Raw genomic sequence first — 48,752 nt, forward strand, 5'->3', positions numbered from 1 at the left:
CGAACCGACCCTCAAGAACACCACGAACTACTTGACGTCAGTTAGGAACTCAACGCCCACGCCACCCGTCCCCGGCGGACCCGCTACCAGCTGGTCTTCCGCTCCAGCTGCCACATCATCATGATCGTCGACGGGTCGAGGGCGCGTTCACCGCCCGCGATCTCCTCGCTCGTCGCGATGTACTGCTTGCCCTGCCACAGCGGCAGCAGCCGGGCGTCCTCGACCAGGATGCTCTGCGCGCGCTCGAAGGCCTCGTTCACCGCGCCCCGGTCGCTCTGGCGCCGCGATTCGGGCAGCAGCTTGTCGGTGATCTCCGGGGCCGGATACGGCGTACCGAGCGCGTTCTCCTCGCCGACGAACGGCGCGATGAAGTTGTCGGGATCGGGGAAGTCGGGGAACCAGCCGCGGCCGAACACCGGGTACTCGCCCTTGCGGTATCCCGCCTCGTACGTCTTCCAGGGCCGGCTCTTCAGCTTCACCTCGAACAGGTCCGAGCCGTCCAGCTGCCGCTTGAGCTCCTCGAATTCCGGCTTGGTGCCGGAGCCGTAGCGGTCGGTGGTGTACCAGAGCGTCAGCGGCACCTTCTGGTGGATGCCCGCGTCGTTGAGCAGCTGCTTCGCCTTCTTGACGCTGGGCTTGCCGAAGGCGTTGAAGTAGCCCGCGCGGTGGCCGGTGATGCCCTTCGGCACCATCGAGTACAGCGGTTCGACGGTGCCCTTGTAGACCGTGTGGCTGATCTCGGCCCGGTCGACGACCTGCGCCACGGCCTTGCGCACGGCGGGATCGCGGGTCCAGCGGTTCTTCTCGGTGAAGACGAGGTAGCGGATCTCCATGCCCGCGCCCTCGACGAGCCGGAGCCCGGAATCGGCCTGCTGGGCGTCCAGGGCCACGATGTCGGAGGGGTCGAGGCCGCGGAAGGTCAGATCGAGCTCCTCGGCCTTGAGCGCGCGCACCATCTCCTTCGAGACCTTGAAGTACTTGATGGTGACGGCCTGGTTCCTGAGCTCGGCCGGGCCCTTGTAGTGCGGATTCTCCACCAGGACCGACTCGACGGGTCGGTCGTCGTCGTCGAGGTTGTACGCCTCGAGCAGGTACGGGCCCGAACCGTTGATCGTCCGTCCTTCGCGCACGTCGTCGGCCGGGTAGTCGTCGGGGTCGACGATCGACATGGCGGGGGTGGCGAGCACGAACGGGAAGGTCGCGTCGGACCTGCTGAGGTGGAAGATCACCTCCTTCTCGCCCTTGACCTCGACCTTGTCGAGGCTGTTGAGCAGCGCGGACGGACCGCCCTTGACGTCGATGGTGCGGATGCGGTCGATGGAGTGCTTCACCGCGGCCGCGTCCATCGCATCGCCGTCGGAGAACTTCATCCCGTCCCGGAGCACGCAGCGGTAGGTCTGCTTCGCCTCGTCGGTGAACTCGCAGCTCTCCGCGGCGTCGGGCTCCGGCGCGACCGCGCCTGCGGGAAAGCTCACCAGGGTCTGGTAGACGTTCCGGAACAGCTCCCAGGAGCCGTCCCAGGCGGCCGCAGGATCCAGAGTGCTCGGCGCACTCATGGTGCCGACGACGATGGGTTTCTCCTCGTCGGCGCCCCCGGAGGACACCAGTCCGCATCCCGCCACGAGGGATATGGATGCCATGGCCACAGCCGTACGCAGCATCGGGGCCCGGTTGAACACGTGCACGCTCCTCGCTCGGACATGCCAGAGTCGGGCGACCATATCGCAGTGCCCCGCCGCTTCGACCGGGGGGAGCGGCGGGGCACTTGAGCGTGATTCCGCTTATCCGCGTACGTCGCTTACGCGGTCTCGCGGCGGGTTCGTCAGCCGACGCCCGCATTCAGGAAGATTCCGCCGTCCACGACGAGCGTCTGACCGGTCACCCAGTCCGACTGCGCGGAGGTGAGGAAGGCGGCGGCGCCGCCGATGTCCGAGGGCACACCGAGACGGCCCAGCGGATAGGCCGCGGCGGCCTCCTCCTCGCGGCCCTCGTAGAGGGCCTGGGCGAACTTCGTCTTGATCACCGCGGGGGCGATCGCGTTGACCCGCACCAGCGGCGCGAACTCGTGCGCCAGCTGCGCCGTCAGGTTGATCATGGCGGCCTTGCTCATGCCGTACGCGCCGATGAACGGCGAAGGGGCCACGCCCGCGACGGAGGCGATGTTGACGATCGCCCCGCCGTGCTCGGACTGCCAGGCCTTCCAGGTCTGCTGGGCGAAACCGAGCGCCGAGATCACGTTGGTCTCGTAGACCTTGCGCGCGACGTTCAGGTCGAGCTCCGCCATGGGGCCGAACACGGGGTTCGTACCGGCGTTGTTGACCAGGTAGTCGACCCGGCCGTACGCCTCCATGACGCGCGCGACCGTTTCGGCCTGGTGCGCCTCGTCGGCCGCCTTGCCCGCCACGTACATGGCGCGCTCGGTGCCGAGCTGCTCGACGGCCTCCTTCAGCGCTTCCTCGCCCCGGCCCGTGATGCACACACGGTCACCGCGCGCGACGAGCGCCTCGGCGACGCCGTATCCGATGCCGCGGCTGCCGCCGGTGACGAGCGCGACCTTTCCGCTGTCCTGCACTGTCATGTCTCTCCTCCGTCCGGTGCTAGTCGAGCGGCCCGCCGGCCACGTACAGGACCTGGCCGGAGACGAAACCGGCCGCCTCGCCCGTGAAGAAGGCGATGGTGTTGGCGATGTCGTCCGGGTTGCCGACGCGCTGCACGGGGATCATCGCGGCGGCCGCGTTCTGGAAGTCCTCGAAGCCCATGCCCACGCGATCGGCGGTGGACTTGGTCATCTCGGTGACGATGAAGCCCGGGGCCACGGCGTTGGCGGTGATGCCGAACTTGCCGAGCTCCTTGGCGAGGGTCTTGGTGAAGCCCTGCAGGCCGGCCTTGGCGGCGGAGTAGTTGGCCTGGCCGCGGTTGCCGAGCGCGGAGGACGAGGAGAGGTTGACGACGCGGCCGAAGCCCGCGTCGACCATGTGCTTCTGGCAGGCCTTCGTCATCAGGAACGCGCCGCGCAGGTGCACGTTCATGACCGTGTCCCAGTCGAGGGCGCTCATCTTGAAGAGCAGGTTGTCGCGCAGGACGCCGGCGTTGTTGACCAGGATCGTCGGCGCGCCCAGCTCCTCGGCGACCCGCGCGACGGCCGCCTCGACCTGCGCCTCGTCGGCCACGTCGCAGCCGACCGCGATGGCCTTGCCGCCGGCCGCGGTGATGGCCTCGACGGTGTCCTTGCAGGCCGCCTCGTCGAGGTCGATCACGGCGACGGCGCGGCCCTCGGCCGCCAGGCGTACGGCCGTGGCCGCGCCAATGCCTCGTGCGGCGCCGGTGACTACGGCGACGCGCTGCTCGGTGGTGGACATGCTGGTTCTCCTCGCCCTCGGGGGTGCGGCTCTCCTGCGGCTGCTGCCCTGCTCCACGATCACTACATGAGCGACCGCTTAGTACCTTCAGCAGACGAGACGCTAGAAGCCCTGGCACCCGGTGTCAACGGCCCGCAGATGCCAGGGCTTCACATCACAGCCGCGCACCGCCCCGGTCGGCACGCCGCGCGTACGCCGTTCAGCGCACCAGGAGGTCGAGCAGCCGCTCCGTCTCGGCCTCGGGGTCCGCGGTCAGGCCGGTGTGGACGGGTCCGGGCTGCACGACTGTCGAGCGGGGCGCGATCAGCCAGCGGAAGCGCTGGCCGGGGTTGTCCCGCGCCGCCTGGCCCACGGCCTCACAGACCCCTTCGACGGCGCGCAGAGCGGCACGTACGCCCTGCGCGTCGGCCTCGGGATCGAGCGCGCGCAGCTTGGCCTCGTCGAGGTGAGTACGGGCCGCCACGTACGACCGGGCGCGGCAGTAGACGACGACGCCCGCGTTGAACTGCTCCCCGCGCTCCACCCGCGGCACCACACGCAGCAGCGCGTACTCGAACACATCCCGCCCGCTCACGTCCGCGCTCTCCTCGGCCTGCTCCCGCCCGGTCCGTTCACTCCCCCCGCTCCCTTCCCGCCCGCTCACCACGACTCCCTCCAGCCCGTCGACTGCGACAGTTCGGCCCGTTCGCCGAGCGTGATCCGCTCCTCGAGCCCCTGCACGCGGCCGAGCAGCGTGCTCGCGTACGCGCGCCGTACGGCGTCCGGTGCGTCGAAGCCGGGCTCGTCGACCAGCCACTCCTCCGGTACGTCGGCGGCGCATTCCAGCAGCAGTTCCTCGGTGATCCGGGGAGCGAGCTCCGCCGCCGCGGCCTTCACATCCGGGCCGAACGGGGCGAGCGCGTGCTCCGAGGCGTCGTACGACCGGGCGGCCGAGGCCTCGGCTCCGCGCCAGTTGTGGTGCCAGATCATCGAGGCGCCGTGGTCGATGAGCCACAGTTCACCGCGGGCGACGAGCAGGTTCGGATTGCGCCAGGAACGGTCGACGTTGTTGACCAGCGCGTCGAACCAGACCACACGCCCGGCCTGCGCGGCCGAGACCTCATAGGCGAGCGGGTCGAAACCGATCGCGTGCGACAGGAACTCCATGCCGAGGTTGAGGCCGCCGCTCGACTTGAGCAGCCCCTGCACCTCCTGGTCCGGCTCGCCGAGGCCGATCACCGGATCGAGGTCGATCCGCGCGAGGCCGGGCACCCGCAGGCCGATCCGGCGGGCCAGCTGCCCGCAGATCACCTCGGCGACCAGCGTTTTGCGGCCCTGGCCCGCACCGCTGAACTTCAGGACGTACAGCCCGAGATCATCGGCCTCGACAAGCCCGGGGAGCGAGCCTCCCTCACGCAGGGGCGTGACATAGCGGGTCGCCACAACCTCTTTCAGCACTTTCCCAGGCCACCCATCTCTTCGGCCTCGCTGTCCGTGGACGGCTTCCTCGGGACGTACGAGGCGGGAATCGCCGGTCGTCGGCGCCCCTCGCGGCCGGCCGCCGGCAGGAAGTGAGCATAGTAACCAAGGGTGATCGCGGGCGAGGAGCGGCGAGGCGTGCCCGCGCCGCCGCACCGAGGTCGTCGGGTGGCGTCGGCCCAGCGATGGCGCGGATGTGTGCGGGCCCGCACAGTGGGATCGGGGGATGGTTTCTTCGTGATCGAAGGAGTCGGCTGTGGGCGTCGGCCTGGAGCGACTGGCGGTGGTTCCGTTGGATGCCGAAGCCGCCCGAGACCGGTCCCTGACCGGGCCGAAGGCGGCGAATCTCGCCCGGGCCGCGGCTGCCGGGCTCCCCGTCCTGCCCGGGTTCGCGCTCGTGCCGGCCGAGCCGCCGTCCGGTCATCCGTACGGGCTGTCCGTGGTGCGCGAAGCCTGGCGGGAACTGGCCGGCACCGACGGCCGCCCCCTGGTCGTACGGTCCTCCTCGGCGCATGAGGACACCACCGATTCCTCCATGGCCGGGCTCTTCGCCTCCGAGCTCGACGTACGCGGCTGGGACGGCTTCCTGGCCGCGGTGGGCAAGGTGCTCGACTCGTCCCGCCGGGCCCGGGCGCCCGGGCATGCCGGGGCCGAGGCGTCGGGCGGCATGGCCGTGCTCGTGCAGCCCATGGTGCGCACGGCCGTGGGGGGCGTCATGTTCGGCGCGGACCCGGTCGCGGTCCGTGCGGACCGCATCCTGGTCAGCGCGGTGCGCGGCGGGCCCCAGCAGCTGCTGGCGGGCAGGGTGCAGGGCGTCCGCTACCAGCTGACCCGGCACGGCAGACTGCTCGCCTCCGAGCCTCGCGAGCACCGTCGCGACAGGCTGCTCGGACAGCGTCGCACCTGGCGCCTGGTGCGGCTGGCCCGGAAGGCGGAGCGGGTGTTCGGCGGGCCCCAGGACATGGAGTTCGGTTTCGACACCGCCGACACCCTGTGGCTCTTCCAGGCGCGCCCGATCACCGCCACGGCCCGGGTGGCCGCTCGGGGTGCCAGGCTGCTGGGCCCCGGCCCCGTCGCCGAGACCTTCCCCGGAGTCCTCCAGCCACTGGAGGAGGACCTGTGGCTGGCGCCGATGTCCCACGGACTGACCCTGGCGCTGGACAGCGTCGGCACCACCCCCCGTCGCGTGCTGCGCACCGTGCCTCCGGTCACCACCGTCGCCGGGCGGGCGGCCGCCGATCTGAGGCTGCTGGGAGCGGTCCCCTCCGCCCACCCGCTCCTCGATTTCGTCAACCCGCTGCCCGGGGCCCGCCGCGCCGCCGCGGCTTGGCGGGTGGGCCGGCTCAGGAGCACACTGCCGCTGCTCGCGGTGGACCTGATGGCCGACGTCGACCGCGAGCTGGCCCAGGTCCCCTGCCCGAGGGAGATGCTGTCCGGGCAGATACTGGCCGCCCTGACCTGGGGACGCAGCGTCCTGTCGGCGTTGCACGCCCAGGAGTCCCTCGCCGGCTCGCTGAGCGGGCAGGGGGGCGGAGGCACCGCCGTCGGTGAGGCCCTTGCCGTGCTCGCCGAGGGGCGGGCGCAGGGCACGCCCGATGCGGAGCTGCTGACCCGCCACCCCGTTCTGCTCTCCCTGCTGCCGCCTTCGCTCGAGCGCCCCCACGGGCTGTCGCGGCGGACCGGCTGGACCGGGGCGCCACGTGGCGTCGAGACACTGCCCGTACGCGAGGGCCTGCGGCTGCGCATCCGATGGGTCCAGGAGATGCAGGCGAGCCTGGTGCGTGAGTACGCCGACCGGCTCAGGGCCGCCGGCCGCTGCGACGGGCTGAGCCGGCTGTCCACGCTGCGCTGGCCCGAACTGGCCGACCTGCTGGGCGGGGCGCCGTGGACGCCCGGTTTCGACACGCGCGAGCCCCGGCCGCAGTCACCGCCGCTGCCCGCCGTCTTCCGGCTGTCGCCGGACGGCCTCCCGGTCGCCGCGCCGGTCGGGGACCGCGGCAGGGACGACGACCGCGTCACCGGTCAGGGCGCGGGCGGCGGCTACGGCACGGGCACGGCCTGGCACCGCCGTGGCCCCCGGCCCGGGCACGCCGTTCTGGTGGTCCGGACGCTGGATCCCGCGCTGGCCGCCGAGCTTCCCGAGCTGAGCGGACTGGTCGCCGAGACGGGCAGTGTCCTGTCCCACCTCGCCGTGCTCGCCCGCGAGTACAACGTGCCCACGGTCGTCGGCGTACCCAACGCCGTCGAACGCTTTCCGCAGGGCTGCGAGCTGACCGTGGACGGCACGGGCGGCACGGTCGGCCCCGTGGACACGGGAGCGGAAGAGGACGCCGCATGAAATACATCAGCTACCTCGCGGGAGGCGTGGCCGCGGCAGCGGCCGCGGCCTACCTGTTCGTGTACCTCTACCGCTGGGAATGGCAGCGCGCCCTGACCAGCGGATTGCTGCTGCTGATCGTCGAGGTCTTCCTGGTGGCCGTGGTCCTGCTCTCCCGGATCGGGCGCCTGGAGCGGCGATTCGACGAGGCGGAGACGCGTGCCGAGGAGGTGCAGCGGCGGCTGCAGCAGAGCCGTGAAGCCGCGCCCGAACGGTTCCGCTGGCTGAGCACCCGCCACCTCGACCGCAGGGACGACGGCAACGACACGTTCGTGTTCGTACCCGTGCTCATGGCCGCAGGCGCCGTACTCTCCGTCGCCGCCTACGTCATCCAGCGTGTCGCGAGCGTCACGGGCCGTCCGCGGGCCGAGCGGGTGCTGGCGGGCCGTCTCGCAAACCTCGCCGCCCCTCCCGGTGGCATTCGCGGGAACGCCCCCGGTATCGAGGACCGCCCCGCTGTTCCCCCCAGCCGGCCGGGGCGCGTGCTCTTCAGGACCGCGGTGGGTGCGGTGGCCACCGCGCTGATCGCCGTCCTCGCCTTCGTCCTCGCCGACGCGGTCCAGACCCACCCCGTCGCGCGTCCCGACTCCGTGGCCAGCACCGTCGTCTTCCGTGTCACGGTGCGCAACACCGACTCCGTGCCGGTCCACGACGGGGCCGCGCGTGACCTCTGGGAGACGTGTCTGCGGGCGACCGGGGCTCCGCGCGAGCACGCGCCCCTGTCCGGCCTGGACGCCAGGGTGTACGCGGGTGTGATCCGTCCCGCGCTGGCCGAACACGACCTGCTGCGGCTGCGGGGCTGCCTGGTGGACACCACGGCCAACCGGGCGCAGGCGGTGATCCTCGGCGAGGGGCAGGCACCACCCCACCGCTGAGCCCCGAAGACCGAGGTCCCTTTTCACCATCTTTATGCCCTGTATCACATTCTGGGGGTATCCAAGTCGATTCTCGCTAGGCTGAGCCGGGACATTTCCCACCCTCGAGGTGTTTCTCCGTGCGTTTTCCCTCCGTGTCCCCGCTCTCCCGTACGCACCCGCTGATCCGCAAGGCCGCGAAGATCGCCATGCTGTGTGTGCTCGGCTACGCGGCTGTCTGGCTCGTCGCCACGCTCGGCATGCTCGGCGTGCACGCCCTGGCCTCCAAGCAGGTCTCGTCGGGCGTACGCGTGGCCGGGATCAACCACTTCAAGTCCGTCGACGACCGGGTGTGGCGGGGATCCGCCCCCCGTCAGGCCGGGTACCAGGAGCTCGCCGCAAGAGGTGTGCACACCGTCATCGACCTGCGAGCCGAGAAGCTCTCCGCCGGGGAACTCGCGGTGCCCCGCAAGGCGGGTCTTGAAGTCCTGCGCCTGCCGATCAGGGACGGGCAGACACCCACCACCGAGCAGGTCGACCGCTTCCTGCAGGCGGTGGAGACCTCGTCCGGTCCCGTGTTCGTGCACTGCGGAGCCGGTGTCGGACGGACCGGCTCCATGGTCTCGGCATACCTGGTGCGTACGGGCGAGGCGACCTCCGCCCAGGCGGCGCTGCGGACTCTCGCGGTGGGCCCGCCCTCGATCGAGCAGGTCTGGTACGTGCTGTCCGCGGACCGGCACGCGGACAGGAACGAGCAGCCGCCCGCCGCGGTCGAAGCGATCAGCCGCCTCCTCGACGCCCCTCGCCGCATCAAGGCCTCGCTCTGACGAGGATCCGACAGGGACCGACGGGAATCGACAGGGACCGACAGGGACCGACAGGGCGATCTGAACCTCAAGCCGCCGCATGGGAGACCGGGGTCATGTGGTCGGTGAACCAGTCGCGTGCCAGTTCGGTGACCTTCTCCAGGGCTCCGGGCTCCTCGAAGAGGTGGGTCGCGCCCGGCACGATCGCGAGCCTGCTCACGCAGCGCAGCCGGGCCTGTGCCTGCCGGTTGAGGTCCAGCACCAGTTGGTCGTGGCCCCCGACGATCAGCAGCGTCGGTGCCGTCACCGCAGGCAGCCGTGGCGCGGCCAGGTCGGGCCTGCCGCCCCGTGAGACCACCGCCGCGATCCGCGCACCCGGTTCGGCGGCGGCCAGGAGCGCAGCGGCCGCGCCGGTGCTGGCGCCGAAGTAGCCGACTGCGCTCCCGTCGGCCTCGGGCAGGCCGCGCAGCCAGTGCGTGGCGTCCGCCAGGCGCCGGGCGAGCAGGCCGGTGTCGAAGACGTTGGCCCGGTCGGCCGCTTCCTCCTCGGTGAGCAGGTCGAAGAGCAGCGTGCCGAGACCGGCGCCGTTGAGCCCGGCCGCCACGATGCGGTTGCGCGGGCTGCGCCGGCTGCTGCCGCTGCCGTGCGCGAACACGACGATGCCGGCCGCCCCGGCGGGCACCGTCAGATGCCCCCGCAGCATCAGGCCCCCTGCCGACACGTCCACCTCGCGGTCCTCGGACACCCGAGCCTCGGTCTCCCCGTCCTCGGGCCGGTCCGAGGACCCGGCCGGACGCGCCTCGGTCCGGCGCGCGGTCGGCGGGCGGCTGATCGCCTCCTGAAGACAGGCGACGACCTCGTCGTCGTCGGTCTGGGAGAAGTCGATGTAGAACTGTCCGACCGCATGGAAGTTCCGCGGGCTGTGCAGGCATACGAACTCGTCGGCGTCCCCGCCCAGGCGTGCCGTCCAGTCGTGCGGGGCCACCGGGACGGCCAGCACGATCCGTGCGGCGCCGCGGGCGCGGGCGATCCGGCAGGCCGCGCGCGCCGTCGACCCCGTGGCCACACCGTCGTCGACCAACAGCACGGCGCGCCCCTCGATCGCGACGGGTGCCCGCCCGCCCCGGTAGCGCCGGGCCCGGCGCTCCAGCACGTCCCGCTCACGCGCCTCGACCCGGCTCAGCTCATCCGCGGTGACCTGCGCTGCGCGCACGACGTCATCGTTGATCACGCGTACGCCGCCCTCGCCGATCGCTCCCATGCCGAGCTCCGGCTGGTAGGGCACGCCCAGTTTGCGCACCAGGCAGACGTCCAGTGGCGCGCCCAGCGCGCCGGCGACCTCCGCGGCGACCGGGACCCCGCCACGGGGCATGCCCAGCACCACCACCTCGGAGCCCTCGAAATGTGCCAACCGGTCGGCCAGCTGCCGGCCGGCATCACGGCGGTCCATGAAGTACACGATCCGACCTCCTCGTCCCCGAAGGCACGGTGAGCAATGCGACGTCTCGTACTTCCATCGTCCTTCCATCGTCGCCGCCTTCGGGGTGGTTCGCGCCCAGGCGGGTGCGGTCAAGGCATCATGCTGCTGGTCACGGCCCGCTCGGGCCGCCCATGCACCAGCAACCGTGAGGTGGAGACCATGCCGTACGACCGCACCGTCAAGCCGGCGGGAACCTTCGAGGAAACGGTGGAAGCCGTCCGCCGCGAGCTGGCGGACCAGGGCTTCGGCATCCTGACCGAGATCGACGTCCAGGCCACGCTCAAGGCGAAACTCGGCCACGACATGGAGCCGTACCTGATCCTCGGAGCGTGCAACCCTCCGCTCGCCCGTCAGGCACTGGACGCCGACCGCTCCGTCGGCCTGCTGCTGCCCTGCAACGTCGTGGTCCGCACCGAGGGCGACCAGGTGGTCGTGCAGGCGATCGACCCCTCCACGATGGTCGCTCTGACCGGCGTCGACGCGATGGCCCCGGTCGCGGACGAGGCGGCCCGCCGCCTCGACGCCGCCCTCGCCCGCCTGATGGAGGGCGGTGCGTGAGCGGTCAGGACACGAGGGCGGACTCCGCCTCCGCCACGGTCCGTTTCACGGCGGGGAAGCTGTCGGGCGTGACCGAGATCGAGTCCAGTCGGGCGCGGACCAGGAGAGCGGTGAATCCGGGGTCGTCGCTGGGGCGCTGCCCGCAGAGGCCGACCGGCCGGCCGGCCGCGTGGGCCCGGGCGGCGAGCACCTCGATGCTGCGGACGACGGCGGGGTCCCGCTCGTCGAAGACGTCGGCCAGGGCCTCGGAGTCACGGTCGATGCCGAGGGTGAGCTGGGTGAGGTCGTTGCTGCCGATCGAGAAGCCGTCGAACCGTGCCGCGAACTCCTCCGCGAGGATGATGTTGGCCGGTATCTCCGCCATGACGTAGACGCGCAGCCCGTTCTCGCCGCGCACCAGCCCTTCCTCCGCCATCACCCCGAGCACCCGGTCGGCCTCGCCGAGCGTACGGCAGAACGGGATCATGACGACGACGTTGGTCAGGCCCATCTCGTCACGGACCCGGCGCAGCGCCCGGCACTCGAGGGCGAAGCCCTCGCGGTAGCCCGGGCTGTAGTACCGGCTCGCGCCGCGCCAGCCGATCATCGGGTTGGCCTCGTCGGGTTCGAACGGGCGCCCGCCGAGGAGTTTGGCGTACTCGTTGGTCTTGAAGTCGCTGGTGCGCACGATGACGGGGGCGGGCCAGCGGGAGGCGGCGATCCTGGCGATGCCCTGGGCGAGCCGGTCGACGAAGTACTGCCCGCGGTCGAGATATCCCTCGGTGAGGCGCTCGATCAGGTGCCGGTCATGGGTGTCGAGGCGTTCGGGGTGCAGCAGCGCCAGCGGGTGGACCTTCACCTGGTGGGCGACGATGAACTCCAGCCGGGCGAGGCCGACACCGTCCGCGGGCAGCCGCCACCAGCGGAACGCGGCCGACGGGTCGGCCAGGTTGAGCATGACGTGGGTCCGGGTGGACGGCAGATCCGCGAGGTCGGTCTGCGTCTCCTCGTACGGCAGTGCTCCCTCGTACACCCGGCCATGCTCGCCCTCGGCGCACGAGACAGTCACCGGCATGCCGTCGTGCAGGAGACGCGTGCCGTCGCCGGTGCCGACGACGGCGGGGACGCCGAGTTCGCGGCTCACGATCGCGGCGTGCGAGGTGCGGCCGCCGTGGTCGGTGACGATCGCGGACGCGCGCTTCATCACCGGTTCCCAGTCGGGGTCGGTGACGGCGGTGACGAGGACACCGCCGGGCGGGAAGCGGTCGAGGTCGACGGGCGCGTCGAGCGCGACGACCGGCCCCTGGCCGATCGCCTCGCCCACGGCGATGCCCTCGACGAGCGGGCCGGGTACGGGGGCGGACAGGCGGCAGTGGCGCAGGGTCGTGGCGCGGCGGCGGGACTGCACGGTCTCGGGGCGGGCCTGGACGATCCAGAGCTCGCCGGTGCGGCCGTCCTTGGCCCATTCGAGGTCCATGGGGCAGCCGTAGTGCTGCTCGACTGCCACGGCCCATTCGGCCAGGACACGCACCTCGGCATCGTCGAGGACGCGCGTACGGCGTTCCGCGTCCGGGGTGTCGACGGTCCGGGTCAGACCGTCCTCGGCATAGACGGCCTTGACTCGCTTCGCCCCGATCCCCAGGTGGATGAGCGGATCGAGCGAGGGGTCCCTGAGGCTCGGCTTGAAGACCGTGTACTCGTCGGGGTCGACCTCGCCGCTGACGACGGTCTCCCCCAGGCCCCGGGCCGCGCTGATCACGACGACCTCCGGAAAGCCGCTCTCCGGGTCGAGGGTGAAGGCGACACCGGCGCCGGCGAGGTCGGAGCGGACCATGAGCTGGACGCCGACCGAGAGCGCGACGGCGAGGTGGTCGTAGCCCAGACGCTCGCGGTAGTCGATCGCCCGGTCGGTGAAGAGGGAGGCATAGCAGCGCCGGCACGCGTCCAGGAGCCGGTCGACGCCCCGAACGTTGAGGTACGTCTCCTGCTGACCGGCGAAGCTCGCCTCGGGCAGGTCCTCGGCGGTGGCGCTGGAACGCACGGCCACGTCGGGGTCTGCCCGCCCGCACTCCTCGGCCAGCCTCCGGTAGGCGCCGGCGATCTCGTCGCGGAGGGACTCGGGCAGTGGTTCGGCGAGGAGCAGGGCGCGGATGCCGGCGCCGACCTCTTCGAGCGGCGCGCCGTCGTGGAGGCGTCCGATCCGCTCCTCGACCGCCGCGCGCAGCCCATGGCCGGCGAGCAGTTCCCGGTACGCGTCGGCGGTGGTCGCGAAACCCGGCGGGACACGGACGCCCGAAGCGCCGAGCCGGGTGGTCAGCTCCCCCAGGGAGGCGTTCTTGCCGCCGACCCGGCCGACGTCCTGTCGGCCGAGTGCGGTCAACGGTACGACTCTGGACTGCGGTTCCCCGATGGCGCTCACGGTGTCCTCCACATCCGCCATGGCGATGGCCGATGCCTCAGTACGGGAGCGGGCGGCCGGAGGGCGTCCGCAGGTCGAGAGGGCTGGGCCGGCGGGGCGGCTGGGGCCGACGGCTGATCCGGATGTGCTGCATCGTCCTCACCTCTTGGGGTCTGGACCGCGGCCCGGGGGGCCGTCGTCCGCCCACCTTCCCGCAGGCAAGGGGGGCCGGCCCAGTGCCGAGAGCATCAATCAGGAGGGCCGGACGGTCCGTATCCGGCCGGACCCGGTCGGCCCCGGTCGGCCCCGTGCGCGGTGCTCACGGTCCCTGTCACCCGGGGCGGCGCCCTCCATGAGCCGATCGGCCCCGGCAAAGGACTCTCGGCCCCTGGGGTCAGCGCACCCCCGGATGCCACGGTGGAGACCGGCCGTCCACAAGCAATCGATCCTGAGGGCTGCGGGATTGCCGGAGGCGGGAGAAGGTGACGAGGGATGAGACACCGCAGCGTCGCGGACCTGATGACCCCCACCGCGGTCAGCGTCGCGCCGGAGACGACGTTCAAGGAGATCGCCCGGCTCCTGGATGAGTACGACATCACGGCCGTGCCCGTGGTCGACGCGGCCGAGCGGCCGCTGGGCGTGGTCTCCGAAGCCGATCTGATCCGACGGCATTACCACGGTGCCGAGGCCGGCACGGCCGGCGCGCTGATGTCGAGTCCGGCCGTCGTGGCTCTGCCCGGGTGGAGCGTGGTGCGGGCGGCCCGTGTGATGGACCGGACGAAGGTCAAGCGGCTGCCCGTCGTCGACGACGACGGACGTCTCATCGGCGTACTCAGCCGCAGCGATCTCGTGCAGCTCTTCCTCCGCCGGGACCGGGCGATCCAGGAGGAGATCGTCGAGGACGTGATCACCCGCACCCTCGGCCTGAGCCCCTCCGCCCTGTCCGTGGACGTCACGGAGGGCCGGGTCACGCTCAGCGGCACGGTCCAAGAGCAACGCCTCATCCCGGTACTGCTGCGGCTCTGCGACAGCGTCGACGGCGTCGTGGCGGTCGTCGACCGCCTCCGGTGCGTTGTCCCTCGGCCGGACAGGGTGGAAGACACCGTTCGGAGCGATCCGCTCCGGCCCGCAGGAGAGGAGAGGCAGTCATGAATCGCCTCGACGGACACCCGGCCCTCATCACCGGCGGCGCCCGCGGCATCGGCGCTGCCGTCGCCCGGACCTTCATCGAGGCCGGAGCCCTGGTCACCATCGCCGACGTTCTCGCCGACGAGGGCCGGGCACTGGCCGAACAGCTCGGCCCTCGTGCGCGCTTCCAGCGCCTGGACGTCACCAGCCCCGAGGAGTGGGCCGCCGCAGCAGCAGCCGCCGAACACGCCCACGGACCGCTGTCCGTCCTGGTCAACAACGCGGGCATCGTCGACTTCGCCACGCTCGTCGGCGCGACGCGGCCCTCACTCCGGGCGGCGGCTGTCACATCGGGGCTCGCTCCCCGTGGGCGGTCGTCCGGTGCATCGGTACGACCGCGACCGGGCAGGAGGCGTGGTGCAGGGCGCGGTGGGCGACCCTGCCGAGTTCGAGGCCCAGCAGGCGGCCCGAGCGGCGCGCGCCGACGACGAGCAGGTCGGCGGTGGCGGACCGCTCGGTGAGCACCCGCCGTGCCGTGCCCTCGACTGTGTTTCGATGGATCCGCACCTGCGGATACTCGCTCGCCGCCGCCTCCAGCGCCTCGTCCAGCGCCTTCGAGGCCCGCTGTTCCAGGACCAGGCCCGTCTCACCTCTGATCAGTGGATGGTCGACGGGATCGTGGGCGGGCCGCCGCCAGGCGCGTACGACGTCGAGTGCCGCGTCGCGCACCGCCGCCTCCCGGAAGGCGAACCGCACGGCGGGCGAGTCCAGGTCGTGGTCGCCGACGCCGAGGACGACGCGTGCGTGGTGCGACTCGAGGCCGGACGCATCCCCGCGCACCACCACGACCGGACCGTGCGCCCGCGCGGCCACGACCAGGCCGACGGAGCCGAGCAGGAGATCGCCGAGTTCGCTGCGGCCGCGGGAACCGACGACCACGAGCATGGCCTCCTGCCCCTCCCTCAGCAGTGCGCCGGTCGCCTCCTCCGAGGTGACCTCGCCCTTCACCGCCAGGCCGGGAGCCCGCCTGCGAGCCCGGTCCTCGGCGCCGCCGACGAGCTTCTCGGCCTCGACGCGACCCGCCGGTCGCTCCGTACTCGCGTCCGGCGCCGCGCCCTCGTAGCGCTCCCAGGGCGAGGCATGCACAATGCGCAGCGCTCGCCCGTGCCGCACGGCCTCGTCGACGGCCCAGTCGAGGGCTCTGAGACTGCCGTCGGATCCGTCCACGCCCACAACGACGGGTGCTTCCATGGTTCCCACTGCCTTCCGGTAGGAGTGCTTCGCTGCCACGCGCCCACCGGCCCCGGCTACTCCATGGGGACGACCGGGCCGCGGGCGGGTGCTGTGGCGATCCGGATTCCGTCATGGCCCCCCTCCTCACCGCGGGACCGGACGGCACCGGCTGTCCCCGGCGGTGGCCCTTCCTCCAGCTTCGGATCAAAGCGGTCCGGCTCGTAGGGGCCGTCCGGCCCGGAATGGGACCGACCGGCACTGCTGCCGGGTGCGGCCACCGCACCAGAGTGGGACGTACGGACCCTGTTCACCGCACCGAAGGGCGAGCGACATGCAACACCGCACCGTCTTCGAAGTGATGACGCACAACGTGGTGACCGCAGCTCCCGGCACCCCGTTCAAGGAGATCGCGCGCCTGCTCGCCGACCACGACATCTCGGCTGTACCCGTCGTGGACGACGCACGGCGTGTCCTGGGCGTGGTGTCGGAGGCCGATCTGCTGCGGGCCACCGCCGAACTCCCCGATCCGGCGGGCCGCTCGGCGGGAGTCCGGCTGCTGTCCCGGGACAGCGGCCTGCCGGACGGGGAGACGGCCACCGATCTGATGACCGTACCGGCCAGCACGGCCGACGCGGGCTGGGGCCTCGTGGAGACCGCCCGCACCATGCGCCGCAAGGGCGTGAAACGGCTTCCGGTGACCGACGACACCGGACGGCTGGTCGGCATCGTGAGCCGATCCGACCTGCTGCGGCCCTTCCTGCGCAGTGACGACGCCATCCGCGACGAGATCGAACACGACGTCCTCGACCGCACCCTGCGGCTCGCCCCGAACGCCGTCCGGGTGGCCGTGGAGGACGGTGTCGTGACCCTCACCGGCCGCGTCGGCGAACGCGCCGACCTGCCCGTGGTCGAGCGGCTGTGCCGGTCCGTCGACGGAGTGGTCGCCCTGCACGCGTCGATCGAGTACGACTACGACAACCTCGCGCTCGACGTGGAACCTCCCCACTGACGCCCGGCGTTCCCTTGACGCCCGGGCGTTCCCTTGACGCCCGGCGTTCCATGGCACCCCGGGAACGCCCGGTCGGGCGAAGATTGCGGTGCGCTTTGAACAGCGTCCGGAGTATGGCCGTACCAGAGGACAGGATTTCGATCGGGGCCGAGCGCCGGCCCACGCGCCGCGGTCCGGTGGCGCGGGATCATCAAGGGGAGTTCATCGGTATGACCGTTACGCAGGAGCCCAGGGACCTCGTCGAGCCCACCGAACCCGAGGCACCAGGGCGAGGCTGCGGCTGTCCGTCCCGGCGTGCCGTCGTCTCCGCGGCGGGTGCCGCGGGCCTCGCCGTGGCGCTCACGGCCTGCGGGGGCTCCGACAGTGGCGGGGATGGCGGGGCCTACTCCTCGCAGACGGACGGGCCCACGGGCACGACATCCGGGGAACCGACGGATGAGGCGTCCGAGCAGCCGACCGAGAGCGGGGCGGGCGGCGGCGAGGAAATCGCCAGGACCTCGGAGATCCCCGAGGGCGGCGGCGCGGTGTTCAAGGACGAAGGCGTCGTGGTCGTACAGCCGACGGCGGGCGACTTCAAGGCGTACACGTCCACGTGCACCCACCAGGGCTGCACAGTGCGCGATGTCGCGGACGGAACCATCAACTGCCCGTGCCACGGCTCGAAGTTCAGCATCGAGGACGGAAGCGTGAAGGGCGGCCCGGCGCAGCGGCCGCTGCCCGCCAAGGAGATCACGGTGGAGGGCGAGTCCATCAGGCTGGCCTGAGTCCGGAGGCCGGCCTCCTTGGCCGCCTGACGTAGCGGTGGGGGCGGGGCGGCGCCACCCGCTCGCCCTGCCCCGCCCCGCCCGGCCTCAGCGCCTCCAGACGTCGAGGATCTCGTCGGTGGTGGTGACCGTGGAGACCAGGGCGAGGGTGTTACGGATCATCAGCGGCGTGTAGTCGGCGGGCACTCCGGCCACGGCGTCCTGCGGCACCACGACGCGATAGCCGAGGTTGACGGCGTCGAAGACGGTGTTGGGGACGGCCACGTTCGCCGAGACCCCGGTGACGACGAGGGTGCGGCAGCCGAGGTTACGCAGGAGCGGGTCGACATCGGTGCCGGCCGTCGGAGACAGGCCGTGCAGCCGGCGCACGACAAGGTCCTCTTCGGCGACCTCGACGGGCGGGGCGATCCGTACCGCCTCGGTGCCGGATATCTGCCGGACGGGCAGCCGGGCCACGGCCCGGAACAGGCGCGCGTTGTGGCTGGCGCCCCGCCCGTCCGGCCGCCGTTCGGCCACCGCGTGCATGACCTGCACCGAGGCCAGGTGCGCTGCGTGCACGAGACGGGCGATGTTTCCGAGGGCGCCCGATGTACGGGCCTCCTCGGCCAGTTCGGGCAGTGCGCTCTCCTCGCCCACCACCCCCTGCTGGCACTCGCTCGTGAGCAGTACGGTGAAGGCGGGATCGAGCAGTTCGGCGAGCGTTTCCCCGGCCATCCGGTCCTCCTGGCGCATCGTCGGCCGCTGTCCGGCCCGTGGACCGCGCGAAGTGGGCGTGCGGGACCGCGCGAAGTGGGCGTGAGGCTAACCCCCATTGCGTACGGACGGAAGACACCCCATGATTTTCTGACGCATAGTCAGGATCGGGATCGGCTTCGCGGCCGGAGGGGAACACGGATGACCGTCACACAACGCAGGGGCCGGCGCATCATGATGACGCGCGAGGAACTCGACGCCTTCCTCGCCGAGCAGCGCACCTGCCGGGTGGCCACCGTCTCGGCGGACGGCAGCCCGCACGCCAGCACGCTGTGGTTCGCCTGGGACGGCACCTCGCTGTGGCTGTACTCGATCACCCGGAGCAAGCGCTGGGCGGACCTGCGCGGCGACCGGCGCGTCGCCGTGGTGGTGGACGCCGGCGAGGACTACGGGGAGCTGCGCGGCGTAGAGCTGGCCGGGCGGGTGGAGTTCGTCGGCGAATCGCCGCGGGTCGGCGAGGAATGTCCCGAACTCGAGGCGGTCGAGCGGCAGTTCGCTGCCAAGAACTTCGGGATGGACGAGATGCCGCACGACGGTCGGCATGCCTGGGCGCGCCTCACCCCGGACACCATCGCCTCGTGGGACTTCCGCAAGCTGACGCAACTGCGCTGAACCGCCGGTGCAAGGTGCCGCTCCCGGCCACGGGAACCGCTGCCGGCGCCACGTCGCACGCGACGACCGGCTCCGCGACCGCCGCAAGCCTCACTCCCCCGCCGACCGCCCCGCGACCCGCAGCGCGTCGACCGCCGCCCTGATCGAGGGCCGGCGGTCGGCATCGGTGCGCCACACCGCGTACACATGGCGCGCGATCCGCTGCCGCAGCGGCACGACGCGCACGCCCGAGGGTGTCCGCCCGCGCCCGAGCCGCGGAGTGACACAGACCCCGAGACCGGCCTCCACCATGGCGAGCTGGGTCGCGTGCTCCTCGGCCTGGTGACCGATGTGCGGCTCCACACCCTTGGAGCGCAGCGTGTAGAGCAGCCAGTCCTGGCAGAACGCCCCTTCGGGCCAGCAAATCCATTCGTCCTCGGCCAGCTCCTCCAGGTCGAGCTCCTCACGGTCGGCGAATCGGTGCCCCGCCGGGAGCACCACATCGGCCCGGTCGTCGAGGAGGGAGGCCTTGGCAAGCCCTTCGGGCATGGGCAGCGGCTTGTTGTACCAGTCGAGCACGACGGCCACATCGAGGTCGCCGCGCACCAGCGCCCGCACCCCTTCGGCGGGTTCGAGTTCCCGGGAGCGTACGGCGAGACCGGGATGCGCCGTGCGCAGGGCGGTGAAGGCAGCCGGGAACAGGCCGCGCGCCCCGGTCGGGAAGGCGGCGATCCGCAGTTCGCCCACAACCTGCCCGCGGTGCGCCTCCAGGTCCGACTGCGCGTACTCGACCTGCGAGATGATCCGCGCCGCATGCTCGGCGAGCAGCGCGCCGGCATCCGTGAGCCGCACTCCGCGGCCGTTCTTGGCGATCAACTGCTGGCCGACCTCGCGCTCCAGTTTGGTCAGCTGCTGCGAGACGGCGGAGGTGGTCACGTGCAGCCCTGCGGCGGCCCCGCTCACCGAGCCGTGCCGGGCGAGGGCGTCCAGGGTGCGCAGGCGCTCCAGATTCAGCAACATATAAGCGATGCTAAGCCATCACTCACAGGAAATCTCACTTGTGCTACGAGATCGGCTCAGGCCATCGTGGGGGGCATGGCCACCGTCTCCGCAGCCCGCGCACGCACCCCCGACTCACCGCCCCTCCCATCGCCCCCCTCATCACCCCGGCGCCGCCTCGACTGGCGGCTGCGTTTCGCCGTACTGTCCTTGATCTGGGGCTTCAGCTTTCTGCTCATCAAGGTGGGCACGCACGGGTACGCCCCCTTCCAAGTCACCTTCGGGCGCCTCCTCTTCGGCACCCTGGTGCTCGCCGCGGCGCTGCTCGTACAACGGCAGCGACTGCCCCGGGGCCTGCGCACCTGGGGACATCTGGCGGTGGCCGCCTTCTTCCTCAACGCACTGCCGTTCTCGCTCTTCGCCTACTCCGAGCTGACCATCCCGTCCACGCTCGCGGGCATCTGCAATGCGACCTCTCCGCTGTGGGGCATGGCCCTCTCGATGGTGGCACTCTCCGAGGACCGCCCCACCCGCCGCCGCGTCGCGGGCCTCGGGCTCGGATTCCTCGGTGTGCTCACGGTCCTCGGCGCCTGGCAGGGCTTCCAAGGCGTCGACGCCGCCGGTACGGCGATGGCACTCGGGGCCTCGCTGAGCTATCCGATCGGCTGGATCTACGTGCGCCGCACGCTCGCGGGCCGCAGCGAGTCCCATCTCTCGCTCACGGGCGCCCAGCTGCTCCTCGCCACCGTGCAACTTGCCTTCGTCACCCCGTTGTTCACCTCGACGCCGGACAGTTGGCCGCTGCTGCCACTGCTCGCGGTGGTGGCGCTGGGCGCGCTCGGCACCGGGCTCGCCGTATTGCTGCAGTACGGGCTGGTGGCGGAAGTCGGGCCGACCACCGCGCAGATGGTCACCTACTTCATCCCGGTGATCGCCACTGCGGCCGGCGTGGCACTGCTCGGCGAGTCCCTGGCGTGGTCGACCCCGGTGGGGGCGGTGATCGTGCTCGCGGGAGCGGCACTCACCCAGTCGCGCGCCAGGGGCTGATCCCGCCGGACCCGGGACTGATCCCGTCGAACCCAGGGCCTGATCCCGTCGATTCCAGGGGCTGATCCCGTCGATTCCAGGGGCTGACCCCGTCGAGTCCAGAGGCCGATCCCGCCGGAAACCGTCTCCCGGCCCGGCACCGCCTCAGGTCGCACGCGTCCGGCCCTCACGGCCGCGACCTCCCGACACGGCGTATGCGACGGCCTCGGCGAGCGGCTCGATGTCGGCGAGCGTGAGCGGCGACACCGTGATCCGTACGCCGGGGCCCGCGCCGATCCGGAAGCGCGCACCGGGCGCCACGGCCCAGCCGGACTGCAGCAGACGGGTCACCGCGCCGGTCTCGTCCGCCACCGGCACCCACACATTCATCCCGCTGCGCCCGCTCGCCGCGACACCGCGCCGCTCGAGCGCGGTCACCAGGGCGTCACGGCGCCGCGCATACGCGGCGGCCACCTCGGCCGGCACCAACGCGCCGGAGGTCAGCAGCTCGGCCACGGCGCGCTGCATGATCCTGCTCACCCAACCCGGCCCGAGCCGCTGGCGCCCGAGCACCCGGTCCACGGTGAGCGCGTCACCGGTGAGGACGGCGATGCGGAGGTCCGGCCCGTAGGCCTTGGCGAACGAACGGATCAGCACCCAGCTGCCCTCACCCTCCGTCAGGAGGTGCAGCGGCAGGTCGACGATGCCGTGCCCGTGGTCGTCCTCGACGAGCAGCACCGAGGGGTGTGCGGCGAGGATCTCGCGCAGTGTCCGCGCACGGGCGGCGGAGAGCGCGGCGCCCGTCGGGTTCTGGGCCCGGTTCGTGACGAGGACCGCCCGTGCGCCTTCCCGCAACGCCCGCTCGACGGCCTCCGGGCGAGGCCCCTCGTCGTCGACCGCCATGGGGACGGGCCGCATGCCGAGGGCCGGGATCAGGTCGAGCGGCGAACTCCAGCCCGGATCCTCCACCGCGACAGCGTCACCCGGCCGGAGGCGGGCGGTGAGGACCCGTTCGATCGCGTCGAGCGCCCCTGAGGTGACGGCCAAGGGCCCGGCGGGGATCCCGTCCTCGTCGAACGCGGCCCGTACGCAGGCGTCGAGCTCCGGGTCGAGTGCGGCCTCCCCGTACATCACCGGCCGCCGGTCGTTCCGCGCGGCAGCCGCCGTGAACGCCCCGACGAACGAAGGCAGCAGTGCGGGATCGGGATTGCCCAGGGAGACATCCCGTACGCCCGCGGGCACCTCGATACGGATCGCGTCGCGCGCCGTGCTCGCGGGCCTGAAACGCACCCGACTGCCGCGCCGCCCCGCGGTCTCGATGACTCCGCGCTCGCGCAGCGTCCGGTACGCGGACGCAACCGTATTGGGATTGACTCCGAGCTGTTTGGCCAACTCCCGCATGGGCGGCAGCAGTTCACCGGGCTCAAGGTCCCCGCGACCCACCGCTGCCTCGACCCCGGCCGCAATCTCTGCTGCGCGCCGACCTTCGATCCGGTACTCTCCTAGCACAAAATAAATTATGCACTAGAGCAATGGAGAGCGCAATGAGTGCCGCACCGGACCGCACGGAGACGATGCCTTCCGAGGAGACCGCCGCCGGTGGCTCGTACGCACCGACCGACCGCACGGTCCCGACCCGCTCCAAGGAACGTGCGCACTACGACCGGGAATTGGTCCACTCGATACTTGACGAGACCTACCTCTGCCATATGGGCTTCATCCGCGAGGGCGCCCCCGTGGTCCTGCCCACGCTGTACGCGCGGGTCGGCGAGCGCCTCTACGTGCACGGCTCCACGGGCTCGCGCCCGCTGCGGATGGCGGGCAGGCCCGACCCGGAGCTCGCCGTCTGCCTCACAGTGACGCATGTGGACGGCCTGGTGCTGGCCCGCTCGGCCTTCCACCACTCGATCAACTACCGCTCCGTGGTGGTGCACGGCACCGCCCGCCAGGTCACCGAGCCGGACGAGAAGCGGACGGCCCTGGACGCGCTGGTGGACAACGTGGTGCAGGGCAGGTCCTCCGACTCCCGTCCGGCCGACGCCAAGGAACTGGCCGCCACGGCGGTGCTCCGCCTCGACCTCGCCGAGGTCTCTGCAAAGATCCGTGCAGGCGGCCCCAACGACGAGCCCGAGGACATGGACCTGCCCCACTGGACCGGCGTCATTCCCGCGAGCCGCGCATACGGCGCGCCCATCCCCGCCGAGGATCTGGCGCCCGGCATCGAACTGCCCGCGTATCTGCGCGACTTGTGAGGCATACGGGGCCGCCCGCCGCGGCCGAGGGCGGCCCCGTACCGTTCGGCACGGCCCGCCCCCCACGGCCGCGGCCACGGCCTCAGGCGGCCGCCTCCGTACGTGGACTGCTCCCGGTCTCCGCCACCGCGAGCCCCGCCAGCGCGAGCAGCAGGAGCAGCGTGCCGACGACCGTGGCCGTCGTGAGGCGTTCACCGAAGGCGAGCACCGCGAGGGCCGCCGCACTGACCGGTTCGAGCAGCATGATCACGGAGACGGTGGCCGAGCGGACGGCCGCCGCGCCCGCGAAGTACAGGGCGTAGGCCAGCGCGGTCGGCACGGCCGCCACGTACAGCATCAGGAACAGGATCCGCAGGACCTGATCCGTGTGCGGCAGCAGCCCCTCGGCCGCGGCGAGCGGCAGCAGACAGGCCGCGGCGACGCCGAACGTCCACACCGTGGTGGTGTACGTGTCCGCGCCGGAGCCGTCGCGCCCCCACCAGCGGGTCAGCAGGGTCATGACGGCGTATCCGGCGGCGGAGACGACCGCGAGAAACACGCCCACGGGCCTGACCTCGCCCGGACCGCCGCCTTCCTCGCCGAGGACCAGCACGACCAGGCCGGCGAGCGCCCCCATGACGGCAAGTGCGCCGCCGAAGCCGAGGTGTTCACCGAGCAGCAGCCGCGCCCCGAGGGCGATCAGCACGGGCCCCGCGCCCAGCGTGACGACGGTGCCCACGGCGAGGCCGGTGGCCGAGACGGCGGCGAAGTACGCGGTTTGGAACAGGGCGAGCGCCACACCGAGGGCGATCACGCGGGCGGGCCGCGCCTTCGTACGCATCCGCGCACGCACCCTGCCGCGCCGCCGCAGCCACCCGGCCGCGAGCAGCAGGACGAGCCCGCCCGCGCAGCGCCAGAACGACAGCGCGACGGGCCGCAGCTCACTGCCCTGGAAAACCAGGAGCGCCGCGGCTCCCGCGGTGCCCCAGGCAACCCCGGCGACGATCAGATAGATCAGGCCGCGCCCGACGGACAGCGCCGGGGACGGTCCAGGGGCCATGACGGCGGCCGGAGAGGAAGCGGCTGCAGCAGAGGATGAGGAACATGAGGAAACAGCGTTCGGCACGAGACTCTCCGCGAAGGACAGACGAAAGGGACTGTCGTCTGCGGGCAGCCTTCAGCGACTCGGGGACTCCCCGAGGAGCTGTCATGATCGGTCCGGCCGCCCGCGCCTAGGCGGCGGGAGGGGGCAGGACAAGAGCCCGTGCGTGCATGATCGGCAGACTATGCGACGGTACGAGTCGGGGACAACGCCGTCTCGTCCTGCGGACCACCGCTCGCGACCGGCTCGGGCGCGGCCTTCACCGGTGTAGCGGACTGGGCGATGACGGCACCGGCCAGGACGACCGCACCGCCGATGATCTGCGGCGCGGACAGGTGCTCACCGAGCATGAACCACGCGAGCACGGTGGCGACGACCGCCTCCAGGCAGGAGACGACGCTGGCGACCTGCGGCGAAAGGCGCCGCACGGCGAGCACCCCCGTGCCGTACGCGAGCACCGTGGCGAGCAGCACGATCCAGCCGAGCAGCAGAAGCCCGTGCACGGAGGAGCCGTCCATGTCGACGGACCGCGTGAGCACCGACCACTCCATGGACCAGGGCCGCGCGATCACGGTGATCACCGCGGCACCGATGAGCAGACCGAAGGCGATGACGCCGAGCGGATCGGGGGCCTCTTCGCCCGAGTCGCTGCCGTGGTCGCCGAGGATGAAGTACCCGGCCTGGCAGACCGCGGCGCCGAGGCCGAGCAGGACGCCGAGTGGATCGAAGCCGAGCCCGGACCAGACCTCGACCACACAGGCGAGCCCGCCCACGGCGAGCACCACGCCGACGGCCGCGGCCCGCGTGACATGCCGGCGCTGCACGAAGCGGATCCACAGGAGCACGAGCGCCGGACCCAGGTACTCGATCAGCAGGGCCACGCCCACCGGGATACGGGAGATCGCCGCGAAGTAGCAGGCCTGCACGCCCGCGACGGCGAACAGACCGAACCCGGCGAGCAGCGCGGGCCTGCGCAGCAGCAGATCCCGATGGCGCCAGGCCACCGGCAGCATCACGAGCGCCGCGCCGGCCACCCGCAGCCAGACGACGTGCAGCGGGTCGAGCCCGGCCACGATCAGCGGCTTCGCCGCGACACCGGAGCCGCCGAAGGCCAGCGCCGACACCAGCGCGAGCGTCAGGCTGATGCTGCGGCCCCGGCTCGGTTGATTCCCCTTGGACGTAGACACGCGCACATGATGACAGGAGAGGTCATGAGCGTCACCACCGATACCCCTGACATCTCGGTGAGCGAGACAGACCCCGGCGAAGCGCGTACCGTCCACCAACGGACAGTCGGCCGCACGTCGGGCGGACGGCGGACAGCAGACAGCACGCCGGCGGACGGCGGACGACACACCGGGTGGAAGGCACCGGAGCGAGCAGCGCCGTCGCACATCCGGGGGCGCGCGCAACTCCGACGCACTCCCCCTGCGCAACCATGAACCGCCCACGCACGTCTCTCTGATCCACCGCACCACCAGCCGAACCACCGGAAGGAGCCGCCATGCCCCGAGCCGCCCGCCCGCCCGTACGGCTGCTGCGCGAATCCCCGCCGCTGGAATGCGGCTGCTGGCTGGTGGCGCTGCCCGCGGCGGACGGCAAGCAGTACGTGTACCGGGTGTACGCACCCGAGGACGCGCTGCCGGGGGATCTGTTCTGGGAGGCCTGGCACTGCCACGACGAGGGCCCGCACCCGCGCGCGTACGACCTCTTCGACGCAGCGGTGATCCGCAGAATCGGACACCGAGGCTTTTCTGACGAGCCGTCAGTCTTGTAACTTCCGGACGGCGAGGCTACGTTCCGCGGCACCGCCGCTGCGCCCTAACCGCCGCAGCGCCATACGAGAAGGGGTGGTCGCATGGCCGAAGTCAGCGCGGAAGCACGCATCGACGCTCCCGCCGAGAAGGTCTGGGAGAAGCTCACCGACTTCTCCGTGTTCGGCGAGTGGAGCACGACGCACACCGGATTCCCCAAGGGGGCGCCCGAATCGCTCAGCCAGGGCGATACATTCGAGGAGAGCATGAAGCTCATGGGCTTCCCCGCGGACGCGGTCTGGACCGTCGAGTCCCTGGAGGCGGGCCGCTCGTTCACCATCCGCGGCAAGGGCCCGATGGGGGTGAACCTCAAGCAGGCATACACCCTGACTCCCGACGGCGGCGCCACGGTGATGCGGATCGACGGCGAATTCACCGGCGCGGCCGTGACGCTGATGGCGGGCAAGCTGAAGGACTCGGCCACGGCGGCGCTCAACGAGTCACTGCGCAAGCTGAGCGCACTGATCGTCTGAGGCCGCACGACCCTCCTGCCCGTCGACACGCCGACGCCCCCGCGCGGATCCGCGCGGGGGCGTCGGCCTGGACCGGCAATCCGGGAATCCGGAGATCCGGGAATCCGGGGATCAGTCCTCGTCGGCCAGGATCAGATAGAGCTTCTTGCGAGCCTCGTTGACGACCGCGAGCGCCTTCTCGCGCTGCTCGGCCGAGCCCGTCTTCCAGACCTGACCGAACGCCTCCATCAGACCGAATCCGGCCTGCCGGATCTCGTTGACCGTCTCCCAGTCGATGCCGCGGCCTGCATCCTCCCAGGGAGCATCAGGACCCTCGTCGGCGGCGGCACGCCCGTCCGCGGTGAGCGAGAACAGCTTCTTGCCGCCCTCGGTCTCACTGGCGATCAGGCCCTCGTCCTCCAGGAGCTGCAGGGTCGGGTAGACCGATCCCGGGCTGGGCTTCCACGCCCCTCCGCTGCGCTCGGCGATCTCCTGGATCATCTCGTAACCGTGCATCGGACGGTCCTTCAGGAGCGCCAGGATCGAGGCACGCACATCGCCGCGCCGCGCCCGCCCGCGGCCACCGCCGCGCCCGCGCCCGCCCCAGGGGCCGGGTCCGCCGAAGCCGCGCGGGTCGAAGCCGCCGGGCCCGAAGGGGCCGAAGGCGCGCCGCTCGCGGCCACAGTCGTGTCCGTGCCCGTGTCCGTGTCCATGTGTGTGGGGTCGCATAGCAATCACTTCTTCCGTGGTGTGGATCTCGTCGGAGTTGGCTCGCTCCTCGCTCGGGGCGCCATATGCCGTACGCCGGGCCGCGATTGCCGCGGGCCGGTTGCCGGACATCGGACGTCGGCTGCCGAATATCCGTATGCGCTGACGGGAGCGCTCGCGATCTTTCATGAACCATCGCGATGCTTCGACGATATATCGCTACCGATCGGATGACAAGCCCCTCCCCGGATTCCGGTCCACACCGACCGAATTGGCCTTGGCTCCACGATCCACCGGCGCCCTACGGTCTCCGTATGCGGATCCAAATCGTCGACGCCTTCACCGACCGCCCCTTCGCCGGCAACCCCGCGGGAGTCCTCCTCCTGGACGCGTTCCCCGAGGACGGCCGGATGCAGGAGATCGCCCTCGAGGTCAACCATGCCGAGACGGCCTTCGCCCACCCGCTGCACGGGAGCACCGAGGCCGACTGGGCGCTGCGCTGGTTCACCCCGGCGGCCGAGGTCCGGATGTGCGGGCATGCCACGCTCGCGACGGCCCACGTGCTGCACTCCACCGGGCGCGCCCGCGGCACGGTCCGCTTCGCGACGCGCAGCGGCGTCCTCACCGCCGCCACACACCCGGACGGTTCACTCACGCTCGACTTCCCGACGGCCCCGCTCACCCCGGTGGAGATCCCCGCGGGGGTCGAGGAGGCGCTCGGTGCGAAGGTCCTGTCCGCGTACGACACCGGGCGCGATGTCGGCGATCTCCTGGTCGAACTCGCCGACGAACACACCGTACGGAGCCTCACCCCGGACGTAGCCGCACTCGCGCAGCACTCCGAGCGCGGCATCATCGCCACCGCCGCGGCCGAGGCCCCCGCCGCGGGCCAGGACTTCGTCTCGCGCTGCTTCTTCCCGAACGTGGGCATCGACGAGGACCCGGTGACCGGCAGCGCGCACACCGCGCTGGCACCGTTCTGGTGCGCGCGCCTGGGGCGTGACCGGCTGACCGGCCTGCAGGCCTCCCGGCGCTCCGGGCGGGTGCGGGTCGCACTCAGCGGCGGGCGCACGCTCCTGACGGGCCGCGCCGTCACCGTCATCGACGGCGAGCTGCTCGCCTGACGGCGATCCCCTGCTCAGGCGGTGGGCAGCCAGCCCACCTTCCCCGCAAGCAGCGCGTACCCGACGAACGCTCCGATGTCGAGCAGGGTGTGGGCCACCACGAGCGGCCCCACCCGGCCCCAACGCCGGTAGAGCAGCACGAAGACGACGCCCATCACCATGTTGCCGATGAACCCGCCGACCCCCTGGTACAGGTGGTACGAGCCGCGCAGCACCGAACTCGCGGCGAGCGAGCCCATCGGCGAGAACCCCAACTGGTCGAGCCTGCGCAGCAGATACCCGACCACGATCACTTCCTCGAGGACCGAGTTCTGTGCCGCGGACAGGATGAGGACGGGGAACTTCCACCACACGTCGGGCAGCGCCTCGGGCACCACGGTGAGGTTGAAGCCGAGCCCCCGAGCGAGGAGATAGAAGGCGATTCCGGTCGACCCGATCCCCGCCGCGATCAGCGTGCCGCGGGTCAGATCGAAGCCCGGACGCCTCAGATCGAAGCCGATCGAGCGGACGCCGGCACCTTCCCGCAGCAGCAGATGGATCACGAGGGCCACGGGGACCAGAGCCGTACAGATGCCGAAAAGCTGCCAGGCCAGATCAAGCCATGGCCGTCCGGGCGCCGCGGAGGCGTTGAGGGTGGCGGCCTGGTCCTTGAGACCGCCCGGCCTGGTGACCGATCCGATGAAGCTGATCAGCGCGGAGACTCCGCTCGCGCCGAGCGAGAGGGCGAGCACGAGGAGTGTCTCGTCCCGGAGAATCCTCCGCGAAAGCCGCTCATCGGGAAAAGATCCGGCCACCAACCCTGCCTCCACGTGCACACCTGTCTTAGTTGACCAATCACGCCCCGTACACATGCTCGTACCACTAGGGTCTCGAATGCAGGTACGAAGACCGTGCGCGACAGGCCTAGGGGGACGGTACGCCACGCACCTGTGTCGGCCGTTCGTACCCCCGCGCGTCGTGCAGCCGTACGAGATGGGGGCACCACCGTCATGGGACGTCACAACATGCCGGATCGCAGAGGGCGTGCGGATACGGCGGGGCCGCAGCGCCGCGGGCCGCGCCGCCGCATGATCGCGATCGCGACCGTCCTGGTCCTCGGTGTCGCCGGCTCGACCGCCTACGTCGTGGGCGGTGAGTGGCTGCCCTTCGCACAGAACTGCGCGGACGACGCCGTACAGGTGGATGTCATCGCCAGCCCCGACATCGCCCCCGCCCTGACCGCGACGGCGGCGTACGCACGGGAGAACGACATCATCTCCGACGGCCGCTGCATGGACGTCCGGGTGACCGCCCGCGATTCCTCCAAGTTCGCCGAGTCCCTGCAGGCCGACGGCGATGCGGGCTCGTACGAGGTGTGGGTGCCGGATTCGGACCTGTGGATCGAGCGGGTGCAGCAGCTCGGCGAGGAGCGTCTGCTCACCCCCACCGGCAACATCGCCACCACTCCCGTCACGATCGGCATGGTGCCGGCCGCCGCCGAGCGGCTCGGCTGGCCCGACAAGACCCTGACCTGGGCCGAGTTGGCGGGCGCCGCGACCGAGGGCGACCAGCTGCGGCTCGGCGCCGCCGACCCGGCGCGCAGTGCCACGGGCCTGCTCGCGCTCGCCAAGATGAACGCATCGGCGACGGAGGCGGGCGGCGACGACGCGGACGCCAGAATCGCCGCGATGGCGAAGATCCTCGCCCAGCGCACCTCACCCAGCGACGCCCAGGCCCTCGACACCCTCGCCCGCGACGGCTCCGGCACGGAGCAGGGCAATCCCAGACGCAATCAGGCACTCGTCGTCTCCGAGCAGGCGGCGTTCCGGCACAACGCCTCCGCCGCGCAGGCGGGCCGCCTCGACCTCTTCTATCCGAAGGACGGCACGCCGGACCTCGACTATCCGTACGCGCTGCTCGACGAGCTGGGGCAGAGCACCGACGAGAGCCGGGCCGCCCTGCGGTTCATGACACTGCTCGGCGAGGAGGCGGGCGAGCGGATCCTCGCCGAGCACGGCTTCCGCACCGGTCGCGGCGGGCCCTCCGAAAACCTGGTGGAGGCGGCTGGCGGCAACAAGGCGCAGCCGGTGGTCAACACCTCGGCCAAGGAGCTCACCGCCAAGCAGGTGCAGCAGACGCTCGGCGTCTGGACGATCACCGTGCAGAGCGCGCGGATCTCCGTGGTCGTGGACGTGTCGGGTTCGATGGCCGAGCTTGTGCCGGGCCGTGGTGCGCCCCGGATGGACGTCACCAAGGCTTCGCTCTCCGCGGCCCTGGACACCTTCACGAACGATGACGAGTTCGGTCTGTGGGAGTTCTCCACGCTGCTCGACGGCAAGAAGGACTACCGCGAACTCGTGCCCACCGACCGCCTCGGCAAGAGCGGCCAGGGCGGCGCCACGCAGCGCGAGCGGCTGCGGGCGGCCTTCGCGAAGCTCCAGCCGGTGCCGGACGGCGCGACGGGTCTCTACGACACGACGCTCGCCGCGTTCAAGCAGGCGCAGAAGACCCACGTCGCCGGCAAGTTCAACACGGTGGTGGTCGTCACCGACGGCGAGAACCAGGACCCGGACTCGATCACCCGGAGCTCCCTGGTCGCCCAGCTGGAGCGGCTCAACGATCCGAAGCGGCCGCTGCCGATCATCGCCGTCGCGATCGGCCCCGGGGGCGACCAGAAGGAGCTCGACCGGATCGCGAAGGTCACCGGCGGTTCCGGCCACCAGGTCGACGATCCGGCGCAGATCCCGCAGGTGATCCTCAAGGCCATCACCGAGGCGGCCGAGGCCGCGGTGAGCTGACGCCCCGCGCCCACCCGGACCGTACCGCGAGCAGGCGGAACGCAACCCCCACGGCGGGCGGGCCGGTGACGCACTCCCCACGGCGGGCGAGCCGGACGCACCCCGGCCCGCCGCCCGCATCACCCGGGCGCCACCACGGAGTCCGGCAGCGCACCGACCGGCCAGCTGTGCACCGGATCGCCCTCTCGCATCAGCTCGCAGTAGCGCCGCGTCATCGCCGCAAGGGCGGCCTCCCGCCCGAGGCCGTCCTCCAGCGCCCGGTGGTACGTGGCCACCTGCCAGGACGCCCCGTTCATGCGCCGCCTGCACCGCCCCTCAATGACACCGAGAAAGTGATCGCGGTCCACGGAGGCCACTCCCCACGCATCCAGCCCCGCCGCCGCCAGCGGCAGCAGCTCATTGCGTACGAGGTCGACGGCCGGCATCCGGTTCAGGCCGCCGAAGCGCCCGGCGCGCGGCCAGTCGAACTCGGCCTCGATGCCGTAGCGGCAGGCGGCGTCGAAGTTCGCGGCGGCCGCCTCGAACGGCAGCCGCGACCACACGGGCCGTGAGTCCTCGGCGAGTGCGCGGACCAGGCCGTAGTAGAAGGCCACATTGGCGATGACGTCGGTGACGGTCGGACCGGCCGGGAGCACCCGGTTCTCCACCCGCAGATGCGGTACACCGTCGGCGATGCCGTAGACCGGACGGTTCCAGCGGTACACCGTTCCGTTGTGCAGGACGAGCTCGGACAGGGAAGGCACCCCGCCCTCCTCGATCACCCGCAGCGGCTCCTCGTCGTCGCACAGCGGCAGGAGCGCGGGGAAATAGCGCAGGTTCTCCTCGAAAAGGTCGTAGGGCTTGGTGATCCACCGCTCCCCGAACCAGGTACGCGGCCGCACCCCCTGCGCCTGCAGCTCGGGCGGGCGGGTGTCGGTGGCCTGCAGGAACAGCGGCGGCCGCGACTCCCGCCAGAGCTCGCGGCCGAACAGGAAGGGCGCGTTGGCGCCCACGGCTATCTGTGCGGCGGCCACGGCCTGCGCCGCGTTCCACACATCGGCGAAACGGCCCGGGGTGACCTGCAGATGCAGTTGCACGGAGGTGCAGGCCGCTTCGGGGGCGATGGAGGCCGAGGTGCAGGTGAGGTGTTCGACGCCCTCGATGTCGAGGTGGAAGTCCTCGCCACGGGCGGCGACCATCTGGTCGTTGAGCAGCACATAGCGGTCGACGGCGGAGAGATTCGAGGACACCAGGTCGTCCTGCTGCAGCGTCGGGAGAATTCCGATCATGACGATCCCGGCGTCGACCTCGTTGGCTTTGCGGTGCGCGTAGTTGAGGCCGGTGCGCAGTTCTTCGGCGAGCTGGTCGAGAACTCGGCCGCCCAGCGCGTGCGGGGCGATGTTCACTTCAAGATTGAACATACCGAGTTCGGTCTGGAAATCCTGGCTCGCGATCCGCTCCAGGACTTCCGCATTCATCATTCTCGGCAAGCCGTCGGGCCCCGCGAGATTCAGCTCTATCTCCAGCCCCATCAGATTGCGGGGCCGGTCGAACCGCTTCTCGTCGAGCAGTCGCGCGAGGCCGGCGAGGCACTGCTGCAGCTTCCTGCGGTAGCGCTGTCGGTCATGCAGGTCGAACGCGCCCGCCGCGACCTTCTCCCCCATCGAAGCTTCCCCCTCCTCGATCGGGCAGTCCACGGCCACTGTGTCTCCGGGGATGATGCCCAGTCAATGTGATCGATAACGCCCCGCATCTGCCCACCCCGCTGTATCCTCAATCACATTGACATGCGGCACATTCACCAGGCATGAGGCAGCGCGCAGTTGCAGCGTCGGTGCCACTGGTGGATAAAGCCGACGGGAATCGGCCGACCGCCCGCAAGAAGTTCGGCGAGGTCAGAGCCGCGCGCCCCCGGAGAATCGGGAGAATTACCGCGGCAAGGCGACCGAATACAGCCTTGCCGGAAATACGCGCGACCGCTAGCGGAAACCCGGCGAGAACAAGCCTCGTATAAACTTCGCCGACGAGGCAGAGAGTTGGCGCTCGCGGACCGGCATCGAGGCCGTCCCCCGCCCCTCCGGCCCCGCGAGCTGACAGCGCCGTCCGCACCCCCCGCGCCACCAGCCTGTCCACTGAGAGGCGACCCACCATGCCGCTGCATGTCCCTCCGGCTCCCGCGCCGGCCCTGCGCAGCGTCCTCACGGCACTCGGTTCCCCCACCGCAGTACGCGAGGCGCGCACTCCGTCCCTGCGCAATGCCCAGGGACCCATCACCCCCGAACTCCCGCTGCCCGTCCACGTCCTGAAACAGGAAGGGACCGTACGCACCCGGCTCACCGGCTGGCGTTTCCTGCTGCGCAGCGGGAACCGGACCGTGGCGGCCTGCGACACGATGCTCACCGCCGACGGCTGGACCTTCGCCCACTTCTTCGAAGGCCCGTACATCGCCGCCACCGAACGCGCCCTGAGCCAGGCGGAGTCACTCCGGCCGGACTGCCAGCCGCGGCTGCTCTCGGTGCCCGAGCTGTACATGCTGACGCTGTGGCTGCACGAGGACTGCACCTCCGACGGCACGGACGGCCCTCTCGAAGCCACCGACATCCTGGTGCCGCTGGCCCCCGCACCACCGGGCATCGCCGCCCACCGCCCGCACCTCGCGGCGGATCTGCTGCCGGTCCTGAGCCACCGGCTGGCCCCGGCGCCACTGCTCGGCCAGGCGCGCTGACGCTGAGCCGACCCCGCCCCCGGTGCCCCGCGCTCCACCAGATCGCGGGGCACGCTCATGCCTGCCATCAACACCGCCCGAGCGGACTAGCCCCTTCTGGCCACACCTAACCACCCGAAGGGACCGGCGAGTTGAGCTGAACCCTCCGCAAGGGTGACGCGTCCCTTCCTGGTGAGGAGCGCTACCGCGAAATCCCTGCGGAATGGATGCCGTGGGGCAACACTGGTTCCGGACCAACCACACGGGGGCGGCCATGAACACCGCAGCACAGCGATCCGCAGGACACCGATCCACCAGCGGAACACCCACCACTCCGACGCAGCGAGAGATCCCTTCCATGTGCCAGCACCAGCCAGCCTGTCCCACCGCCGACTCAGCCGACCGGGAAGCCGCGCTCCTCGTGGCCTTCCACCCGGAGCAGGGCTGGAGCCTGCTGTGCAACGGCGTCCTCCTCTTCGAGGACACCGGCGAGCTGCTGCCGAACGGCCAGATCATCGACCCGCACCGCCCACTGGGCCCGGACTCGGTGGCCCGCGTAGCCTGACCCCACACCCCGAAGGGCCGGCCCGGACCCGACGGTCCGAACCGGCCCTGACGCACGCTCCTGCCGTCGGCGGCGCGGGGGGGGGCGTCAGCCCGCACCCCTCAGTGCTCGTACGCCTCCAGAGGCGGGCACGAGCACACCAGATTCCGGTCGCCGTATGCCTGGTCGATGCGGCGCACCGGCGGCCAGTACTTCTCGGCCGCCACCAGCGCGCCCGGAAAGACGGCCTCGTCACGCGTGTACGGGTGCTCCCACTCCCCGGCCAGCATCGCCGAGGTGTGCGGGGCGTTGTGCAGCGGATTGTCCTCGGCCGGCCACTCGCCCGTGGCGACCTTCTCGATCTCCGCCCGGATCTCGATCATCGCATCGCAGAATCGGTCGAGCTCGCCCAGGTCCTCGCTCTCGGTCGGCTCGATCATCAGCGTGCCGGCCACGGGGAACGACATCGTCGGCGCGTGGAAGCCGTAGTCGATCAGCCGCTTGGCGACATCGTCCACGCTCACACCCGTCGCCTTCGCCAACGGCCGGATGTCGATGATGCACTCGTGCGCGACGAGCCCGCCGGGCCCGGTGTAGAGCACCGGGTAGTGCGGCTCCAGACGCTTGGCGATGTAGTTCGCCCCGAGCACGGCCATCTGCGTGGCGCGCTTGAGTCCCTCGCCGCCCATCAGCCGCATGTACGCCCAGGAGATCGGCAGGATCCCCGCCGAGCCGAACGGCGCCGCGGAAATCGGCCCGACACCGGTCTCGGGCCCGGCCGCCGGCTGCAGCGGGTGGTTGGGCAGATGCGGGGCGAGGTGCCCGCGCACCGCGACCGGGCCGACGCCCGGGCCACCGCCACCATGCGGGATGCAGAACGTCTTGTGCAGGTTGAGGTGCGAGACATCGCCGCCGAAGTGCCCGGGCTTGGCGAGCCCGACCAGTGCGTTGAGGTTGGCGCCGTCCACGTAGACCTGGCCGCCGGCCTCGTGCACCTGGGCGCAGATGTCGGCGACGTGCTCCTCGAAGACACCGTGCGTCGAGGGGTACGTGATCATCAGGACCGCGAGCTCGTCCCGGTGCTTCTCGATCTTGGCGCGCAGGTCCTCGACGTCGATCTCACCGTCGTCGGCGGTCTTGACCACGACGACCTTCATGCCGGCCATCACGGCGCTCGCGGCGTTGGTGCCGTGCGCGGAGGACGGGATCAGGCAGATCGTGCGTTGCGCGTCGCCGTTGGCGCGGTGGTAGCCGCGCACCGCGAGCAGTCCGGCGAGCTCGCCCTGCGAACCGGCGTTGGGCTGCAGCGAGACCTTGTCGTAGCCGGTGACCTCGGCGAGACGCTCCTCCAGCTCACGGATGAGCGTGAGGTAGCCCTGCGCCTGCTCGGCGGGGACGAAGGGGTGCAGCGCGCCGAACTCGGGCCAGGTGACCGGCTCCATCTCGGTGGTCGCGTTCAGCTTCATGGTGCAGGAGCCGAGCGGGATCATGCCGCGGTCGAGCGCGTAGTCCTTGTCCGAGAGCCTGCGCAGGTAACGCAGCATCGCGGTCTCGGAGCGGTGCTCGTGGAAGACCGGGTGCGTCAGGTAGTCGTCGGTGCGCAGCAGCGCGGCGGGCAGCGCCTCGTCGGCGACCGCGTCGAGGGCCTCGACATCGCCCTCGACCCCGAACGCGGCCCACACGGCGGCCAGCTGCATACGCGTGGTGGTCTCGTCGCAGGACAGTGCGACGTGGTCGGCGTCGACCTGGTGCAGGTTGACCCCGCCCTCGCGCGCGGCGGAGACGACCTCGGAGGCCCGGCCCGGCACGCGCAGCGTGAGGGTGTCGAAGAACGAGCCGTGCACGACCTCGACCCCGCCCGCCTTCAGGCCCTCGGCGAGGATCGAGGCGTAACGGTGGGTGCGACGGGCGATGTCCGCGAGGCCCTGCGGGCCGTGGTAGACCGCGTACATGCCGGCCATGACGGCGAGCAGCACCTGCGCGGTGCAGATGTTGCTGGTCGCCTTCTCGCGGCGGATGTGCTGCTCACGGGTCTGCAGCGCGAGGCGGTACGCCTTGGTGCCGTCGGCGTCGACGGAGACGCCGACGAGGCGGCCGGGCAGGCTGCGCGCGAACTTCTCGCGGACGGCCATGTAACCGGCGTGCGGACCGCCGAAGCCGAGCGGGACGCCGAAGCGCTGCGAGGTACCGACCGCGATGTCCGCGCCGAGCTCGCCGGGCGAGGTGAGCAGCGTGAGGGCGAGCAGATCGGCGGCGACGGTGACGACCGCCCCGAGCTCGTGCGCCTGCTCGATCACCGGCTTGAGGTCCCGCACGGCGCCGGAGGCACCCGGGTACTGCAGGAGCACACCGAAGACACCGCGCTCGGCGATCTCGGCGGGGATGCCCTGCGACAGATCGGCGACGACGACCTCGACGCCGGTCGGCTCGGCGCGGGTCTCGATCACCGCGATGGTCTGCGGCAGCGCGTCGGCGTCGACCAGGAAGACACCCTGCTTGACCTTGCCGACCCTGCGGGCGAGCGCCATCGCCTCGGCGGCCGCGGTGCCCTCGTCGAGCAGCGAGGCGCCGGAGGTGGGCAGTCCGGTGAGATCGGCGACGACGGTCTGGAAGTTGAGCAGCGCCTCCAGACGGCCCTGCGAGATCTCCGGCTGGTACGGGGTGTAGGCCGTGTACCAGGACGGGTTCTCCATGACGTTGCGCAGGATCACCGGCGGTGTGAACGTGCCGTAGTAGCCGAGACCGATCATCGGCGCGAGCACCTGGTTGCGGTCGGCCAACGTGCGCAGCTCCGCGAGGACTTCGGCCTCGCTGCGGCCCTCGGCGAGATCGAGCGCCTCGGCGCTCTTGATCACGTCCGGCACCGCGGTCGCGGTGAGCTCGTCGAGCGAGCCGTAGCCGACCTGGGCGAGCATCTTGGCGCGGGCCTCGGCATCGGGGCCGATATGGCGCTGCTCGAAGGGAATGCCGCGCTCGAGCTCGTGGAGCGGGGTGCGGTTGGCGGTCATTACGGAGGCCTCCTGGTCGTATGCGACCTGCGAGGGGCACCACGGCGCTGGTACCCGGACGGCCTCCCCCTCTGTCATCTCAACCTGAGAGTTTCACCGGTCCGTGACCTGCACGGTCCGGCTTTCACCGTCGGTGAGAGCGGAAGCCGTCGACACCCGCCCTGCTTTCCAGAGTGACCTCGTCCGCGCGGTACGTGTGCCTGAGAGATTCCGGGGAGGATTTGCTCCTTCGGCGCCTTCGGGCCCGGTCACGACCGGGTCGGAGAGCTCTCCCGCACGGGGTCAGCAGCCGCTTGCCAGCCTACCAGCGGGTCCATCGGCTGATTCCGTGCGTACGACCCGTCCGTCCCGAGTGGCCATGGGCGCGAATGTGTTCTTTCGTAGGGAATCAGGGATTCCGTATGACTTTGCGCACCACGTGGAGGGACCGTGCAGACCGACATCGACCCCCGCAGCCTGATCGGCCGCAAAGCCTTCGACCGCAACGGCTCCAGGCTCGGCACCGTGGACGAGGTCTATCTCGACGATGCGACGGGCGCCCCGGAGTGGGCGGCCATACGCACGGGGCTGTTCAGCAGGGACGCCTTCGTGCCGCTCGAGCCCAGTGAGGTGGTGGAGGGCAAGCTGCGCGTCCCGTACGAACGGGCACTGATCAGGGAGGCCCCCGACTTCGGCGTCGGCCGCCACCTCTCGCCCGAGCAGGAACTGCAGCTCTACCACCACTACGGCCTCTCGGTCACCGGCGGCACCGAGCCCCCGGCGGACCGCGACTTCGGACGCATCGCCGGCGAGGACGACACCGAGGAGTAGGGCTCACCGGACACCCGGGCGGCATCCGACGACTCCTTCGGCGCCAGGGGTACGAGCGGCAGCGGCTCCCCGGGCCGCAGCTCCGGGTCGTCGACCCGGAACGTCCGTACGCGCCCGGGCGCGGAGCCGGGCGTCTCGAACCGCACGGTCACCCGCCCGAGCCCGCTTCCCTGCACCCACCCCGGCCCGAACTCGGCATGCCACACATCATGCCCGGCATGCCAACTCCGCTCCGCACCTTCGCCTCCCTCGCTTCCACGACCTCCGAAGCTCCCGGTGCTCCCCGTGCTCCCGGTGCTCCCGTCGCCTTCGGCGGCGCCCTCACCGTTCGTGTGCTCCCCGTTGCTCCGGCTGCCCGTGGGGATTCGGCCGTGTGCGTCGCTCCCGGTGCCCTCGCCGTCTTCGGGACTCCCTGTGGTCTCTCCGCTCCCGCCGCGCCCTCCGCCCCCCGCGTCGCCCCCGCTCCCGGGCCCTTCGTCCCCCGTTCCGCCCCCGGCCCCTTCAGACGCCCCGTCCACGCCCTCCTGGCCGCCCTCAGCCGCCTCCCGGGTATGCCCCCGCCCAGGAGCCCCGTCCGCCGCCTCGGCCCCGTCGGCCTGCCCCTGGGCGGCCTGGGCCGCCTGGGCGAAGAGGTCCTCCTGGGTGTAGTCGGCGAGGCCGCTCACACCGACGCCGAGCAGTCGCACGCCGCCGGTCGTGTCCACCGACCCGAGCAGCCGCGCCACCGCCTCCCGTACGACCGTGGGGTCGTCGGTCGGCCCCCGCAGCGTCTCCGAGCGGGTGAGTGTCGAGAAGTCGTAGCGCCGCACCTTGAGCACGACCGTCCGCCCCGAATGCCCGGCGCCCCGCAGCCGCTCCACACAGCGCACCGCGAGCCGGTCCACCTCTGCCCGCACCCGCACCCGGTCGTGGATGTCGATGTCGAAGGTGTCCTCCACGGAGACCGACTTGGTCTCCCGCTCGGCCACCACCGCCCGCTCGTCCACGGCGAGCGCCATCGCGTACAGATGCCCGCCGTGCGCCTTCCCGAGGAGCCTGACGAGCTCGTCCTGGCCCGCCTCCGCGATCTCCCCCACCGTCGTGATGCCGGCCCGCCTCAGGTGGTCCCCGGTGGCGGGCCCGACACCGGGCAGGATCCGCACGGGCTTGTCCGCGAGCAGCGCCCGCTCCGTGCCGGGCACGATCAGCCGCAGCCCGTCCGGCTTGGCCTCCTCCGATGCGATCTTCGCGAGCATCTTGGAGGCCGCGAGCCCCACCGACCCGGTCAGACCGGTGACGGCCCGTATGTCATCGCGCAGCTTCTCCCCCGCCGCGAGCGCCGAGGCGGTGTCCCAGGCCACCTCGCCCGCTTCCAGGTCCACGAAGGCCTCGTCCAGGCTCAGCGGCTCCACGAGCGGCGACAGCTGCCTGAGCAGCCCCATGACCTGTGCGCTGATGTCCCGGTAGACGCCGAAGCGCGGCACGAGATACGCGGCGTTCGGCGCCAGCCTGCGCGCCTGCCCCATGGGCATCGCCGAGTGCACCCCGAACCGCCGCGCCTCGTACGAGGCGGTGGCCACCACGCCGCGCGGCCCGAGACCGCCGACGACCACGGCCTTCCCGCGCAGGCTCGGCTTGGCCGCCTGCTCCGCCGAGGCGTAGAAGGCGTCCATGTCGAGATGCAGAATCGTGGGCGCGGTTCTCACATCACCGATGCTGCCCTACGCCACTGACAATCGCCCCGACCGCGCCCGGACGACGCCCGGTCCCCGCCTCAGTCTCAGACCGCGCGATTGCGGCGCCGCGCCAGCTCGTCCGAGGGGTTGTGTCCGATAAGGGTCTCGCCGGTGTCGATGCGCTCGCCGTGCAGATGCGCGAGCACGGCCTCCACATCGCGCCAGACGACACCCACGGCGATCCCGAAGATCCCCTGGCCGCCCTGCAGCAGGTCGACGACCTCGTCCGGCGAGGTGCACTCGTAGACCGTGGCGCCGTCGCTCATCAGGGTCATCCGCTCGAGGTCGGCGAATCCGCGCTCCCGCAGGTGCTGCACCGCGGTGCGGATGTTCTGCAGTGAGACGCCGGTGTCGAGGAAACGCTTGACGATCTTCAGGACGACGACATCACGGAAGCTGTAGAGCCGCTGCGTCCCCGAGCCGAAGGCGGGGCGCACGCTCGGCTCCACGAGGCCCGTACGAGCCCAGTAGTCGAGTTGCCGGTAGGTGATTCCGGCTGCCGCGCAAGCGGTCGGTCCGCGGTAGCCGATCTCGTCGCCCGATGCCCCCGGGCTCTTGCCCGGTCCCACCGCCGTGGTGGGCCGCCGCGCAGCGTGACCGGCCGCGCCACTGTGCAGCGGATACGGTCCGCCCTCCCCCGGACTGCGTCCGGGAGCACCCCCAGCCATACCGTCGCCGCTGCTTCTCACGTCGGCCTCCGTCCTTGACCTGCCCTCTCGACGGTAGGCAGTACCCAGGAGCACGTCAACGAACGCCACACTCGGCACGCCGAGTGATTATCACCCGAAGTGTGGTTTACACCGCCCCGCCGCGTGGAAAAGCTAGCCGAATGCGCCCGTGGGCCTGTGGGGCAGGTCCGGAAGGCGGGTACCGGTACCTCGGAGCGCAGGTCCTCCGGTGGCCTGGAGCGGACGCTACTGACTGTTCGTCCCGAAGTCCTCGGGCGAGATCTGGTCGAGGAACTCGCGGAACTTCTCCACCTCGTCCTCCTGCTCGTCGGGGATCGCGATCCCGGCGTCGTCGAGGACCCCGTCACTGCCGTAGATCGGCGTCCCCGTGCGCAGGGCTAGCGCTATCGCGTCCGAGGGACGTGCGCTGACCTCGACGCCGCTCGCGAAGACCAGCTCGGCATAGAAGACACCTTCCCGCAGGTCGGTGATGCGCACTTCCGTGAGCTCCTGGCCCACGGCTTCCAGCACGTCCTTGAAAAGGTCATGCGTCAGCGGCCGTGGGGGTGCCATGCCCTGCTGAGCGAAGGCGATCGCGGTCGCCTCCCCCGGTCCGATCCAGATGGGGAGGTAGCGGTCGCCGCCCGCTTCGCGCAGGAGCACGATCGGTTGGTTGGAGGGCATTTCGACCCGGACACCGACAACGTCGAGCTCATTCACACAGCAACCCTAGGACGTGCCCGGCAGGTTTGGATAGTCGGGCCCGCTCCCGGTCAGTACGGGCGCACCCGCAGCGAGGACTGGACAAGCGCCGCGTGGAGCTTGATCGTGAGCGCCGCCAGCTCCTTCGTGCGCTCCTCGGCATAGGTCCTGGTCTGCGGGTTTCGATGGCGGCGCAGCGGGGCGACCACCTGTTCGACCAGGCCGGCCTCGCGTTCGGCGGAGGCCTTCATGGCCCGCAGATGACGTGGTTCGATTCCGGAACTGCCGAGCTCCGTGACAATTTTCGCGATCTCCACGGCCCCGGCATCGTAGTCACCCTCCCGCGAGGGCGTGATCAGGCCGTACGACTCCCATTCGTCCAGCTCGGCGGAGTCGACCCGGGCGGCCGCGAGCAGCGTGGCCCGGCTGATGCGGACCGCGGTGGGCTCGCTCTCCCCGGACCATTCGAGGTCTGCCGCGCAGTCCTCGTCCGAGCCCCGCGGCGAACCCGTCTGCGATGGCGCCTCACCGCGCTCCAGGGCATCAAGATGCTCCCGGATGACCTTCAGCGGCAGATAGTGATCACGCTGCATCCGCAGCACCTGTGCGAGCCGCTCGACGTCCTCGGCACTGAACTTCCGGTAGCCGGACGGGGTGCGCTGCGGCTCCACGAGGCCTTCCGACTCCAGGAAACGGATCTTGGAGATGGTGACTTCGGGGAACTCCTCGCGCAGCAGGTGCAGCACCTGGCCGATGCTGACGAGCCCGCCGTCCGCGGTGGCGGTGCCGCCTCCGGCACCGCCCCTCGGTGTGTGAAGCATCGGTCTTCCCTGAACGGTCAGAGGGCCCGCTGGCTCGCGTAGAAGACCAGACGGTACTTGCCGATCTGCACCTCGTCCCCGTCCGAGAGCTGCACCGCGTCGATGCGCTCACGGTTGACGTAGGTGCCGTTCAGGCTTCCCACGTCGGAGACGGTGAAGATCCCGTCCGCACCGCGACGGAACTCCACATGACGGCGGGACACAGTCACGTCGTCGAGGAAGATGTCGCTCTGCGGATGACGTCCTGCGGTGGTCAGATCGTTGTCGAGCAGGAAGCGGCTGCCCGAGTTCGGCCCGCGCCGCACCACGAGCAGCGCCGAGCCCAGCGGCAGCGCGTCGACGGCGGCCTGCGCCTCGGGAGAGAGGCCCGGCTTCGGGGTCTGCCCCGTCACCTCGGCCTCATAGGCCTCGATCCCCGAGATGGAGATCGTGGAGGTCGTCTCGGAGGGGCGCTCGCCGCCCGCGGCCGCCCGCAGGGGCGCACCGCAGTGGGAGCAGAACCGGCTGGCCTCGGCGTTCCGGTTCCCGCACCTCGTACACACCTGGGCCGACATGGACGGATCCTCCTGCCGCGGGAGCCCCGCGGGGGCGTGGGGCGCATACGGGGCGGCGCCGAACTCTCCACCCGCACTTGAGGTTGATGGTTCCGAGAAACCTATGCCGCCGGATGCGGCAGGGTCAACAGAAGACGCGCCCGGAGCGCCCGAAATGTCACCCCCGAGGACGCCTGCCTGATCGCGGAACAGCGGCCGCTCGCCACCCTGGCCCTCGGGCTCGGCATGGCGCGGAGCCCGGTGGCGGGCAGCACTGCCGCTGTCCTCGCGCGAGCTCTTGCCGAACAACTTCTGAAACAACTTCACGGGCGATTCCCCTTGACCGAAACAGACCCGCCCGTGGGGCAGGACGAACCCAGACTGCTCAAGCCGACGCACTCGTGCGGCGCCGACACCTTCTCAACGTCCGCGACCTCCGGACAGTTTCCACCACGCGGCACCCATCTGGTGTGCCGACCCCCCGCAGCCTCCTGCCCCCGCTCACGACCGGTGGCACTCACCCGGGTCACCGGGAGGACGACCGAGCGTAGTCAGGACGTTTCGCCCGTCGCAAGGCATCCACGATGATCTTCTCGCCTCGTGTCACATCCACCGTGGCCTGCTCCTTCTCCAGCGTCTGCACGACACCTCCCGGGATGTTCAGGGCCGGTTCGAGGTCCTGCGCCTTGCCGATCACCTTGAAGCGGTACGGCCCGGAGACTTCGCTCCCGTCGATCTCGATCCCGCCCTCCCCGTCCGTCAGGTAGGTGTTCGCCACGACCCGGACATCGTTGATCTGGATCGCCTCGGCGCCCGCGGCCCGCAGTTCCTGGATCGCGTCCAGGAGCATGTCCGCCTTGACCGCTCCCACGCTGTCGGTGATGGTCATCGTGATCCCGGGCCCCTCCGCGGCCACCGTGCCCGCGAGCACCCCGAGTTGCCGCTCCTTCTCGAGTGTCTGTCTGCGCGCCTCCTCGGCCTGGTCGGAGCTGTTCTCCAGCTCCGTCCGCTGGTCCTCGAGACGCTGCTTCTCGTCTTCCAGACGCTGAGTCCGGTCGTCGAGTTCATCGAGAATGCGTACGAGATCCTCCTGGCGTGCTCCGCGCAGCGGGCTGCTCTCGCTGTTCGAACGCACCTGGATGGCAAGGCCGAGACCCAGCGCGAACAGCAGGAGCGCCACGATGAGCTGGGCGCGCGAGACCTTCGGCGGCCACAGACTCCGCACAAGCCGCTGCCGGCCGCTCAGCTCCGGAGCGGCCGCTCCCGCGGCCTGCGCCCACTCGGCAGCTGTCCATGGCTTCGTGACCTGCATCGGGTCCGTGGCGGGCAAGGGCTCCCCGTCCGGGGATGGCGCCCCTGCCTGGGGCGGCTCCCCTGCCTTGGGCGGCTCCGCTGCCGGGGACGGCTCCGCAGTCGGGGACGGCTCCGCCACATCCTGCGCCTCCGCAGCCGATGACGACTCGGTAGCCGACGATGATGCAGCGGTCTGCGCAGCCCCGGCCTCGTCATCAGAAGCGTGGCCTGCGGGGGTCTCCTCCGGTTTCATCGGCCTCACGCCCGGAAGACGTGGCGGCGGATGGCCGCGGCGTTGGAGAAGATCCGGATGCCGAGCACGACGACCACACCGGTGGACAACTGCGCACCGACGCCCAGCTTGTCACCGAGGAACACGATGAGCGCGGCGACCACGACGTTCGACAGGAACGAGACGACGAAGACCTTGTCGTCGAAGATGCCGTCGAGCATCGCGCGGAGCCCTCCGAACACCGCGTCCAGCGCGGCGACCACCGCGATCGGGAGATACGGCTCGACCACTGCGGGCACCTCGGGCCGGACGAGGAGTCCGACGACGACGCCCACGACGAGGCCCAGTACGGCGATCACGATGTGCCCTTTCCTGCTTTCGGCTTTGCGGTTCGTACGGTCACACTCGGCGCGGCCGGCAGGCGCAGGTCGTCCTCGACCCGGAGGTCCGCCTTGATGCCGAAGTTCTCCTTCAGGGCCTGCAGATAGAGACCGTCCGCGCTGCCCTGGAACCTGGACTTCAGCTGCTTGCCGTCCCCGATGGCGAGCACGGTGTACGGGGGCACGAGGGGCTTGTTGTCCACGAGTATCGCGTCGCCCGCGGCCCTGATCGCCGACAGCGCGGTGAGCCGCTGCCCGTTGATCGAGACCGCCTCGGCGCCGGCCTGCCACAGGCCGTTCACGAACTGCTGCATGTCCCGGTCGCGCACGCGGCCGTTGTCGGAGAAGCCGCTCGTGCCCCGCGGCCCGTCACCGCCCTCGCCGTTCCCGCCGGCATCGTCCACGACGAGCCGCACCCCCGGGCCGGTGACCTCGGTGTCGCCGGCGAGCAGGCCCGCCAACCCGCCCTGGCCGCCGCCGTCTTCGTCGAGCGCCTCACTGCGGCGCCGGTCGACGTCGGCGCGCAGTGCGTCGATGTCGTCCTCGAGCCGGTCGGCGGCGGAGGATTCGCTCTCGATCCGGTCGATGAGCTCCTCGCGCTCCTTGGCGACCGCGGGAGCCGTCACGCGCGCCTGTGCGGCACCCACCGTCACGACCAGGGCCGCCAGGACGAGACCGACCCCCAGACCGAGCTTCGCGCGCAACGTGCGGGGCAGTCCGCCCTCGCCCTGCTTGCGTGCGGCGGCCTCGGCGTACCCGTCGTCGAGGCTGTGGTCCATGACATTGGTGAGCAGCGACATCGAGGCGTCCGGGCGGCGCGCGGGGCGCGATTCGGTGCTCCGAACGGGGGGCTGCTGCGGCATGCCGCACATCGTCGCACGTCGGGCCCCGTACCTCCGAATGGCCCCACCCGTCACCGGTCCGTGGCGGCACCGCCACGGACCGGCGCGCTGTGACGATCAGTTGCCCGCGCTGTCCACGACCGCGGACCACTCGTCGAGGAGCGCCTGTGCAGAGGCGTCATCGGGCCCTTCGGCCCACAGATGCGTGACGGCCTCTGCGGGGTCCGGAAGCACCATCACCCAGCGTCCGTCGGCCTCGACGACCCGTACCCCGTCCGTGGTGTCCACCGAGCGGTCCTGAGCCGCCTCCACGACCCGGCGCATGACAAGCCCCTTGACCGCCCAGGGAGTCGCCAGATCCCGCCTGAGCACATGCGCGCGCGGGATCCGGGCGTCGATCTGGCTGAGCGTGAGCTGGGTCCGGGCAACCAGGCCGATCAGTCGCACGAAGGCCGCCGTACCGTCGAAGACGCTGCTGAACTCCGGCACGATGAACCCGCCACGGCCGTCGCCGCCGAAGATGGTCGAATCGTCCCTGCCGACCCGGGTGAGATCGTCGGGTGAGGTGGTCGTCCACTCCACCTGGGTGCCGTGGTACGCGGCCACCTGTTCGGCGATACGGGTCGTGGTCACCGGCAGCGCCACCCGGCCGCTTCGCCGCTCGGCCGCCACGAGGTCCAGCATCACCAGGAGAGCGCGGTGGTCCTCGACGATCCTTCCCTTCTCGTCGACCAGCGAGAGACGCTCGCCGACGGGGTCGAAGCGGACTCCGAAGGCCGCCCGTGCCGAGGCCACGATCTCCCCGAGGCGTACGAGACCGGCCCGTCGGGCGTCCGCAGACTCGGTCGGCCGGGACTCGTCCAGGCCGGGGTTGACGGTCAACGCATCGACGCCGAGCCGCCCGAGCAGGCTCGGCAGCACAAGTCCCGCGCTTCCGTTGGAGGCGTCGACGACGACCTTCAGCTCGGACTCGGCGATCCCGCCGGTGTCCACGTTCCGCAGCAGCGAGCCCACATACGACTCGTAGACGCTCGCCGGGAAGTGCAGGTCGCCGATCTCCCCGGGGAAGGCCCGCCGGTACTCCTGGCGTGCGTAGACACGATCGAGCTTGCGCTGCCCGGCCTGCGAGAGGTCTGCTCCGCGCCCGTCGAAGAACATGATGTCGACGGAGTCGGGCACACCGGGCGTCGTGCGGATCATGATGCCGCCGGCGCTTCCCCGGGCGGTCTGCTGCCGTGCCACGGGCAGCGGCACGTTCTCCAGGTCGCGTACGTCGATGGCGCTGGCCTGCAGCGCGGAGATCACCGCCCGCTTCAGTGCCCTGGCGCCACGCGAGTGATCGCGGGCCGTGGTGACGGTCGAGCCCTTCTTCAGGGTCGTGGCATACGCGCCCGCAAGGCGCACCGCCAGCTCGGGGGTGATCTCTACGTTGAGGATGCCGGACACGCCCCTCGCGCCGAAGAGGTGTGCCTGTCCCCGGGACTCCCAGATCACGGAGGTGTTGACGAAGGCGCCCGCCTCGACGGTCTTGAACGGGTAGACGCGTACGTTCCCCTGGACGATCGACTCCTCGCCGACGAGGCACTCGTCACCGATGACGGCCCCGTCCTCGATGCGCGCGGCCCGCATGACATCGGTGTTCTTGCCGACGACGCAGCCCCGCAGATTGCTGTGCGGGCCGATGTACACGTTGTCGTGGACGACCGCCCGGTGCAGGAAGGCACCGGTCTTGACGACCACGTTGGACCCGATGACGGTGTGCTCGCGGATTTCGACATCGGCCTCGACCTTTGCGTAGTCGCCGATGAAGAGCGGACCGCGGAGAACGGCATCCGGATGCACCTCGGCGCCCTCGGCCACCCATACCCCGGGCGAGATCTCGAAGCCGTCGACCTCCACGTCGACCTTGCCCTCGAGGACGTCGGCCTGCGCCTTGACGTAGCTCTCGTGGGTGCCGACGTCCTCCCAGTAGCCCTCGGCGACAAACCCGTAGACAGGCTTGCCCTCCTTCATGAGCTGGGGGAACACATCACCCGACCAGTCCACCGGAACATCCGGCTCCACGTAGTCGAATACCTCGGGCTCCATGACGTAGATGCCCGTGTTCACCGTGTCGGAGAAGACCTGGCCCCAGGTCGGCTTCTCCAGGAAACGCTCGACCTTCCCTTCCTCGTCGACGATGGTGATGCCGAATTCGAGGGGATTGGGCACGCGCGTCAGACAGACGGTGACGAGTGCGCCTTTTTCCTTGTGGAAATTGATCAGTTCGGTTAGGTCGAAGTCAGCGAGCGCATCACCGGAGATGACCAGAAACGCGTCATCCTTGAGGGCGTCCTCCGCGTTCTTGACGCTACCGGCGGTGCCGAGCGGCTTCTCCTCATTGGCATAGGTGAGCTCCATCCCGAGCTCTTCCCCGTCACCGAAATAATTCCGCACCAGGGAGGCGAGGAATTGAACGGTGACGACGGTTTCATTCAGCCCATGCCGCTTGAGCAGCCGTAGCACGTGCTCCATGATCGGCCGGTTCGCCACCGGCAGGAGCGGTTTGGGCATGCTCGAAGTCATGGGGCGAAGGCGTGTGCCTTCGCCGCCGGCCATCACGACGGCCTTCATGTCGGAAGCGTCCTCCTTGAGAGACGACAGTCTTACCGACTCCGCCCGTCCGAAAACCGCTCAGCTCGGTCGGACGCGGTGCGGGCGCACCAGCCGCTGCACAGCACCACCGCATGCCGGCAGGCTCAGTCGGCCATGGCGTCCGCCCGGACGAGCCGACGGACCTGGACCACGTAGAGGATCCCTGCCCACCAGTAGAGCGTGATACCCCACCCTGCGAACGCCCATCCGAAAATAGCAGCGAGTGTCCCGAGCCAGCCACTTGTATCGCTCAACAGCAGCAACGGGAAGGCGTACATGAGGTTGAAGGTGGCCGCCTTCCCGAGGAAGTTCACCTGCGGCGGCGGATACCCGTGCTTGCGGAGGATACCCACCATCACCAGCAGGACCGCTTCCCTGGCCAGCAGCACCAGGGTCACCCACAGGGGCAGGATCTCGCGCCAGGTGAGCCCGACCAGCGTCGACAGGATGTACAGGCGGTCGGCGGCGGGATCGAGCAGCCGACCGAGGTTGCTGATCTGATTCCAGCGCCGCGCGAGCTTGCCGTCGAGATAGTCGCTGATGCCGCTGAGCATCAGCACGATGAGCGCCCAGACGTCGCTGTTGGGGCCGCCGAACACGGGCCTGAGGATCAACCACAGGAAGAGAGGTACGCCGACCAGCCTCGCCATACTGAGGATGTTCGGGATGGTGAGAACCCGGTCGGTCTGGACACGGGTTTCCTGGACCTCCACCCGGGGGCCTCCTGTGGGAACGTTCCTACGATGCCCCATGACCTTACCCTCCGTGGCGATGGCCGGTGGCCAGGGGGTGGGCCCTGAACCCTCCTGAATGCAAGAAAGCCCCCGAGTCGATGACTCGGGGGCTTTCCCTAAATTTAGTTCGGCGGCGTCCTACTCTCCCACAGGGTCCCCCCTGCAGTACCATC

At 70.9% G+C, this 48,752-nt stretch carries 44 protein-coding genes, 1 pseudogene and 1 riboswitch; of the genes and pseudogenes, 18 read left to right on the forward strand and 27 right to left on the reverse strand.

The annotated features are described in order from the left end of the window. Nucleotides 1-83 precede the first annotated feature (83 nt). The 5 genes from ACLF6P_RS00150 to ACLF6P_RS00170 all read right to left on the reverse strand — a co-directional run bounded on the left by ACLF6P_RS00150 (nt 84) and on the right by ACLF6P_RS00170 (nt 4,796). Nucleotides 84-1,679 (reverse strand): ABC transporter substrate-binding protein, encoded by a 1,596-nt coding sequence (locus tag ACLF6P_RS00150; protein WP_415947161.1) that lies wholly within the window; start codon nt 1,677-1,679, stop codon nt 84-86. A 143-nt stretch (nt 1,680-1,822) separates the two neighbouring features. Next, nucleotides 1,823-2,578 carry an SDR family oxidoreductase gene (locus ACLF6P_RS00155; RefSeq protein ID WP_415947162.1) on the reverse strand — a complete coding sequence of 252 codons (756 nt, stop codon included), beginning with the start codon at nt 2,576-2,578 and terminating at the stop codon, nt 1,823-1,825. 19 nt (nt 2,579-2,597) lie between these two features. After that, nucleotides 2,598-3,359 (reverse strand): 3-oxoacyl-ACP reductase FabG, encoded by a 762-nt coding sequence (gene fabG / locus ACLF6P_RS00160; protein ID WP_415947164.1) that lies wholly within the window; start codon nt 3,357-3,359, stop codon nt 2,598-2,600. 199 nt (nt 3,360-3,558) lie between these two features. Beyond that, entirely contained in the window at nt 3,559-3,933 is a 375-nt protein-coding gene (locus ACLF6P_RS00165; protein WP_415947165.1) for a DUF3037 domain-containing protein, read from the reverse strand. Nucleotides 3,934-3,998: 65 nt separating this feature from the next. Next, entirely contained in the window at nt 3,999-4,796 is a 798-nt protein-coding gene (locus ACLF6P_RS00170) for a HipA family kinase (protein WP_415947167.1), read from the reverse strand. A 277-nt stretch (nt 4,797-5,073) separates the two neighbouring features. Between ACLF6P_RS00170 and ACLF6P_RS00175 the strand changes: the two genes are divergently transcribed. The 3 genes from ACLF6P_RS00175 to ACLF6P_RS00185 all read left to right on the forward strand — a co-directional run bounded on the left by ACLF6P_RS00175 (nt 5,074) and on the right by ACLF6P_RS00185 (nt 8,875). Further along, on the forward strand, nt 5,074-7,155 hold the full coding sequence (locus tag ACLF6P_RS00175) for a PEP/pyruvate-binding domain-containing protein (protein ID WP_415947169.1): 2,082 nt from the start codon (nt 5,074-5,076) through the stop codon (nt 7,153-7,155). After that, nucleotides 7,152-8,069 carry a hypothetical protein gene (locus ACLF6P_RS00180; RefSeq protein ID WP_415947171.1) on the forward strand — a complete coding sequence of 306 codons (918 nt, stop codon included), beginning with the start codon at nt 7,152-7,154 and terminating at the stop codon, nt 8,067-8,069. Before ACLF6P_RS00175 ends, ACLF6P_RS00180 begins: the two co-directional genes overlap by 4 nt. Before the next feature lie 119 nt (nt 8,070-8,188). After that, a complete protein-coding gene (locus ACLF6P_RS00185; RefSeq protein WP_415947173.1) occupies nt 8,189-8,875 on the forward strand; it encodes a fused DSP-PTPase phosphatase/NAD kinase-like protein in 687 nt (228 codons plus the stop codon). Between the two features lie 67 nt (nt 8,876-8,942). On the opposite strand, the gene ACLF6P_RS00190 is transcribed toward ACLF6P_RS00185, so the two are convergent. Next, nucleotides 8,943-10,313, reverse strand: a complete 1,371-nt coding sequence (locus ACLF6P_RS00190) for a phosphoribosyltransferase family protein (protein ID WP_415947174.1) — start codon at nt 10,311-10,313, stop codon at nt 8,943-8,945. A gap of 180 nt (nt 10,314-10,493) precedes the next feature. Between ACLF6P_RS00190 and ACLF6P_RS00195 the strand changes: the two genes are divergently transcribed. After that, complete coding sequence (locus ACLF6P_RS00195; protein ID WP_415947176.1) at nt 10,494-10,892, forward strand: DUF302 domain-containing protein; 399 nt, start codon at nt 10,494-10,496, stop codon at nt 10,890-10,892. 4 nt (nt 10,893-10,896) lie between these two features. Here the strand turns inward: ACLF6P_RS00195 and ppsA are convergent, their stop codons facing one another. Further along, complete coding sequence (ppsA, locus tag ACLF6P_RS00200) at nt 10,897-13,290, reverse strand: phosphoenolpyruvate synthase (RefSeq protein WP_463315313.1); 2,394 nt, start codon at nt 13,288-13,290, stop codon at nt 10,897-10,899. Nucleotides 13,291-13,761: 471 nt separating this feature from the next. Between ppsA and ACLF6P_RS00205 the strand changes: the two genes are divergently transcribed. After that, the gene (locus tag ACLF6P_RS00205) at nt 13,762-14,421 is read left to right on the forward strand and encodes a CBS domain-containing protein (protein ID WP_415947180.1); all 660 of its coding nucleotides are present in this window, start codon (nt 13,762-13,764) and stop codon (nt 14,419-14,421) included. Further along, nucleotides 14,418-14,699, forward strand: a pseudogene (locus ACLF6P_RS00210) (SDR family NAD(P)-dependent oxidoreductase); the annotation flags it as partial. The gene ACLF6P_RS00205 and the pseudogene ACLF6P_RS00210, both read left to right, overlap by 4 nt. Nucleotides 14,700-14,742: 43 nt before the next feature. Here ACLF6P_RS00210 and ACLF6P_RS00215 read toward each other — a convergent pair. Then, the gene (locus ACLF6P_RS00215) at nt 14,743-15,648 is read right to left on the reverse strand and encodes a universal stress protein (protein ID WP_415947182.1); all 906 of its coding nucleotides are present in this window, start codon (nt 15,646-15,648) and stop codon (nt 14,743-14,745) included. Between the two features lie 313 nt (nt 15,649-15,961). Here ACLF6P_RS00215 and ACLF6P_RS00220 point away from each other — a divergent pair, with 313 nt between their 5' ends. Then, the gene (locus ACLF6P_RS00220) at nt 15,962-16,639 is read left to right on the forward strand and encodes a CBS domain-containing protein (protein WP_415947184.1); all 678 of its coding nucleotides are present in this window, start codon (nt 15,962-15,964) and stop codon (nt 16,637-16,639) included. Nucleotides 16,640-16,848: 209 nt separating this feature from the next. Beyond that, the gene (locus tag ACLF6P_RS00225; RefSeq protein WP_415947186.1) at nt 16,849-17,403 is read left to right on the forward strand and encodes a Rieske (2Fe-2S) protein; all 555 of its coding nucleotides are present in this window, start codon (nt 16,849-16,851) and stop codon (nt 17,401-17,403) included. A gap of 87 nt (nt 17,404-17,490) precedes the next feature. Here ACLF6P_RS00225 and ACLF6P_RS00230 read toward each other — a convergent pair whose 3' ends face one another. Further along, nucleotides 17,491-18,117 (reverse strand): cysteine hydrolase family protein, encoded by a 627-nt coding sequence (locus ACLF6P_RS00230; protein ID WP_415947187.1) that lies wholly within the window; start codon nt 18,115-18,117, stop codon nt 17,491-17,493. A 180-nt stretch (nt 18,118-18,297) separates the two neighbouring features. Between ACLF6P_RS00230 and ACLF6P_RS00235 the strand changes: the two genes are divergently transcribed. After that, the gene (locus ACLF6P_RS00235) at nt 18,298-18,768 is read left to right on the forward strand and encodes a pyridoxamine 5'-phosphate oxidase family protein (protein ID WP_415947188.1); all 471 of its coding nucleotides are present in this window, start codon (nt 18,298-18,300) and stop codon (nt 18,766-18,768) included. 90 nt (nt 18,769-18,858) lie between these two features. On the opposite strand, the gene ACLF6P_RS00240 is transcribed toward ACLF6P_RS00235, so the two are convergent. Continuing rightward, nucleotides 18,859-19,764: a LysR family transcriptional regulator gene (locus ACLF6P_RS00240; RefSeq protein ID WP_415947228.1), complete on the reverse strand. Its 906-nt coding sequence runs from the start codon at nt 19,762-19,764 to the stop codon at nt 18,859-18,861. 78 nt (nt 19,765-19,842) lie between these two features. Between ACLF6P_RS00240 and ACLF6P_RS00245 the strand changes: the two genes are divergently transcribed. Then, nucleotides 19,843-20,793: a DMT family transporter gene (locus tag ACLF6P_RS00245; protein WP_415947190.1), complete on the forward strand. Its 951-nt coding sequence runs from the start codon at nt 19,843-19,845 to the stop codon at nt 20,791-20,793. 144 nt (nt 20,794-20,937) lie between these two features. Here the strand turns inward: ACLF6P_RS00245 and ACLF6P_RS00250 are convergent, their stop codons facing one another. After that, a complete protein-coding gene (locus tag ACLF6P_RS00250; protein WP_415947192.1) occupies nt 20,938-22,281 on the reverse strand; it encodes an aminotransferase class I/II-fold pyridoxal phosphate-dependent enzyme in 1,344 nt (447 codons plus the stop codon). A gap of 65 nt (nt 22,282-22,346) precedes the next feature. Here ACLF6P_RS00250 and ACLF6P_RS00255 point away from each other — a divergent pair, with 65 nt between their 5' ends. Next, nucleotides 22,347-23,024 carry a pyridoxamine 5'-phosphate oxidase family protein gene (locus tag ACLF6P_RS00255; RefSeq protein ID WP_415947229.1) on the forward strand — a complete coding sequence of 226 codons (678 nt, stop codon included), beginning with the start codon at nt 22,347-22,349 and terminating at the stop codon, nt 23,022-23,024. Nucleotides 23,025-23,106: 82 nt separating this feature from the next. Here the strand turns inward: ACLF6P_RS00255 and ACLF6P_RS00260 are convergent, their stop codons facing one another. Together ACLF6P_RS00260 and ACLF6P_RS00265 are read right to left on the reverse strand one after the other, a co-directional pair. Next, nucleotides 23,107-24,063 carry a DMT family transporter gene (locus ACLF6P_RS00260; protein ID WP_415947194.1) on the reverse strand — a complete coding sequence of 319 codons (957 nt, stop codon included), beginning with the start codon at nt 24,061-24,063 and terminating at the stop codon, nt 23,107-23,109. 224 nt (nt 24,064-24,287) lie between these two features. Beyond that, the gene (locus ACLF6P_RS00265; protein WP_415947196.1) at nt 24,288-25,298 is read right to left on the reverse strand and encodes an EamA family transporter; all 1,011 of its coding nucleotides are present in this window, start codon (nt 25,296-25,298) and stop codon (nt 24,288-24,290) included. A gap of 383 nt (nt 25,299-25,681) precedes the next feature. Here ACLF6P_RS00265 and ACLF6P_RS00270 point away from each other — a divergent pair, with 383 nt between their 5' ends. After that, the gene (locus ACLF6P_RS00270; RefSeq protein ID WP_415947230.1) at nt 25,682-25,882 is read left to right on the forward strand and encodes a hypothetical protein; all 201 of its coding nucleotides are present in this window, start codon (nt 25,682-25,684) and stop codon (nt 25,880-25,882) included. 81 nt (nt 25,883-25,963) lie between these two features. Next, the gene (locus ACLF6P_RS00275; RefSeq protein WP_415947198.1) at nt 25,964-26,392 is read left to right on the forward strand and encodes a type II toxin-antitoxin system Rv0910 family toxin; all 429 of its coding nucleotides are present in this window, start codon (nt 25,964-25,966) and stop codon (nt 26,390-26,392) included. Nucleotides 26,393-26,503: 111 nt separating this feature from the next. On the opposite strand, the gene ACLF6P_RS00280 is transcribed toward ACLF6P_RS00275, so the two are convergent. Then, entirely contained in the window at nt 26,504-27,100 is a 597-nt protein-coding gene (locus ACLF6P_RS00280; protein ID WP_415947199.1) for a PadR family transcriptional regulator, read from the reverse strand. Between the two features lie 293 nt (nt 27,101-27,393). Between ACLF6P_RS00280 and ACLF6P_RS00285 the strand changes: the two genes are divergently transcribed. After that, nucleotides 27,394-28,203, forward strand: a complete 810-nt coding sequence (locus ACLF6P_RS00285) for a PhzF family phenazine biosynthesis protein (protein ID WP_415947201.1) — start codon at nt 27,394-27,396, stop codon at nt 28,201-28,203. A gap of 14 nt (nt 28,204-28,217) precedes the next feature. On the opposite strand, the gene ACLF6P_RS00290 is transcribed toward ACLF6P_RS00285, so the two are convergent. Next, complete coding sequence (locus ACLF6P_RS00290; protein ID WP_415947203.1) at nt 28,218-29,018, reverse strand: CPBP family intramembrane glutamic endopeptidase; 801 nt, start codon at nt 29,016-29,018, stop codon at nt 28,218-28,220. A gap of 189 nt (nt 29,019-29,207) precedes the next feature. Between ACLF6P_RS00290 and ACLF6P_RS00295 the strand changes: the two genes are divergently transcribed. Next, nucleotides 29,208-30,980, forward strand: a complete 1,773-nt coding sequence (locus tag ACLF6P_RS00295; protein ID WP_415947205.1) for a substrate-binding and VWA domain-containing protein — start codon at nt 29,208-29,210, stop codon at nt 30,978-30,980. 119 nt (nt 30,981-31,099) lie between these two features. Here ACLF6P_RS00295 and ACLF6P_RS00300 read toward each other — a convergent pair whose 3' ends face one another. Then, on the reverse strand, nt 31,100-32,623 hold the full coding sequence (locus ACLF6P_RS00300; protein ID WP_415947207.1) for a glutamate--cysteine ligase: 1,524 nt from the start codon (nt 32,621-32,623) through the stop codon (nt 31,100-31,102). 485 nt (nt 32,624-33,108) lie between these two features. Between ACLF6P_RS00300 and ACLF6P_RS00305 the strand changes: the two genes are divergently transcribed. Together ACLF6P_RS00305 and ACLF6P_RS00310 are read left to right on the forward strand one after the other, a co-directional pair. After that, the gene (locus ACLF6P_RS00305) at nt 33,109-33,684 is read left to right on the forward strand and encodes a hypothetical protein (protein ID WP_415947209.1); all 576 of its coding nucleotides are present in this window, start codon (nt 33,109-33,111) and stop codon (nt 33,682-33,684) included. 337 nt (nt 33,685-34,021) lie between these two features. Continuing rightward, nucleotides 34,022-34,228 carry a DUF5999 family protein gene (locus ACLF6P_RS00310; RefSeq protein ID WP_415947211.1) on the forward strand — a complete coding sequence of 69 codons (207 nt, stop codon included), beginning with the start codon at nt 34,022-34,024 and terminating at the stop codon, nt 34,226-34,228. Nucleotides 34,229-34,329: 101 nt separating this feature from the next. Here the strand turns inward: ACLF6P_RS00310 and gcvP are convergent, their stop codons facing one another. Beyond that, nucleotides 34,330-37,215, reverse strand: coding sequence for an aminomethyl-transferring glycine dehydrogenase (gene gcvP / locus ACLF6P_RS00315; RefSeq protein ID WP_415947213.1), 2,886 nt, complete (start codon nt 37,213-37,215; stop codon nt 34,330-34,332). A gap of 178 nt (nt 37,216-37,393) precedes the next feature. Next, a riboswitch (glycine riboswitch) is annotated at nt 37,394-37,500 on the reverse strand. Nucleotides 37,501-37,644: 144 nt separating this feature from the next. Between gcvP and ACLF6P_RS00320 the strand changes: the two genes are divergently transcribed. Beyond that, nucleotides 37,645-38,025, forward strand: a complete 381-nt coding sequence (locus tag ACLF6P_RS00320; protein WP_415947215.1) for a PRC-barrel domain-containing protein — start codon at nt 37,645-37,647, stop codon at nt 38,023-38,025. Here ACLF6P_RS00320 and ACLF6P_RS00325 read toward each other — a convergent pair. The 10 genes from ACLF6P_RS00325 to ACLF6P_RS00370 form a co-directional block, all read right to left on the reverse strand. Beyond that, entirely contained in the window at nt 37,938-39,710 is a 1,773-nt protein-coding gene (locus tag ACLF6P_RS00325; protein ID WP_415947217.1) for a DNA polymerase IV, read from the reverse strand. The genes ACLF6P_RS00320 and ACLF6P_RS00325 overlap by 88 nt on opposite strands. A 74-nt stretch (nt 39,711-39,784) precedes the next feature. Next, nucleotides 39,785-40,429 carry a MerR family transcriptional regulator gene (locus tag ACLF6P_RS00330; RefSeq protein WP_415947219.1) on the reverse strand — a complete coding sequence of 215 codons (645 nt, stop codon included), beginning with the start codon at nt 40,427-40,429 and terminating at the stop codon, nt 39,785-39,787. Nucleotides 40,430-40,654: 225 nt separating this feature from the next. Further along, nucleotides 40,655-41,128: a bifunctional nuclease family protein gene (locus ACLF6P_RS00335; RefSeq protein ID WP_415947221.1), complete on the reverse strand. Its 474-nt coding sequence runs from the start codon at nt 41,126-41,128 to the stop codon at nt 40,655-40,657. A gap of 53 nt (nt 41,129-41,181) precedes the next feature. Further along, nucleotides 41,182-41,931 (reverse strand): transcriptional regulator FtsR, encoded by a 750-nt coding sequence (gene ftsR / locus ACLF6P_RS00340; protein ID WP_415947223.1) that lies wholly within the window; start codon nt 41,929-41,931, stop codon nt 41,182-41,184. Nucleotides 41,932-41,948: 17 nt separating this feature from the next. Next, nucleotides 41,949-42,863 (reverse strand): FHA domain-containing protein, encoded by a 915-nt coding sequence (locus ACLF6P_RS00345; protein WP_415947224.1) that lies wholly within the window; start codon nt 42,861-42,863, stop codon nt 41,949-41,951. A 127-nt stretch (nt 42,864-42,990) separates the two neighbouring features. Beyond that, nucleotides 42,991-43,776 (reverse strand): DUF881 domain-containing protein, encoded by a 786-nt coding sequence (locus ACLF6P_RS00350; protein ID WP_415947231.1) that lies wholly within the window; start codon nt 43,774-43,776, stop codon nt 42,991-42,993. A gap of 239 nt (nt 43,777-44,015) precedes the next feature. Then, nucleotides 44,016-44,348: a small basic family protein gene (locus ACLF6P_RS00355; RefSeq protein WP_019708255.1), complete on the reverse strand. Its 333-nt coding sequence runs from the start codon at nt 44,346-44,348 to the stop codon at nt 44,016-44,018. Then, nucleotides 44,345-45,241, reverse strand: coding sequence for a DUF881 domain-containing protein (locus ACLF6P_RS00360; RefSeq protein ID WP_415947225.1), 897 nt, complete (start codon nt 45,239-45,241; stop codon nt 44,345-44,347). Before ACLF6P_RS00360 ends, ACLF6P_RS00355 begins: the two co-directional genes overlap by 4 nt. 87 nt (nt 45,242-45,328) lie before the next feature. Beyond that, nucleotides 45,329-47,824 carry a sugar phosphate nucleotidyltransferase gene (locus ACLF6P_RS00365; protein ID WP_415947226.1) on the reverse strand — a complete coding sequence of 832 codons (2,496 nt, stop codon included), beginning with the start codon at nt 47,822-47,824 and terminating at the stop codon, nt 45,329-45,331. A gap of 125 nt (nt 47,825-47,949) precedes the next feature. Next, nucleotides 47,950-48,558, reverse strand: a complete 609-nt coding sequence (locus tag ACLF6P_RS00370; protein WP_415947227.1) for a CDP-alcohol phosphatidyltransferase family protein — start codon at nt 48,556-48,558, stop codon at nt 47,950-47,952. Nucleotides 48,559-48,752 lie beyond the last annotated feature (194 nt).

Origin of the sequence: Streptomyces lothianensis (genome assembly GCF_047779955.1) — a bacterium.
GTDB lineage: Bacteria > Actinomycetota > Actinomycetes > Streptomycetales > Streptomycetaceae > Streptomyces.

Excerpts from the sequence above, each read along its gene's own strand:
- ACLF6P_RS00255 (WP_415947229.1), top strand. The coding sequence starts at position 22,347 with ATGCCTTCCGAGGAGACCGCCGCCGGTGGCTCGTACGCACCGACCGAC.
- ACLF6P_RS00215 (WP_415947182.1), bottom strand. The coding sequence starts at position 15,648 with ATGGAAGCACCCGTCGTTGTGGGCGTGGACGGATCCGACGGCAGTCTC.
- ACLF6P_RS00220 (WP_415947184.1), top strand. The coding sequence starts at position 15,962 with ATGCAACACCGCACCGTCTTCGAAGTGATGACGCACAACGTGGTGACC.
- ACLF6P_RS00365 (WP_415947226.1), bottom strand. The coding sequence starts at position 47,824 with ATGAAGGCCGTCGTGATGGCCGGCGGCGAAGGCACACGCCTTCGCCCC.
- ACLF6P_RS00360 (WP_415947225.1), bottom strand. The coding sequence starts at position 45,241 with ATGTGCGGCATGCCGCAGCAGCCCCCCGTTCGGAGCACCGAATCGCGC.
- ACLF6P_RS00275 (WP_415947198.1), top strand. The coding sequence starts at position 25,964 with ATGGCCGAAGTCAGCGCGGAAGCACGCATCGACGCTCCCGCCGAGAAG.
- ftsR (WP_415947223.1), bottom strand. The coding sequence starts at position 41,931 with ATGCTTCACACACCGAGGGGCGGTGCCGGAGGCGGCACCGCCACCGCG.
- ACLF6P_RS00350 (WP_415947231.1), bottom strand. The coding sequence starts at position 43,776 with ATGCAGGTCACGAAGCCATGGACAGCTGCCGAGTGGGCGCAGGCCGCG.
- ACLF6P_RS00305 (WP_415947209.1), top strand. The coding sequence starts at position 33,109 with ATGCCGCTGCATGTCCCTCCGGCTCCCGCGCCGGCCCTGCGCAGCGTC.
- ACLF6P_RS00195 (WP_415947176.1), top strand. The coding sequence starts at position 10,494 with ATGCCGTACGACCGCACCGTCAAGCCGGCGGGAACCTTCGAGGAAACG.
- gcvP (WP_415947213.1), bottom strand. The coding sequence starts at position 37,215 with ATGACCGCCAACCGCACCCCGCTCCACGAGCTCGAGCGCGGCATTCCC.
- ACLF6P_RS00310 (WP_415947211.1), top strand. The coding sequence starts at position 34,022 with ATGTGCCAGCACCAGCCAGCCTGTCCCACCGCCGACTCAGCCGACCGG.
- ACLF6P_RS00155 (WP_415947162.1), bottom strand. The coding sequence starts at position 2,578 with ATGACAGTGCAGGACAGCGGAAAGGTCGCGCTCGTCACCGGCGGCAGC.
- ACLF6P_RS00245 (WP_415947190.1), top strand. The coding sequence starts at position 19,843 with ATGGCCACCGTCTCCGCAGCCCGCGCACGCACCCCCGACTCACCGCCC.
- ACLF6P_RS00225 (WP_415947186.1), top strand. The coding sequence starts at position 16,849 with ATGACCGTTACGCAGGAGCCCAGGGACCTCGTCGAGCCCACCGAACCC.
- ACLF6P_RS00180 (WP_415947171.1), top strand. The coding sequence starts at position 7,152 with ATGAAATACATCAGCTACCTCGCGGGAGGCGTGGCCGCGGCAGCGGCC.
- ACLF6P_RS00280 (WP_415947199.1), bottom strand. The coding sequence starts at position 27,100 with ATGCGACCCCACACACATGGACACGGACACGGGCACGGACACGACTGT.
- fabG (WP_415947164.1), bottom strand. The coding sequence starts at position 3,359 with ATGTCCACCACCGAGCAGCGCGTCGCCGTAGTCACCGGCGCCGCACGA.
- ACLF6P_RS00285 (WP_415947201.1), top strand. The coding sequence starts at position 27,394 with ATGCGGATCCAAATCGTCGACGCCTTCACCGACCGCCCCTTCGCCGGC.
- ACLF6P_RS00235 (WP_415947188.1), top strand. The coding sequence starts at position 18,298 with ATGACCGTCACACAACGCAGGGGCCGGCGCATCATGATGACGCGCGAG.
- ACLF6P_RS00205 (WP_415947180.1), top strand. The coding sequence starts at position 13,762 with ATGAGACACCGCAGCGTCGCGGACCTGATGACCCCCACCGCGGTCAGC.
- ACLF6P_RS00260 (WP_415947194.1), bottom strand. The coding sequence starts at position 24,063 with ATGGCCCCTGGACCGTCCCCGGCGCTGTCCGTCGGGCGCGGCCTGATC.
- ACLF6P_RS00300 (WP_415947207.1), bottom strand. The coding sequence starts at position 32,623 with ATGGGGGAGAAGGTCGCGGCGGGCGCGTTCGACCTGCATGACCGACAG.
- ACLF6P_RS00230 (WP_415947187.1), bottom strand. The coding sequence starts at position 18,117 with ATGGCCGGGGAAACGCTCGCCGAACTGCTCGATCCCGCCTTCACCGTA.
- ACLF6P_RS00295 (WP_415947205.1), top strand. The coding sequence starts at position 29,208 with ATGCCGGATCGCAGAGGGCGTGCGGATACGGCGGGGCCGCAGCGCCGC.